The following is a 57,671-nucleotide window of genomic DNA, read 5'->3' as shown; positions in this document are numbered from 1 at the left end:
GTACGTCACCACCGCCCCCGGCGTCAGCCCGACCGAGGCCAGCGCCTGCGCGGACAGGCTGGACCGCGACCCGTCGATGTCGGCGGCCGTGAGGGCGTCGTCGGAGGCGATGCCCGCGTTGTCGAAGGCACCGGCGAGCGACAGGTTCGGCAGCCGCACCGACGAGCCGGCGCGGGTGCAGTCGGCGCCGGTGCGGTGGACGTCGAAGACCGCGTGTGCGGTGAAGGAGACCACGCCCTCGGCGTCGTCCGCGAGCCGGGTCTTCCGGGTACGGGTCACGGTGGCGCCGGGCGCCACGTCCCCCAGGCCGGCCGGCTGCCCGCCGCCACCGTCCACGGACAGGTAGAGCACGGCGTTGCGCAGCGGGACGCGGGCGGTGTTGGTCAGGGTGGCGGTCAGGGTGACCGGCTCACCGGGCCGCGGCGCGGGCGGGGTCACCGTGAGGGAGACGGGTGGGGTGAGGAAGTCCTCGTCGGGCCGGTACACGTGGCCGCTCATGGCGCCTCCACCGAGAAGTGGTCGAAGACCGCCCGGACGGTGGTGCCCGGGTAGTTGGCATTGACGGCGCTGGCGACGAGTCCCGCGTCCCCGGCGCCACTCGCCGACGCAACGGTCGCGGTGCCGATCCGCTCCCACGCCAGCCCGTTGCCGGTGGCGTACGCGGTGCAGGTGGTGCCCGAGCGCACCAGGCGCAGCCAGGCGGGGTGGTAGGAGCCGCCGCCCCCGGCCCAGGTGTCCAGGCGTCCGTCCCCGTCGCTGTCCGTCATGAATTCGAGGCCGTACCGGGCGGACATGGTCAGCACCGCGTAGCCGCCCTCGCCGGGTGCGGTCAGGTCGTTGGCGACGGCCAGGCCCGACTTGGCGCTGGGGTTGTCGCTGCCGGTGAGGCCGACCGTCCTGACCTGCACCACGCAGGACTCGGCGGCCGCACCGGGGAGGTAGACGACTCCCTTCTCGTCGGTGCCGCCGGACAGGTCCCGGCCACCGGCCCAGATCACCAACTGGCCGGGGGCGTACTGGCCGAACTCGGCGTCGTCGGCGGTGGCGAAGGCGGTGTACGGCTCCCGCACCCCGTTGGGCTCGTAGGGGACGCTGACGGTCCTGGCGGCGCGGGCGCAGTCGGAGCTGTGGCCGTCGACGTCGAAGACGAGGTGCGCGGTGAACGACACGTCGCCCGCCACATCGGCGGGCATCGCGGTCTGCCAGCTGCGGCTGACCTTCGCGCCGCGCCGCAGGTCGCCGAGGGGGATGGTCTTGGTGGCCGTCGTCGCACCCGGGTCGATCAGGTAGAGGACGGCGTCGCGGAGCGGGAAGGGACAGTCGTTGGTGAGCCGCGCGGTGGCCGTCACCGTGTCGCCGCCGACCGGGTCCGCGGGCACTGTGGTCACGGTGAGCGTGGGTCCGAGGGAGTCGAGGCCGGTCATCAGGCGCGCCCCCGATCCCATTCGACCGTGAAGGTGTTGGCGATCGCGCTGGGCAGGCGGGCGGGGACGTCGATGAGGACCCTGCCGTCCTTACGGGTCCACTTCAGGGTTCCCTTGTGGCCGAGCAGAGCGATCCGCGAGGTGGCGCTGAGCGGGATGTCGGCGGGCACCGACAGGGCGCCGCTGGGTGCGCCCAGCACGATGATGTTGAACTTGCCGGGGGTAACCGTGTAGCGGATGCCGAGGGCGCTGCCCTCCTCCTCGGCCCGTACCCACGGCGTCGAGCCGTAGATCGCCGGGCCGTTGACGCCCAGCCAGGCGCCGATGTCACGCAGCCGCTCCCGCATGACGGCGGGGACGGTCCCGTCGGGCTTGGGGCCGATGTTCAGCAGCAGGTTGCCGTTCTTGCTGGTCACATCGGCGAGCAGATGGATCAGGAACTCGGAGGTCTTGTAGTCCTCGTCCAGCTCGTGCTTGTTGTAGCCCCAGGAGTAGCCCATGGTGATGCAGCACTCCCACTTCTGCGGGTCCATGGTGGGGTTGGTGCGCTGCTCGTAGGTGGCGAAGTCGAAGTGGGTGTCGAAGCGGTCATTGATCACGACGCCCTTGGGCCGCGTCCGGTTCTTGGCCTTGTTGTAGTAGGAGGCCATGGGCTCTTCGCTGCGCCACGGCGGCTCCCCCGTGGGCCGGAACCACTGCCCGTCTGCCCACAGCAGTTCCGGGTCGTACCGGTCGATGATCTCGTACAGCTGCTTCAGCTCGTAGTCGCCGACGTAGTCCCCGACCGGCTTGTAGCCGACCATCGGGATCTCCTCGTCGGTGTAGAAGTTCTTCATCGGGCGGCCGATGGCCGGGTTGAAGAACTCGCCGAGCGAGTAGTACAGGCCCGGCCGTACGGTGCCGCGCTTGCGGGCGGCGGTCATCAGCTCACCGACCAGGTCGCGCTTGGGGCCGTACTTCACCGAGTGCCGGTCGGTGACCTCGCTGGGGTAGAGGGCGAAGCCGTCGTGGTGCTTGCTGGTCAGCGCGAAGTACTGGGCGCCCGCCTGCTCGAAGAGCTTCACCCAGGAATCCGGGTCGAAGTTCTCGGCCTTGAACTGCGGGATGAAGTCGTCGTAGACGAAGTCCTGGCCGTAGGTGTCGCGGTGGTACTTCCACTCGGCGGTGTCCTTGAAGCTCTGGTACCACAGGTACCACTCACCCGCGTTGTGCCGTCCGGTGCCTCCGGGCACCGAGTAGACGCCCCAGTGGATGAAGATGCCGAACTTGGCATCCTTGTACCAGCGGGGGACGGGGTGGGTGTCCAGGGATGCCTTGGTGGGCTCGTAGTCGGGGCGCGCCCTGCCGCCGAGGGCTTGGGCGATCCCCGGTGGGCCGAGCAGCACGGCCCCGCCGAGGGCGGCCGCGGTGGTCAGGAGATTTCTGCGACTGATTGCCATGAAGGTGCCTCTATTCGGCGACGGTGAAGGAGTCGAAGACAGCTGCGGCGGTCCGGCCCGGATCGTTGAGGTCGACGGCGCCGGCGACCAGGCCCGCGGCGCCGCTGCCGCTCGTGGGCCCGGTGTTGGTGACGGTCGTCGTCACCTGCGCGGCCTGACCGGCCGGCAGGCTCGGCCGGTACGGGGTCAGCCGGACGCGGGCCGCGGGGCAGTCGCGGGCCACGCCGAGGGCGGCCAGGTCGACCGCGTCGGCGAGCGCCTTCATCCCGGTGTCGTTGGGATGCAGATGGTCGCCCGAGTCGAACGCGGCGGCGTACCGGGTGGGGTCGTCCGGGTCGCGGACCGCCCTGTCGAAGTCGGCGTACCCGTCGAAGACGCCGCCGGAGTCGCGGACGAACGCGTTGACCCGCTGCCGGTCGGCCTCCTTGGCCTCGGTCCACCAGTCGCCCCACCCCCGGTACGGGACCACGGTCGCGCCGATCACCCGCAGCCCGCGGGCGTGGGCCCGCCGCGCGATCTGCCGCATGCCGTCGATCACCTGGCCGCCGGTGGCGCCGCCCCAGCTGAGGTCGTTCACGCCCTCGAAAAGGATCAGCGTCCGGGCGTTCGGCTGGGACAGCACATCGCGCTCCAGCCGGTCCAGCGCCGACGGGTTGCCGTCGGTTCCGGCGGTGATCCGGTTGCCGCTGATGCCCTCGTTGAGCACCCCGGGGGTGGACGAGCAGGCCGAAAGCCGGGCCGCCAGGTAGTCGGGCCAGCGCCGGTTGGCGTTCGCCGTGGACGACGCCCCGTCGGTGATGGAGTCGCCGAGCGCCACCACGGCGCCCCTCGCGTCACCGCCCCGAACGTCGACGCCGGTCAGGAACGGGAAGGTGGAGTCGGTCCGGGTGAAGGCGTCGCCGTCGGCGTCCGAGGCGTGGTCGCCACCGCCGTCGGGCGTCCAGTAGACGGTCTGGAGGCCCATCCAGTGCTGGCTGATGTGGGTGAGCCGGCCCGGGAAGTACAGGCTGACCACCAGGTCGGTACGGGCGGGCACCGCGAGCCGGACGGGGTCGCTGACCGCCTGCTCGCCCGCCGCGATCGTCACCTCCCTCTTCCCGTCGAACCGCAGGTCATACGGGTGCCGCACGGCCGAACCGCTGCCGCGCGGCCCCACGGTGGCGTGACCGATCGTCACCGGCTGGTCGGTAAAACCGTTGGCCAGCCGGATCCGCGCGCTTGACCCGCCGGCGCTGACGCGCACCGGTATGCGTACGGTCACCTCCGAGGTGCCGGGGTCGTACGAGGCGTGCTGCGCGGTGGCCCACGTCCCCGTCCACGCCGACTGCCCGGCCTCGGCGGGCGCTGCCTGCCCGGCCTCGGCGGGCGCTGCCATGAGGAGCGCTGCCAGGGTGGCCGCCAAGCCCGCGGCCAAGGCGGCGAAGCCGCGGTGTCCGAGCCCTTTGAACACCTCGCGCCCTCTGAATACTCCGAGCCGTCCGAACACTCCAAGCACGGGTCCTCCTCAGGAACGGTTCCTACCGCGCCGCGTCGGCATGGTGGAGTGCCTTGAGCGCCTTGGCGGCGCGGTTATCGGCCCGGCCGTCATCAGCCCGGCCGTTGTCGGCCCGGATTCGGCGGCTGCCGGGCCGCGCCGAGCAGCGGGGCGGCCAGGGTCGGCGCCGCCGCGACGCGGCGGAGGGTTCCTCTCCCGCTGGGCATCAGGCACCCCCGCCGCAGATGAGTTTGGCGTCGGCCCAGTCGGCGTGGTCGAGGGCGTTGCCGTCCCCGGCGTCCGAGACGACGAGTTCGAGCCGGCGCGCGCCTGCCACGTCGACGTCGATCTCCTTCGTCGCGGTGTCCCGGTCGACGGTGCCGCTCTCGTAGACGGGCGTTCCGTCGGCGAGGACGGTGTAGGTGACGGTGGCCGGGCCGTCGGACCGGCCATAGGTCTCCTGGTCGAGGCCGAGGGCCGCGTGGAAGCTGGCGCAGGTGCCGCCGAGCCACACCTGGACGCTGCTGGCGGCGTGCGTACCGAGGCCCTTCGCGTAGCCGGTGTCGTGCAGGCTGAGCGGCCGGCCGTCGCCTCCGGCGTTCTCTCCGACGGACTGGTCGCGTTCGACCGGGCCCCAGCCATTGCTGCTGGACTGGAACGGCAGATCGCTGACGTAGTGTTCGCCGGCCGTGAGCGGCGGTGGCTGCGCCGCCACCATCTCCTCCCCGGCCACCCTGCCAGGTTTGCCGCGCCGGGTGAATTCGGCGGTGGCGCCGACGATGGCGACAGTGCCGGTCTTCTGGGCCGATGGCACGGAGATGGTCCATTCCGCGGTCGCCGAGGCACCGGGTTCGAGGGTGCCGAGCCGGACCGGGCCGGCCGGGGTCGCGGTCCAGCCGTCCGGCAGGTCCGGGCTCAGGGTGAGGTCGCGGAGCGGCTTGCCCTCGTCCGGCACCGAGACCGCGGCCGTCACCCGGTAGCTGCCGTCCGGCTCGACGGTGTCGGGGGCGTCGACGGTCACCCGTGCCCGGGTGGCCGGGTCGGCGTAGGTGGTGGCGTCGTAGGCCGGAGCGGCCACATCGGAGACCCGCAGCGGGGAGGCGACATTGCCGAGGGTGGTGAGACCCACCTTTCCGAGGCCGCCGCTCGTGGCGTCCTCGCTCCACGAGGCGATGGCGATGGTGTTCTTGCCTTCGGCGCGGAGGATGCCGCGTGGCAGGGGGAAGGTGTGCTGGGGGCCGGTGTCGTTGATGTACTGGCCCATCAGCCAGCCGTTGACATAGATGAGGGCGCGGTAGTCACGGTCGGGGGTATCGGCGATGGTGAGACCGACGGAGACGTCCTGGCCCCTGGGCAGCCGGGGGGTGAAGGTGGTGCGGTACCAGGTGATGCCGGGGGCGTTGCCGGAGGCCGGAAGTGTGGCGTCGGCCCAGGAGTGGTCCGGGTAGCCGGGCAGTGTCCAGCCCGCCCGCTCGCCGTGGAGACCGCCGTTGTTCATGTGCCCGCGCACGGTGTCGACGGGCTTCTCGCCGCCCCGGGCGCCCTGGATGCGCCAGGTGATCTGTGCGTCGGACCCGGCGAGATACGCGGTGGTCAGCCCGCGCGGCTGCTTGTGGTCGTCGCTGTTCCAGGTGAAGTCCTCGTTGTGGCCCATGGTGCCGACCAGGACGGAGATCACGTTGTCCTCGCCCTTGCGCAGCAGACCGTCGGCGATGGGGAAGGTGCGGCGGCCGGTCTTGCTGGTCCCGGCGAACTCTCCGTTGATCCACACCGAGTACGCGCCCACCGCCCCGGACGAGGTATCGGGGTTGGTGGCGTTCGCGGCGAGGGACAGGGACTTCTCGGTGCCGGTGGCCTTGAAGCGGCCGCGGTACCACACGTGGCCGTAGTGGTAGCCGTACTCGTCCTGGTACAGCACCGGCAGGGTGCCGGGCGCGGTGGGGTTGTCGGTGGTCAGTGCGTCGGCGTAGGTCCACGACGAGTCGTCGAAGTCAGGGTCGGCCTCGGGAGTTCCGGCGGATGTCTTCCAGCCGGTCAGCTCGGGCAGGGTGACGTCCTTCGGACCGGGCACCGCGCCGAGCAGGCTGCCGGACGCGGTCGGCTTCACCTTCAGGGGGAGGCCGTTCCAGGTGACGCTCCGCACGCCGGGCGGTGCGAAGACCTCCAGTGGCCCCGTCTTCCGCGCGTCCCCGGTGAGCGCGAGCGTCGGGCCGGTGACGGATGCCGTACGGACCAGCTCGGTGCCGCGTTCCAGCACCGGACCGGCCTTCGTGTCCTGCCGCCAGAAACCGGCGGCCTGGTCGTCGGTGCCGATGAGCAGCAGCAGATCGGGGCGGCCGCCGCCCTGGACGAGGACCCGCGTGAGACCGGAGTGGGTGTAGTCCAGCTTCAGGTCGCCGCGCTCAGCGTCCCAGGTGGCGTCGGCCTTGCCGTCGATCACGGTGACCTCGGGCTTGGTGGAGTAACGCAGCACGGTCTGCCCCGGGTCGCCTTCGCCGCCGTACAGCACGGCTTGTGTGCGGTCACCGGTCCGGGCGCTGGTCAGCAGCTCGCTGGTGGAGTAGACCAGCCGCTGCCGGCCGCCGAGGTCATGGCCGGCGACGAGGATCTTGCCGGTCTTGCCGTTCAGCCGCGCGGTGACCGGATAGGTGCCGTCCGGGGTCTTCCAGTCGAAGGTCGTGGTGGCGTCGGCGCCGGACATCGGGTCGCCGTGCCGGAGGTAGAGGAACTGGGTGGCGGTGTCCGGGTTGGCGCGGGCCTCGATGTGCACGGCCTCGTTGGACGAGGCGGGCGCGTCGGCCGGATCGGTCGCGGTGAGCGGGCCCGTGGTGGTGTAGAAGAGGCCCTGCCGCTTCATCTCGTCGTAGTCGGCGCCGGTCTGGCGCGGCTCGCTGATCGGCGCGCCGTAGTCGTAGGAGGTGTAGACCTGTCGTGGGTCGGCGAGCCAGCCCCAGTTGGTGCCGCCGTAGGTCATGTAGAGGTTCTCGATGGTCGTGCCCCGCATGACCTCGTGCTTGTTGACGATCTTCTGGTAGGCGGGGCCCATCTTCTCCCGGCACTTCTCGTAGCCGGTGTCGCCCCAGGTCTGGAACCAGCCGGTGCCCGCCTCGAAGATCGCCAGCGGTGCGTCGTCCTGCTGCCGTTTGAGGGTGGGCAGCCACCACTCGCCCTTGCAGAAGGAGTTGTACTGGTCCAGTTCGCCGACGAAGTCCAGTCCCTCGCCGCCCGCGTACTGCGGCATCGGCTCGTTGCCGACGAGGGGCACGGTGATGCCGTCGGCCCGCGCCTGCTTGCTCAGCTCGACGATGTAGTCCCGGCCGTCCGGGTCGTACAGCTCGTTCTCGACCTGGTAGAGCAGCACCGGTCCGGTGCCGTCGGTGACCTGGCGGCGAGCGAGGATCCGGTCGATCTTCCGTAGCCATTCGCGGGCGGCGGAGAGGTATTCGGGGTCGGTGGAGCGGGCCCGTCCCTTCTGGGTGACCAGCCAGCCGGGAAAGCCTCCGCCGTCCGTCTCGGCGTTGATGTACGGTCCTGGTCGGGCGATGACGTAGAGCCCGGCCTCCTCGGCCATGTCGAGGAGTTTGCCGACGTCACGGACGCCGGTGAAGTCGTAGCGGCCCTTGGCGGGAGAGTGGTAGGCCCAGTCGAAGTAGATCGAGACGGCGTTCATGCCGCTTGCCTTGATCTTCTGAAGCACGTCACGCCACAGGTCCGGGCTGGGGAGCCGCCAGTAGTGGAACTCTCCGGACCATACGAAGAGTCGCCGGCCATCGACTTTGACGGAGTATTTGTCGTAACTGACCGTATGAGGCGTGGCCTTGGTGGCTTCGGCGGCTGTGCCCGTGGCGTGGGCGGGCACCGCCGCGGACAGCGCCGCGAGCAGCACGGCGGCCAGCGCTCCGGCCAGCGCGGACCGCAGCCGTCGACCGGGGGCGGAGAGGGGCGGGGAGGACAACCGGAAACGGACGGGGTTCATGAGGTGCCTCCCCCGCAGGTCAGCTTGGCGTCGGCCCAGTCGGCGTGGTCGGTGGAGACGTCGCCGTCGCCGTCGACCAGCAGGTCCAGCCAGCGGGCGCCGGTCACGTCCACGTCGACGGCGGCGGCGCCACCGGAGCCGTACAGCACCGGGCTGGTGAAGAGCGAGCGGCCGTCGGCGATCACCTGGAAGGAGACGCTGCCGTTGTCGCCGACCTCGTCGTCCACCCCGGCGGTGGCGGTGAACCGGGTGCAGCCGCCCCCGAGGTAGACCCGGATCTGGCTGTTCGCGTGTACACCCAGGCCCTTGGCATACGTGGTGCCGTCGATCGCGAGCGGCCGCCCGTCGCCCGCCGCGGACTCGCCGTTGGAGGTGTCCTTCTCGACCGGGCCCCAGCCGTTGACCGCCTTGACCAGGGTCAAGTCGCTGACGTAGTCGTCGGCGGACAGCCCCGGCGGGGGCACCTGTACGGCCCGCTCACCGGTGACGGTGCCTGGATGGCCGGTCTGCGTCAGCTCCGCGGTCGCGGACAGCACGGCGTAGCGGACCGGGTCGCCGGGCGGCGTGACGGTATAGGACGCGGTCACCCTGTCGCCTGGCCGGACCCGGTCGAAACGGGTGGTGTCGTCGGTGATCGCGGTCCAGCCGTCCGGCACCGTCAGCGCCAGCTCGACGTTCCGGGCGGTCGGCGCGTCCTTCGGCACGGTGAGCGTGACGGGGACCTCGGTGGCCGTGCCGAGCTTAAGGAACGGCTCGGCGCCGACGGTGACCCGGGCGCCCGGCGTCGGGATGGCGTAGGTCTTGGCGTCGTAGGAGGGCGCGTCCACCGTACGGATCTTGATCCCGCCCGCCGACGCGCCGAGGTCGACGAGGGTCGCGGAGCCGGGACCGGAAGCCTTGTCGGTGGACCAGACGGCCAGGGCGACGGTGTTGCCGCCCCGCTCGCGCAGGATGCCCTTGGGGATGACGAAGCGCCTCTGGGGTCCGGTGTCGGCCAGGTAGCGGCCGATCAGCCAGCCGTTGACGAAGATCTGGGCGCGGTAGTCGGTCCTGCCGCCCTTGGGTTCGGCGAGCTCCAGCGCGATCGCGTTGTCCTGGCCCCGCGGCAGGTCGAGCCTGGCGGTGGTGCGGTACCAGCGGACGCCGGGCCCGGTCTTCCCGGTCTGCCCGGCCAGGGTGGTGCGACTCCAGCCGTTGTCGGGATAACCCGGCAGCGACCAGCCGGCCCGCTCCCCGTACAGCCCGCCGTTGTTGTACGGGCCCCGCGCGGTGTCGACCGGGTTCTCGCCGCCCCGGCTGCCCTGGATCCTCCACGTGAGGGTGGTGGCTCCACCGATCACCTCGGCACCGAGCAGGCCGCGCGGTTCCTTGGAGTAGTCGTGGCCCCATTCCTCGTTGTGGCCCGCGTTCTCGACGAGGACGGAGAGCACGTTGTCGCCTTTCGCCTCGAGCGTGCCCGCCGGGATGTCGAAGGTGTGCGCGCCGTCGCCGGAACTGCCGAGGTAGCTGCCGTTCAGCCAGACCGCGTACTGGCCGGTCGGTCCGGTGTTGGCGTTCAACGCGATCGCGGCCGGCTTACCCGTGGTCGTGAACCGGCCGCGGTACCACACGCCGCCGTGGTGGTAGCCGTACTCGTCCATCGCGAGGACGGGCAGTGACCCGTCCAGTTCGGGGTTGTTGGCGCTGAGCCTCGCGGCGGTGGTCCAGGTGGAGTCGTCGAAGCGCGGGGCGGCCTCGGGTGCTTCCTCCTTGTACTTCCACGTCGTCAGCTCGGGCAGCTCGATGGGGCGAGGCGCCGGTGTGACGGCGGTCGCGCGGCCGTTCCACGTCACCTTGGTGGCGTCCGCGATGACCTCGATCTTCGTGGAATCGGTGGAGTCGCCGGTCAACTTCAGCGTGCCGCCGTCCAGTTCGGCCGTGCGGACGAGGGACGGGCCACGCACGAGGACCGGGCCGGCGGCGGTGTCCCGCCGCCACCAGTGGGCGGTCTCGGCGGTGTCGGCGATCAGCAGGTCCAGGCCGTTCACCCGCACGCGGGCCAGCCCGTCGTGGGTGTAGTTCAGCCGCAGATCGCCGCGTTCGGCATCCCAGGCGGTGGTCACCTCGCCGTCGAGCACGGTGACCTCGGGCCGCTTCTCGTACCGCAGAACGGTCTCACCGCCCTCGCCCTCGCGGCCGTACAGCAGCGCCACGTCACGGTCGCCGACGCGCGCGTGCGTCATGATCTCCGAGGTGGAGTAGACGAGCCGCTGGTCGCCCAGGTCGTAGCCCGCGACGAGGAGTTTGGCGTCCCGGCCGTCGACGGCGATCGTGCCCCGCTGCGGCACGCGCGGATAGTCACCGTCCGCGCCGGTCAGGGACAGAGTGGTCGCGTCCTTGTCCTTCACCCGGGTGTCGGCGTGCCGGACGGTGAAGAACTGTGTGCCGTCGTCGGGGTTGACCCGGCGGTCGACGCGCAGTGCCTCATCGGAAGGGGTGGGTGCTTCGGCCTTGTCGGTCCGCGCCAGCGAGCGGACCGAGTTGACGAAGTACCCGAGGCGCTTGAACTCCTGGTACTTGTCGGTCAGCTGCCGGGACTCGTTGATCGGAGCCCCGTAGTCGTAGGAGGTGTACACCGCGTTCGGATCGGCGAGCCAGCCCCAGTTCGTACCTCCGTACGTCATGTAGAAGGACTGGCCGCTCACCCCGGCGGCGATGTTCATCTTGCTGAACACCCGGGTGAAGTCGGTGCCGGTGAGCCGCGCGCAGTCCCGGTATCCGGTGCCGCCCCAGGGGTCGAAGGCGCCCCCCTGCGCCTCCGGGATGATCAGCGGGGACTCGGGTTTCCAGTCGTTCACATAGGAGTAGTCCGGCAGGTTCTTCCAGGCGTCGGGCTTCGAGCAGTCGAAACCCTGCGGGTAGGCGTCGAAGCCGTAGATGTCGGGGGCGCCCTTGCCGCTCACCCAGTTCTTGTTGGCGCCGCCGTCGTTGACGAAGGTGGGCACATCGATGCCGTCTCTCTTCGCCCAGTCGATCAGCGTCTGCATGTAGTCGGCGTCGTGGCGGCCGCCCTGGTACTCGTTCTCGACCTGGTAGAGGATCACCGTGCCGGTGCCCCGGGTGAGCTGGTGGCGGGCGATGACGCGGTTGATCCGGCTCATCCACTCGCGCGCGTCGTCGAGGTAACCGGTCTCGGAGGTGCGGTTCACGCCCCCTCTCGTCTTCCGCCAGGCGGGGAAACCGCCGCCGGAGACCTCGGCGTTGATGTACGGGCCGGGGCGGGCGATGACGTACAGACCGGCGCGCTCGGCCTCGTCCAGCAGCCGCTCCACATCACGGATGCCGGTGAAGTCGTAGGAGCCGGGCTTGGCCGAGTGGTACCCCCAGTCGAAGTACAGCGAGACCGCGTTGAATCCGCCCGCCTTGATCTTCTGGAGTACGTCACGCCACGCGTCGGGGCTGGGCAGTCGGAAGTAGTGGAACTCGGCGCCCCAGACGTACAGGGGCTTGCCGTCGATCTTCACCGAGTAATGGTCGTAGGTGACCGTGTGCGCCTGCGCCCGCGGCCTCGCCTGGGCGGGTGTCGCGGCGCCCGGACCGGTCAGGGGAATGACGGCCAGCAGCGCGGCGAGCAGCAGGGAGCGCCATCGCCCTCTCATGACGTCAGCCCCTTCACCACGGCGGCCCGCGCGGTCTCGATGTCGGTGACGTCCTTCGTACGGCCGTCGAGGTTCCGGGTCGCCGTGGCGAGGGCCTCGGCCAGGGCGTCGCTGTCGGCGTCGCCGGCCTCCTTCTTCCTCAGCTGGGCGATGAGTTCGTAGTCCTCGATGCCCTCCTTCAACTGCTCCCAGCGGATGCTGGACATCGGCCCGTCCTTCCCCGGATAGACCAGGTATTCGTCGCCCTGGGTGAAGATGTGCACCGGCTGGGTGAAGGGGTCGCGCGTCCAGCTGTTGTACGACCAGCGCAGAAACCCGTCGAGATTCCGCTGGGCGGAGATCCACGGCAGCATGCGTGACTCGACGGCGGGAGAGTACGCCAGGGTGTTGGGATGAGCCGGTGAGCCGTACACGTAGAAGGTGGTGATCTTTCCGGCCGCGCGCCGCTCCGCCGCCTTCTCCTTCGTCATCGCGCCGATGCCGCCCCAGTCGACGGACAGGTTCGAGGCGACGCCCTCCGTGCTGATCGACCCGGCGACGGAAATCCGGTCGTCGAAGACCGGCGCGACCTCGTGGACGAAGTCCTTGACGACCCTCATGGTGTCGATCGGGCGTTCGTCGAAGGACAGCCAGGTGTCCTCCAGCCAGCCCTTCGCCTTCAGGTGCTGCTCGAAGGCGGACAGAAACGCCCCCCACGCCTCCCGCCAGCGGTCCCCGCCCAGATCGACGTTCTCGTAGACGGTCTTGCCGGTACGGGTGTCCGTGTAGGTGAGGTGCTCCTTGTCCTGGAACGCCAGCATGGAGAAGGCGCCGATGTCGGGCCCGAGCCCGGCGCGTCTGGCGGTCCGGACGTAACGGTCCCAGCGGGCGAAGTCGAAGGAGAAGGTCTTCCCGTTCCAGGTCCAGCCGACCATGCTGGAGTACGGCGTGGCCGTCTGCGACTCCCGGGTGCCCAGCGACCACTGATGGTGCCAGGGGTTGTCGACGACGGTGGTGTTGATGACCTTCTGACCGCGGGTGGCCAGGTCGCGGTTGTAGGCTTCGATCAGCTTCCAGTGCTGGTCGGACCAGAGCTTCACGCCGTGTGCCTGCGCGATGGTCTCCGGCTGGGCCCATACGTCGAGGAAGAAGCCGTAGTCATCGGAGTCGGGCGCGCTCGCGTCCGCGACCTCGATGGTCAGCGGGTAGCTGGTCTGGGTGCGGCCGTCGGCGTCGATCTTCACGGTGCCCCGGTAGGTCCCGGGCCTGGCCTTCTTGGGGATGTGGAAGGTGAACCACAGCGGCTGCGCCGCGTACGCGGGCACGTCCACGGAGGACCGCTCTTCGAGGGGGTCGCCGACCACATCGGGGTTGCGGTCACCCGAGACCTCCTTGCCGGAGCTGACCTGGTCGATGGTGGCGGACCAGTCGACCTCGCTTTTGGAGCGCTGAACGGGCACGTACTTCACGAACCGGACCCGGGTGTCGTCGCCGGACAGCTTCGCCCCGCCGGGTCCGGTGAGATCGCCGACCACGGCCTTGACGTTGCCGAGATCGTGGCCGGACGCGATCGCCAGTTGCGCCGAGACCTGCTCGTTGCGCACGGCGGAGAGAGCCAGTTCCTTGGTGTCCTTGCCCTGGATGGCGGTCATCGGGTAACGCGGGACCCGCTCCTCCGCGGAGCCGGCGAAGGATCCGGTGGGTACCCAGGTGATGGTGTCCCTGGTGCCCATGGCATCGGCGACCTTGACGGTCAGCCAGGTGGTGGTGGCCTTGGAATCGGGGCCGGTATCGGTGTTCGTGCCGGTGACGGCGATCGCGGTGGTGCTCGCGGCCACTACGACGCCCGCGACGAAGCCGGCCAGGAGCGAGGACGTACGTCCCATGGGTCGGTGTTCCCTCTCTCACGGAGGTGCACGGTGGCGTCGTCAGGAGGTGACGGAGAATCCGCTGAAGACGGCCTCGATGTTCTTGCCGGGATAGCCGATGTTGGCGGCGCTGGCGACCATCCCGGCGTCACCGGTGCCGGCGGCCGAGGGCACGTCGGCGGTGCCGACCCTCGACCAGGTCTCGCCGTCCTGGCCGGATAGGTCCTGACCGCCGGCCCGGATGGCGAACTGGTCCCCGGCTTGAGCGTATCGGGCGTCATCGGTGGTGGCGGTCGTCCGATACGCGGCCGTCACGCTGCCCGGGGTCGGCTCGGTTTCCACCCGTACCGTGTCGGAGGCCTCCTGGGCCCGGTCGTACGTCACCGACGCGGTGAGATCGTGACCGCCCCACTTCGCGTCGGCGGCCGGAGTCACCGCCCGGGTGGTGGTGAGCGTTCCGCCGGCCTTGAGGGACTGCGCGGTGGTGGGACCGGCCGCGGTGGCGGTCCAGCCGTCGGGGAGGTCCAGGGCCGCGCTGACGTTCCTGATGGCCCTGGTGGACCAGTTGGTGGCCTCGGTGGTCACCTCGAAGGGCGTGCCGGAGCCGGTGGCCGGGGCGTCCGGACTGATCAGGACGGAGGCAGCCGAGACGTCGTCGCGCTTCAGCGCCTTGATGGCCTTGGCGGCACCCTTCGCTTCGAGGTTGACGAACGCCGGGGTGACGCCGAGCGGTGCCGCGTACCCCTTGAGGGTCTTGGGGCCATGGATCACCGTCCCCTGGTTGACGTCGTACCAGATGCCGGACGGCAGGTGGACGGTCCGGGTGGCGCCTGCACTCAGCTTGGGCGCGGCGAGCACGGCCGGGCCGAGCATCCACTCGTCGGTGACGGTGTAGCTCTCCTTGTCCTTCGGGAAGTCGAAGAACAGGGGCCGCATGATCGGGTCGCCGGTCTTCAGGGTGGACTGGACCTGGTCCCAGATGTACGGGGCGAGCTTCTTGTGGGTCTCGATCGCCTGCCGGTAGAGGTCGACCGTCTCCTGGTCGTAGTCCACCTTCTGCCCGGTGGTGGTGTCATAGGTGTCCACCGGTGATGTCGAGGAGTACATCAGCGGCATCAGGGAGGCGGACTGCGCCCATCGCACCAGTACGTTCTTCGACGGCGCGGGCTGGCCGCCGGAGCCACCGATCATGTCGGACTCGACGAACGGGTAGCCGATGGTGGAGATCGCCAGGTTCTGGGTGGCGGAGGCGCGCAGCGACTCCCAGCCGGTGCCCTTGTCGACCTGGCGGGTGACGAAGCCGGCCTTGTGGGCCGTCTCGTTCCAGTGCACCCGGATGCCCGCGCCCTGGAGGTCGAACTCGTCGGCGAGCTGTGTGCCGAGCTTCTGATAGTCGGTGGCCTGGTGGCCTTCGCGGGGGGCGCACTTCTCGTCGAAGAAGCGGGTGTCGAACTTCAGCCCGTCGATGTCGTAGTCGCTCATGAGCTTCTTGACATTGCCCACGTACCAGGCCCTGGCGTCGGGGTTCGCCAGGTCGATGATTCCGGCCTGGCCGTTCCACCAGGTCACTTGGCAGGGCTTGCCGGTGTCCTTGGCGTCCATGAGCAGATAGCCGTTGTCGACCGCGTGCTGGTAGTTGGCCGAGTCCAGATTGATCCACAGGGTGACCCAGAGGCCGAAGTCGAACCCCATGTCATGGATCTTCTTCGACATGCCCTTGGGATCGGGGAAGGTCTTGGGGTCCCAGGTCAGATTGCCGTAGTTCGACTCCCACTTGTCGTCGAGCTGGATGGTGTGTCCGTCAAGGCCGTTGTCGTGGAGGTCGGTGGCATAGTCGAGCAGTTTCTCCTGGTCGACCTTTGTGTAGAACTGTGCCCAGGAATTCCACAGGGGCTTGGCGTACTGCTCGTACGTGGCATCGCTCTTGGCCGGCTTGCCGACGAGGCCGATGTAGTCGCGGTAGACCTCCAGCGGGGTCGACTCGACGAACACGGTGGCCTTGTAGGTGTGGGACGACTCGACGGTGAAGCGGCCGAGGCCGTCCTTGCCCCCGTTGATTGCCACGTCCATGACATCTCCAGTGTCGACCCGGAGGCCGGTCGCGGTGGAGGTGTACCAGAACGGGTCGATCATGTTGTAGGAGGCCGGGCCGAAGGTGCCGTGTTCGACCTCACCCGCGTCGAGCGGCCAGGGTTGGTCGACACCGGGGCCGCCCCGCGGGGTCTCCGCCTCGCCGTGGCCGTACCAGTGGCCCGCCGACGACAGGTCGTAGGCGAGCCCGAGCCGGTCGGGGCTTCCGCCCTCGACGTCCCAGTCCAGCTGGTAGCGGTCCGATGCGGGGGTCAGCCGCGCCGTGACGCTGGCGCCGTCGAGCGTGGTGTCGGCGGTGAGGGTGAGGACGCCGTCCTTCCATGCCCAGTCGGTGACCTCGGTCGCGTGCTGCCACTGGCCGCCGGAGCGGAATCGCAGGCCCCCCGTGTCGCCGCCCGCGGTGCTGAGCACGGTCTCTCCGGCGCGCTCGGTGGTGAGGGCGAGTTCGCCGGTGGCGATGTCGACGGTGTAGCCGGGGGTCTTTCCCGTGGCCGGCACGGACACGGTGAGGGCATCCGCGTCGTGGGCCACCTTCGGCTGGACGCCGGTGTCTGCCCGGGCCGGTGTGGTGAGGGGTTCGGTCACGGACGGTATGAGCGTCATGGCCAGCGCGGCGGCCAGGAGCATGCCGAATCTGCCGGTTTCACGTGGCCTACGGGGGTGGGTGCGCACTCGCGTCCTCCTGCGGGGCGGGGCATGGCGTCGTTGGCACACACTGCAAGATCATGTTTTTTTGTGTTCATAATCTTGCGAAAAACGTCACCTGTCAACACTCCTCGCCGCGAGTTCCCGGCCCCACCGGGCCCGTATCGGCCCCAGCGACGCCGGCATTCCCCAGGCCCACGCCCTGGTTCCCGAGGTCGCAGACCCGGAGAGCGCGGCGGTGAATTCTGCGTGAACTACGCCCGATTCCCGGGCCCGTACGGCCTCGTACGGTCCGGTTCGGTCCGGTTCGGTCCGGTGAGGCCTGTGGTGCCCGCAGGTGGCCGGCGCCCTCGAGCAGGGGCAGACCGTCCAGCCGCCGGATCGGTCCGGCGGCGCGGCTCCGGCACTCGGGGCTGACAAGAACGATGGATGTCTTTGCTCGATCCGAGCGGATTGCGAGCAGAATAAATCACTTTGGCCAGCGCCCGGTTGATGCCTGCCTCGCCCTCGCCCTGGGCCGTCGCACCGTGTCTGACGTCGATCGCGTTGATCACGGCGCCGCCATGGGTACGGGTGACCATCTGCTGGCGCGCCAACTCGTCCAGATCACGCCGGATCGTGGTGGCGGAGGCCCCCAGTGCGTCGGCGCGGCGTCACCTTGAGCGCCGGCGAAGGCGCGGGAGAATCTCTGCGATGACGAGGGAGTGCCGCCTGCGTCGCGCAGCGCTCTGGGCATCCGGAGCCTGTCCGCGGCCCTGGAGAAGGCCCAGGGACTGGAAGCCGCAGAGGATTCCGCGTACACGGCGGCGGACATCGACTCTCACCAAGGACATGCGCCGGCGTCTGGCGGACCGAGGGAGCAGCCGGAACTGCTGCCGGCCCGGGACCGGTCCCGGGTCGGCAGCGCTATCGTCCGCGAGATGACTTCCGATGAAACGCGCAGACCCCCCAAGCCGGTCGCCGCAGCAATTGTCTTTTACGCGCTGTTCGCTGCCGCCATGTTGATCTTTGCTCTCGGTATTGCGATCGCGGGCGGCGGCTGGCTGGCACTGCTTGGTCTCGTCACGCTCCTGCCGGGCTCGGTGGCTCTCGGGCTATGGCAAGGAAACCGCGGCGCCCGGGTTGTAGCGATCGCATTCGGTTTCCCGTCCATTGTGGTCTCGATCGTGATGACCCTTCTCCTTGCGGTGCCGAAGTCGTCCCGGGCTTGGTTCACCCCCGACGAGGTGGATGGGCGATTCATCGATGAGGACGGCGACGAGGAGGACGAAGAGAGGATGGCTGGCCGGGGGTGACGCGGTAATTGCTTTGGATGTCTGTTTGCGATCCCGGTGCTGATCGCAGATGTGAGGCGGGGCGAGGCCGAGATCCGGCGTCGGGACTGGTGGTCAGCAGGGTGGCCGTCGTGGTGGACAAGTGCGTGGGAGAGGACGAAGGACATGGGCCGATGGCAATGTGTGAAGGCGGGGATATCACTCCTTGGCGGTGCCGCGACGGCCGGGCGCAGAGTGCTTCTCTCGTGTTTCACTGTCGCTGCGCTGGTCGCCGTCTCGGGCTGCGAGAACTCAGGCGGCGGAAAGGCGGAGTCCGCTCCGTCCGCCCCTCCGTCGACGCGGCTCGAAACGCCGGAACCGACTACCTCGTCGAATTCGGAGGGCTCGGACACCACAAGCGACACGGACGAGGAACGGTGGTGCTACGACGGCGTACCGTACAACCCGAAGAGTCCGCCGTACTCCGGCAGGGGCCCGCACTCGGCAACCGTCGCCCGGATCGTCTCCTATGACCCCCGCGTTCAGGTCCTGGCCCCACCCGCGCCCAACCTGCCGTCGGAATGGGAACCGCATGTGAACGGTGACAGCTTCGGCAAAGTCGATCGCTCGCGAGTGCAACTTGTCATCTGTATGTTCATGCCGACTGCGAAGGCAGGTGAAGCCGGGATGAACGCTGCTCCCGTCGGAGAGTGTGAACTCAGGGACAGTTCAGATATCCCCGTAACACTTGAGGTGGTTCCGGCCTCCTACGATTTCGTGGTGTACGAGGCCAGGACCGGGAAAAAGGTCGATGAGTTCAGCCTCGACGGGGCGGCCTCCGCCGAAGCCTCGTGCCCCGGCGTTACGTTCAGTGACGGAATCAGCCCGATCGGCCAGGCCGTGAAGGACGATGCTTTGGCCGCTCGTGTCCAATCGCTTGTCGAGGACACGGTCTGACGAAGGCGCGGCGGCCCGGGGCCCCGAGCCTGCCGGCCTCGGCATAGGCACCCGCCTGGGTGGCGGGCATGGTGACGAAGCCCGATACCACAACGCCCTGTCAGTCGCCGGGAACAGCGCTCAGCGCCTCGATCAGCTGCCGGGCGCGCGTGTCCTCCGTCAGAAGGATCTCGACCAAGGGGCCAGTCGTCCCCTTCGCCCCGGTACCGCCGTCGAGGCGGACGCGTACGGCCTGCGGTGGGACGCCGCACACGCCCAGCACCTCCACCGCACGGTTGTCCTCCTCCAGCAACGCCCGCAGCAGATGAACGGCGCTGAACTTCGCCGCACCTTCCCGCCGCGCCTGTTCCATCGCCGCGGTCAGCGCCCTTGCCGCGGCCCCCGTGAAGCGGACGCCCGCCCCGGTCACCGTCGTCCCCCAGCACGTCCCGCGCGGCAACGCTCCCTTCGACGTCGTCAGGGCCGCTCCACGCGCCGACTGAGACGGCGGCCATCAGCTCTGCTCAGTCCAGTACGAAGGTGCCGCCCGCGGTTGTCGCCAGGTCGGGCCCGAAGGCGGCTGCCGGTGTCCAGGCGCCGGGGCTGCCGCCACCGCGGGCCAGCAGTTCGGTGACGGTGGCGGTGACGTCGGCCGTGAAGTCCATGCCGTCGCCGGCGCGGAGCCATCCCTCGTGCCGGGTGCCGTCCACCCACTCCACGACGGCATGCCCCCAGGAGTGCTCGCGCGGACGGGGTGCGGCCTTGATCGGGGCCCGGCCGAGCCGGTCGAGGGCGAGGCGTCGCAGCGCCGGAACGGACAGCAGGCGGCCCAGCAGCGGGAGCAGGACACGCATCAGCGGAGCGGTCGGCACGAGAGCGGAGGTAGCGGTGACGAACGGCGCTCCGCTCACCGCATGCGCCGCGACGAGCTCGCCGGACGCGACACCCGCCGACTTCGCCGACTCCCCGTCCGGGAAGGCGAGTCGCTGCACGTCCGCGCCGAGGCGCGAGGTCACCAGCCGCCCGTTCTCGTACCGCCGCCCGCCGGCGGTGAGCGCGTCCACGATGCTGGCCGCCAGGGCGGCACCGAGCACGCCCGCCTCGACGGCCACCGAGGCCACGGCGTCGACCCGCACCCGGTGCGGCGTGGGCCGCCCGTCGCACAGCTTCGCCACCACCGCCTCCGTCGCCAGCACACCGAATCCGACGCCGGTGACCAGGGTGCTGCCCACCCGCACCGCTTCGTCGTGCAGGGCGAGCAGCCCCTCCACGGCGACCACGTCGTTGGCCTGGTCGACGTAGTGGCCGCCGGGCATGCAGGCACGGGCGATCAACGGTGCCGTGGCGGCGAAAGCGCCCATCGTGTTCACCACCACGCGCGGGCGCTCCCGCACGATCTCGTCCGCGATCCGCTCGGCCGAGTCGACGACGACCACCTTCGTGTCCGCGGGCAGACCGGCTTCGGCCCCGGCGGCGACCATCCGCTCCCGGCTGCGCCCGACCGGCACGACCGTCAGCCCCCGGGCGGCCAGTCGCGCGGTCACACCTCGGCCGACACGGCCGGTGGCCCCGACGATCCACACCTCGTCGTTCGCCCTGCTCTCGCCAGCCGTCCCGCTGGTCTCGCTGGTCTCGCTGGTCTCGGTCATGTGAACGTCACCCTGTCCGCTCCGGGCCGCACCGGGGACGAGCGCCCCACAGTGATGACACAGTGTGCCATGAGTGCAGGCTAGCACCGATGACACAGTGGGACATCACCTGTTACCGTCGGCCCATGGCGAGATGGGATCCAGGCGCCGAAGAGCGCCTGAAGCGGGCGGCTCTGGAGCTGTATCTGGAGCGCGGCTACGACAACGTGACGGTGACCCATATCGCCGAGCGGGCCGGACTCACCCGGCGCTCCTACTTCCGCTACTTCCCCGACAAGCGCGAGGTCCTCTTCGCCGGCTCGGAGCGCCTGCCCCCGGCGCTGGCGGAGGCGGTTCTGGCGGCGGACCCGAACGCGGCTCCGTTCGCCGCCGCCCTCGACGCGCTGGCACGAGTCGGTGCCGAGCTCGTCGAGCAGGTGGACGGCGCGAAGGAGCGCCGGGCGGTGATCGACGCCAGCCCCGAGTTGCAGGAGCGCGAACGGACCAAGACCGCCGCGATCACCGCTGCGATCCGTGACGCCCTGAAGCAACGTCAGGTGAACGCCGAGACGGCCGAACTGGTCGCGCAGCTGGCCACGGTGGCCTTCCAGAACGCCTTCCGGCACTGGATCGAGGCCGAAGGGCGTGCGAGTTTCGGCAGCTGCCTGCACACGGTGACCGACGAACTGCGAGCCGCCCTCGCCGGGACGTGAGAAGTCGGACTCAAGGGATGGGCCTGACGGGATGGCGCCTCTCGACACCGGGCGGGTGCGATCGGCCGCCGGGGAGCGAGCGGTGCGATCGGCTCACTGCCAGAAGCACTCTTCGATCACGAGCTGAGGGTCGGTGGTTCTCCTGGTGAATTGGTACCGCAGCCAGCCACGTCCGTGGTCGAAGTAGAGGACGTGCTGACCGCCGGGGCGGGTGGACTGGGCCGGTTCCACGCTCATTCCGGCTGGAAGGTCCCGGTCGGTGTCGATGCCCCGAAAGTAGGGGTCGGCGGCGGTGACGAGTTCGGCGCGGGCGGCGTATACGAGAGTGCGGGCCGCTTCTGGGAGGGCGTCGCGGTCTTCCTCGGCCTTCTTGGTCCAGTCCGCTTGCCAGGGCGGCCCATGAAACCGTCGGTCACTGGCCGGGTTCCGCCTTCGCTGCCTGACGGCGAAGGTTCCCGGCTTCCTCGATGAGGGCTTTGGCGCGGCTGTAGTCGGGCTCCCGGTCGGCCTCGTCCTCCAGGGCGTGCACCTTCGCCTCCAGGCGCGGGTCGCGGGCGACGGCGTATTCGCCCCACCAGCGGGCCATGAAGGCGGGGACCGGCGCGAGGTCGTAGGCATCGGCGATGTCGCGACGCCAATGCCGGTCGAAGTCGACGAGAAGTTGCGGCGCGTGCTGGGCGATGGCGGCGCGGAGCGCTTTCGGCGTCCTGTCCGGCATGGGGGGCACGGCCCCCGAGGCGAGCGGCCCGGCGGTCATGAGCGGCATTCCTTCGGTGGTGGCGGTCAGGCTACGGACAGTGTGGAGCGCGTAGCGCCCGTGGGGTCGCCGGGGGTGCTGGTGACGGCGAGGGCATCGCGCTGGCCGGTGGTGACCATGCGGGCGTGGGTGTGGACCTCGCCTCGGGCGTAGGCGTCCAGCAGGATCTCGACGAGGGCGGACATGGACCGGACCGTGTCCTTGATGCGGCGCTCGTTGGCCGCGTGCCATACGGCATCCGTGGTGAAGATGGTGCGGCCTCGCCGGTTGCGCGCCTCAGGGTTCGGAGAGGTGCGCGGCAGCGCGAGAGTCCCGGCGGCGTAGTCGGTGAGGGCTCGGGAGGCAACCCAGATCAGGGGGAGGCCTTCGTTCCTGGCACGGTGGCCCGCGGCGTCCCATACGTTCTTGGCGATGTTCGGGGCGCGCTCTGTCTCGCCTGCTGCCGGCATGCGACGGCCCTCCTGTCGTGACGCCCGTGACCACCTTGGATCTACCTATCGAAAGGGTACTACGGATCGAACCGGTAAGTCAGCGGTGTGCCGGTCAGGCCGATGAGACGGAACCGGCTGTCGGAGGCGTGAGCTACGGTGGGCATCGTCCTTGCACCCCCTTGAGTCCCTCGGGCCGCTTCGGTCGAGTACGAGGAGAAGAGGAGCATGGGGAGTGACCCCCGAGCAGCTGCGGTCCTTCTGTCTCTCCTTCAACGCGGCGGTGGAGGAGTTCCCGTTCTCCCGCCACCCGGAAGTCTCGGCCTTCAAAGTGGTCGGCAAGATCTTCGCCCTGTCGACGCTGGACGCCCGTCCGCTCACGGTGAATCTGAAGTGCGACCCGGCGGACGCGGGCCGGCTCCGTGCCGGGCACCCGGAGCTGATCGTCCCGGGGTGGCATATGAACAAGCGCCACTGGAACACGGTGACGGTCGACGGCGGCCTTCCCGACCAGCTGGTCCGGGAGCTCATCGAGGACTCCTACGACCTGGTGGTCGCGGGGCTGCCGAGGGCCGAGCGCCTCCGGCTCGACCGCCCTTGAGAGCGGTCCCGGCCCCGGGAGGGGCTACGTCACCGCGATCCGCCCCCCGACACCGGCGCGACGCGTCCCCCCGTCATCCGACCGGGGCCGGCGGGACAGGCGGGCGCTTCCTGACGGGAAGCACCCGCTGTGCTGTCATGTCAGCACGTGTTGTCGGCGCGCCACGTGACCTTGTGCACGGTCGTCGGGTTGTAGAAGAACTGCCTACTCGCCTTGTCTCTCGTGACACACACCGTGCCGTCCACCGGGGTGGTCCCGTGGTCCAGGTAAGAGGTGTACTCCACGTCGACAGCGCGGGACCCCGTGTTCTGGAACACGAAACCGTCGACGTTTCCGGACCAGTCACCGCTGGTCACCAGGACCGGGGTTTCGACGGGGGTGGGGTAGGACGCAAAGGTGGGCCACAGGCAGAAGTTGCCGTCCGCGCAGGCACTGCTGCCGGCCGCCGACGCGCTGGGCGCGGTGGCTGCGATGCCGGCGAAGGTGGCGGATAAGACCGTGAGAGCGAGGGAGCGCTTACGCATGACACTTTCCTTTCGATGCTGTGCACGGAGACGGCCCCGACCGCTCTCGATGAGCAAGCCAGCGAGCGGCAAGCGGTCGGCGCGGCGGGGGTCGTGGGGAAGGACGTGAGCCCGACGACGACGGTGACCTTATCGAGGGTCTCAGCCACTGGACCAGGGACATTTACGCCGTGATCAACCAGCGGGCGAGGGCCTTCGTGCTGCACGTCTGTCATCGCCGGAAGGCGACATGCGCAGTTTCACCAGGGATCAATAGCCACCGCCACGACCAGCACCCTTGATACAACCCCTCACCCCGAAACGAACATCTCTACACGAACCCCTCCACTTACAGATCCCGAAGTTGAGGCACCCGGCGGTCTGGCTCACCTCCTGTCCATGCGCACTACCCGGTTCAGGCCCATGCCTGCCAGGTGAGGAGCGACCGAGCTATGATCACCGGCCCAGTGACGGCTGGCCACCCCCGGTTTCATTGAGTGAACCAACATCCCGGACGACTAGCGGAGCCGCTATGAACCAAGTCGACGACGGCAACGGCGCCGAAGCGGAAGCCACCCCTGTTCGGGGACACCGCGCATCCCACGGCGAAGCCCTGCTCGACAGGGCCTTTCGCGTACTCGACTGCTTCGGACCGGACACGCCGGTGCTGTCGTTGACCTCACTGGCCGCTCGGTCGGAACTGCCCAAGGCCACCGCACTGCGCATCGCCCGCAAGCTCGTCGAGAAGGGAGCGTTGGAGCGAACCGACTCCGGTCAGTACACGATCGGCTTAAGGCTGCTGGAAATCGCGGCCCTCGCACCGCGCGGCCACGGCTTGCGCGCCATCGCCTTGCCCTACATGCAGGACTTGCTGCACGCCACGCGACAGCACGTGGCTCTGGTCGTGCGCGAGAACCTGGACGGAGTCCTCGTCGAGCGGCTGACCTCCCACCACGCCGAACCCGTCGCCTACCGAGTCGGCGGCCGAATGCCCTTGCACACAACCGCCCCCGGCCTCGTCCTGCTGGCCTTCGCCCCCGCACATGTGCAAGATGACGTCCTCGGCGGTGACTCACACGCGGACGGGGCGGAGACGGGGGACCCGAACGGCGACGGCGATGCGCTACGGTCGCGACTTGCCGCCGTCCGCCGCGACCGGTACGCGGTGTACTCACGCCGCCACTGCGCATTCCCAACGACCGCGATCGCGGCCCCGATTTTCGACCGTCATCAGACTGTCATCGCCGCCGTCTCGATCCTCACGTCCTCCGAGCGGACCGAGCCATCGGCCCACATCCCCGCCGTGGTCGCCGTGACGCGCGCCATCAGCCGGACCATGGCTTACGACACGTAAAGCCATGGCCAACCGCCGGGTTCCCGGGGCCCTCCCGCAGAGGCGGGAAGCAGGACCGAGACACGCCACTCCCCCAACTCCCCTGCGATAAAGTCCGGTCGACGTGGATGGTCCGACCGAGACAGAACGCATGCACCAGGGCACGGTGGCGTACCCGGGCGACCGTACGTCCCGCTGTCCACTGGGCCGCGAGCGGCAGTTGGAGGAGGTCCTCCGTGTCCTGAGCGATCCGGGCGGGGCGCGCATGGTGCTCGTCCGGGGTGAACGCGGCATCGGTCGCACTCTGTTCATCAGCACCCTCGCCGAACGGCTTCGTGCGGAAGGGACAGCGGTTCTGACGCCGAGGTGTGTTCCCGGCGACGAGGAACGCCCTCTGCTGCTGGTCCTGCGTCTGATGCTGGCGCTGGAGGAACACCGGGGAGCGATGTCGCGTCGGCGCGGGGTCGGCAACCCCTCCACGGAGGCAGTGCACGCCGCGGAAAGGGGCGACCGGGCCGTGATGGCCGAGGCGCTCGCCACCGCGCTGACCCAGCCGGCGGCCTCCTCCGTGCCCGTGGCCGTCGTGGTGGACGACGCCCAGTATGCCGACGCCGAATCGCTGTCCTTGCTGGGCGGGATCGACCTCGCACCGAGTGTGGCGAGTGTCCGACTGGTGTTCTCGGCGATCGGGCACACCGAGGGTGGGACTCACCGGCGCCGCGCGTCGGTTGAGGCGGTGGGGCGGCTGGCGGACGACCCGGCGGCGCTGACGATCGTTCTGCCGCGCCTCGAGGAGGGCGAGGTGGCGGCCGTGGCGGCGCAACGGTTGCGGGCTGTCCCCATCGCGGGCCTTGTCCGTCGCCTGCACGAGCTGAGCCGGGGCATCCCGGGGGCGGTCGACGCCCTGCTCGGCGAGTGGACTCGCCAGGACCCGATACGGATGGCCGGCCACGCCTTCTTGAGTACGGGAACGTCCATACCGGTACTGCCGGACGACGACCGTTTCATCGTGGCGCTGGACGCGCTGGGCGAGCCCTGCCGGACGGTGGCCGAGGCGTTGAGCGTGCTGTGGCCGCTCGGCCGGCGGGCCGCGGAGCTGACCGCGGCGTCGACCGGGCTGTCCGCCGACGCGGTCAGCGACGGGATCCGTGTGCTGGTCGACGCGGGAATCCTGGACGCGTTACCGGGGCGGGACGGCGCCGGGGTGCGCGGCTGGACGTTCCGCGTGCCACTGGTGGCACACGCTCTGTGGCACCGGCTGGGACCGCTGGAACGCGGTCGCCTGTCCGCCGCCGCCGTAAAGGCGCTGTGGGCGCGCGGTCAAGTGTCGGGCATCGGGGCCACAGAGGGCCCCCGGACAGCGGACATTCTGGAGGAGGCGGACGCGGAGGTCTACCTGCCGGACCGGATCGCCGACGCGGGTGTCCTGGTCGACCACGGACTCGCGGTGGCGGAACTGACGGCCGCCGCGGAGCGGCTGTACCCGGACTACGAGGGCCGCGGGACACTGCGGTGGTTCCGGGCAGCCGCCCGCCTCACCGAGGAACCCGCCGCCCGCGCCGCGATCCTGCTGAGGTATGCCAGGGCGGCCTACACGGCAGGTGACTACCCGACCGCGCGGACCGCGTCCCTTCAGGCCGTGCGCACCCCCGCGGCCGGTCTCGGCACACCGATGCTGCAGAGCGCCGCCAGTGTGCTGGTGGCGGCAACGGCCGCCTGTCACGACTGGGCGGATCTCTCCCGGATGGCCACGGCGCAGTGGTGGCACACGCTGCCGCTGCCCGCTCCGGCCGCGGTGACCGGCCGCGCGCTGGCCCAGTTGAAACTGGCGAGGTGGCAGGAGGGGCTGGAGCTCCTCGCACGGTCCGAGTCGTTGTGGAACGCCGATCCGGGCAGCCGTGCGCTGCCCGAGTTGTACGCCGCGGGCGCGGAGCTGGTGGTCGGGCGTCCCGGGCGGTTCGCACGCCTGCTGGCCGGACCGGAGATCCGGGACATGTCGCCCGACCAGCGGTACGCGCTGACCATTCAGCAGTTCGACCAACTGCTCTGCTCCCGCGATCTGCGGGCGGCGGAGGCGCTGTTGTCCGCCCGGGGCCTGACCCTCGCAGAGCTGCCCCCGTGCAGCGTATTCCTCTGGCACCACCTGAGAGGCCGGTGGGACGAGGCGCTGGAGTCGGCCCGTCGGCTGCTGGCGACCGACCGGGTGTTCACGCCGGCGTCCGACCACCATCTGCTTCCCGCCCGGACGGCGGACATCCTCCTCGCCCGTGGCCGCATCACCACCGCGGGCCGCCTGATCGACAGCGCGCGGGACCGGGCGGGAGGCCACCCGTCCGAGCACTCTCTCGACAGGGTCGAGGCCGAAGCGCTGCGGGCCTTCGGTGACGCGGCGGGCGCGGAGCAGGCCCTGCGGCGCGGCCTGCGCGCGGCGAGCAGGCGCGGCGAGGTCCACGGCACCGACGAGCTGTGGGCCGCACTCGCCGTTCTCCTCGCGGAGACGGGGCGCACCGGTGCGGCCGTGAGGTGTCTGAGGCGGCTTGAGCGGATCGCCGGGCGGTTGGACAGCGGGCGGTCGCGTCTGCTCCTCCTGGTGACGTCGGCAAAGGTCCTGGGGCAGGACTGCGCCGGCGCCGCTCGCAGGTACCTGGGCGAGGCGGTGGACCTGGCCCGTTCCAGGGGCCAGGTCGCCGAGACGGCGCTCACCCTGACGGCCGCCGCCGGGCATGCGGGTCCGGCCACGCTTCTGTACGAGGCGTATGAACTCTTCGGCGAGTGCGATGCGTTGCTGTGGCGCTTCCGTACCAGGGTCGCGCAGCGAGAGGCTCGGCTGACCGTCCCCGGCCGTAGGCAAGCCACCGACGAGAACGAGCGCCTGTTCGCCGTTCTCATCGCCGAGGGGCTGACCAACCGCCGGATCGCCACGGTGCTGGGGCTCAGCGAGGATGCCGTCGCCAACCGGCTCACCCGGCTGTTCGCCCGCACCGGGCTGCGGTCCCGCACGGAGCTCGTCACAGCCGTACTCACGGGTGGCGTCCTGGCCGGCCGATGGCCGCTGACCGGCGACGACCGCCCTCCCGGGCGACGTCCCGGCGCCTGCTGAGGCTTCGTGCCAGGTTTCCCTGTAGTTAAGCGAGCGAGGCGGGAACCATGCGGAATCTGCCGATCCGCCGTGCCAGCATGACCGCACCAACCCCTTGAGCCTCATCGGCCGGCGCCACCGCTTCCACAACGCCTGCCGCACCCTGCGCCCCGGCTCCCTGGACTTCGAAGATCGCGGCACCCGCGAAGATCTGTCCGGGCCGGGCAGCGGCCCCTGAAGCGTCAGCGCAGTGGCTCGTCCCCCGAGCGACAACCGACCGGCCGCGATCACGGCCGCGCGCGGCCGCATCCGCGCATCCATCCGTTCCGCACCGGCAGCCTTGCCGGGAAAGGAAGTGCAGTGACCACTGGGACGCTCTCCTCATGCGCAGCCTGTAACGGACCGATCGACAGAGCGGGGGGACACAGGAAACCATCGACCTCTCAGCGGTACTGCTCAAACGCCTGCCGTCAGCGCGCTTACCGACGTCGCTCACAAGTCGGCGTGATAAGGAATGCGGACCCCAGCAGGCTTCTGACTCAGTTGAGCAGCTTTGTCGGCCGTGGCGACGAGGTGGTGGAATTACGGCGGCTGCTCCGGTCCGAGCGGTTGGTGACCCTCACCGGCCCGCCGGGAGTGGGGAAGACTCGGCTGGCCGTGGAATTGGCCGAACAAGAGCAACGCGGCGGACGCCGTGAGGTTGTCTTCGCGGAGCTGGACTCCCTCACACCAGGCGGTTGGGTGAAACGGCGAGTTGCCGAGTTGCTGCTGGGTGAGCGTGGTGAGGACGGCCCTGTGGCCGCGGAGCCGCTCACGGCGTCGTTGCGCGACCGAACGCTGCTGCTGGTGCTGGACACCTGTGAACATGTGCTGGACGAGTGCGGTCAGCTGCTCGGTGAACTACTGCCTGAGCACCCGAAGTTGCGCGTTCTGACCACCAGCCGCGAACCGTTGTGCCTTCCCGGGGAGACCGTCCACCCGATGAGTGGTCTGCCCCTCCCCGACCTCCGCGGCGGAGGTCCGCACCCTTCTGGATATCTGCACTGGGACGCGATGCGTTTGTTCTGTGAACGGGCGCAATCAGTCGCACCCGGGTTCCAGATCACGAAAGAGAACGCCGAGCACGTAGGCGCCATATGCACCCGCCTCGACGGTTTGCCGCTCGCCATAGAATTGGCCGCCCGGCTGGTGGGCACTCTCCCACTGCCCGATATTCACGATCGGCTGGACAAGAGCGTTTCGCTGTTGATTCAGGGCTGGCGGACATCCGATCGGCGCCATCAGAGCCTGCGAGCCGCGTTCCAGTGGAGCTACGATCTGCTGACGCCCGGGGAGCAACGGCTGTTTCGGCGGATGTCGGTGCTGCCGGGCGGGTTCGGGCCGGATGCCGCCGCGGCCGTATGTTCCGGTGAGCGGACTCCGGACGCGGAAGTGGCCGCACTCCTGTCACGCCTCGTCGCGAAATCCCTCATCACACCGTGTTCCGATCAGCCGCACCGGGCCCGGTTCCGGATGCTGGAGTCCCTCCGTCGCTACGGGCACGAGCAACTTCGCGCCGAGGGCGAGGAGCCGCACGTCCATGATCGCTCGACGGCCTGGCTCACTGAACGGACGAGCCCGCTCCAGGACACCTCGGTCGTGTCGTCGCACATGGCCAAGTGGCTGAGGACCGAGCAGAGCAACCTCATCCACGCTCTGGACTGGCTGAGTCGGGGGAACGACGAGCGCCAGCTGCTCTTGGCGGGCGCACTCACCATAGGGGCGGCTCTGGGAGAGGAGCCCGGTGTGCCGTCGGTCACGCGGAAGCTGGTCTCGGGTGCCTTGGGCCGGACTGACACCCGGTCGGCCTACCGCGGCATCGCCCTTGAAGGGGCGGCCCTCCTGGCCGGTCAGGAGGGTGAGTACGACGAAGCCCTACGGCTGCTCAGGCAAGCGGTGGAGCTCGGGCGCGAAGGCGGTCACCAGCCGTCGCTCAGCCGTCGGCTGCTCCTGCTCAGCCTCGTCCAGGAGACGCGAGGGGAACACACCGCGGCGCTGACCGAGGTACACGAGTGCCTGAAAATCAGCCGCCGTCTGGGCGACGACCTCATGACCTCGGTCGCCCTCAGTCACCTGGGCCGTCACTGTCTGTTCCGGGGAGACGCGCCACGAGCGCGGAAACTGATCGAGAGGACGCTTCCCGTGCTGCGGGCCGAGTCACCGCCGCGCCACTTGAGCGCGGCCCTGCATACCGCGGGTGCTCTCGCCTTGGAGCGGAACAGCCTTCCGGAGGCGGAGAAGTACTTCATCGAACTGCTGCAGGAAACCGCGGTTCCGTCGGACACCGTGGCCCGTGCGGTCGAGGGTCTGGCCGTCGTCGCCGTGCGAACGCATCAGTTCGAACGAGGGGTGCGGCTCATGGCGGCGGGTCTGGCCCTCGGTGCGAGCCCCCTCGGCCTCGCGTCCTGGTGGCAGGAGCGTGTCCGGACCGCGTTGACCACGGCCAGGCAAGCGCTGCCGGCGAAACGATGCGAGCACGCGCTCGCGCTCGGAAGCCGGCTGGGACCTCACCACGCCGTACGGTACGCGCTGGGAGAAGAGGACGAGCTTCCCAGCGAGACAACCGGTGGCAGCCCGCTGAGTGAACGGGAGTGGGATGTGATCGACCTGGTCGTGGATGGGCTGACCAACCGCCAGATAGCGTCTCGGCTCTACTTGTCCGTGCGCACGGTGGAGACGCATATCCACAACATCCGCACGACGCTCGGCCTTCGTTCGCGCGCGCACCTCGCGGCATGGGCCGCGCAGCGGGATCCGCGCCCCGATGGCCTCGCCGGTCCGTAACGGCGGGCTTTGCGGTTTCACCGTCCCGGCCTTGTGCGGTCAACTTCGTGTTGTCACAGGGGTGAACACGAGGTGGGACGCCGCCCACCGATGCCGACGGTGGATGGGCTCTGACGCCTCGTCGGACCCAGCACCCGTAACACCGTCAGGGATGCGTTCGAGGAGGCAGCGGTGGCAGACGAGGAGTTCGACGTCGTCGTGATCGGCGGCGGTCCGGGAGGCTCGACAACGGCCTCGTTCGTCGCCATGCAAGGCCACCGGGTACTGCTGCTGGAGAAGGAGGTCTTCCCCCGCTATCAAATCGGCGAGTCCTTGCTGCCCGCCACCGTGCACGGCGTCTGCCGGCTGCTGGGCGTGGACCAGGAGGTGGAAGAGGCCGGATTCATCCGCAAGCTGGGTGGCACGTTCCGCTGGGGAACCGATCCGCAGCCCTGGTCCTTCTTCTTCTCGGTCTCACCCCACATGGCCGGACCCACCTCGTACGCCTTCCAGGTCGAGCGGATGAAGTTCGACCACATCCTGCTCAAGAACGCCGCCAGGGTGGGAGTCGACGTACGGGAGGGCTGCGCCGTCAGCAATGTCGTCAAAGAAGGCGAACGGGTCGTGGGCGTGGGCTACACGGATCCGCAGGGCCGGCGTCGGGACGTACGGGCCACGTACGTCGTGGACGCCTCCGGCAACAAGAGCCGGACCTCTTCCGCCTTCGGCTCCCAGCGCGTGTACTCCGACTTCTTCCGCAACATCGCCGTCTTCGGATACTTCAACGGCGGCAAGCGACTGCCCGCCTCACCGGGAAACATCTTCTGTGAGGCCTTCGAGGACGGCTGGTTCTGGTATATCCCCCTGTCCGACACCCTGACCAGCGTCGGTGTGGTGATCAACCATGAATGGGCGGACCGGATCCAGGGCGACCAGGCACAGTCCCTGTTGCGGCTGATCGACAAGGCCCCCAGGATCCGCGACCTGCTCGCGGACGCGACCCGGGTCACCGAGGGCGTCTACGGCCAGGTCCGCGTCCGCAAGGACTATTCGTACCTCAACACCCAGTTCTGGGGAAACGGCATGGTCCTGGTCGGCGATGCCGCCTGCTTCGTCGACCCGGTGTTCTCCTCGGGGGTCCACCTCGCCACCTACGGCGGTCTCCTGGCCGCCCGCTCGATCAACACCGTGCTGGCGGGTGGCATCGACGAACGGCGTAGTTTCGAGGAGTTCGAGTCGCGGTACCGCCGCGAGTACGGCTTGTTCTACGAGTTCCTGATGTCCTTCTACAACCTGCACGTCGACGAGCGTTCCTACTACTGGCAGGCGAAGCAGGTGACCCAGGCCACCGACACCGAGTTGGCGGCCTTCGTGGAACTGGTCGGCGGGGTCGCCTCCTTGGACATGGCGTTCGACAGTCGGCAGTCCACCCGGTCGAGGATCACCGGGACGGCCCGTGAGCTGGAGAAACTGGTCAAGGCCAACCAGAGCCAGTCCGCCGAGGACGAGAACCTCCCGCTGTTCCAGTCGCCGTTCATGGGCGAAGTGATGCAACAACAGGCTCAGGTACAGGCCACCGCACTCATCGGGGGTGACGAGGACGAGAAGCCGGTGTTCCCCGACGGGCTGGTCGCCTCTGTGGACGGCCTCCACTGGGCGCGTCCCTCCTCGCCGGGCACGGGTCGCGGAGGCGGGCGGACCCGACGGTGAGACATGGGCCGCGAGGGGTCTTCGGACCGCACTCCTCAACGGCCCACCCGGTCGGACGGCGGCGCGCCGCCCCCGGCACGGGCCGGCGGAGCGTGCTTCGGCACCAGTCCCCGCCGGGCGAGGCCGCCGTCCAGCCAGGCCGCGGCCAGCTCCGCGCGGGATCGGCACCCGGTCCGCTGGAACAGCCGCGTCAGCCGCTGCTCCACCGTCTTCTCGCTGCAGGCGAGGCGGGCGGCGATCTGCCGGTTGGTCGCCCCACCGCTGATCACCTCGATCAGACGGAGGTCCGGCTCGCTCAGTACGTCGTTGACCGCACGCCGCCGTGGCAGAGGCACGGTCACGTTGCGCCGTCGCGCCGCCCGTCCGATCAAGGTGCGCAGCGGCTGTCCGATCCCCAGTCGGTGGGCGTGCCGCGTGGCCTCGGCCAGCCACTGCTGGGGATCGTCGTCGGCCTCGGCCAGCCATTGGTGGCAGTGCACCTCCAGCAGCGCGTCGCCCCGCTTCCGCACCAGGCGGTGGCCGGCCAGCAGACTCTCGCGATCACCGTGCAGCACACCCCGCACGAGGAGCAGGCTTTCCCGCGACATGCCCGACCCGGTCTCCTCGTCCAGCGTCTCCAACTCCTCCAGCGCCCGCTGGACCGCCTGGAGTCTGCCGTCGTAGAGGGCGTACGCCGCGATGCGGAGCAGAACCCTGTCGACGCCCATCAGCAGACCGTTCTGGCGCGCCCGCCGGACGTAAGTCCATCCGTCCTCCAGCGCCTGGTCGGCCTCCCCGGACCAGTACCGGACACCGAGGCGCGCGCGATCCACCAATGGGTGGACGACGGTGTCGGGGATCAGGCCGAGCCATGCGCGGGCCCGCCGGATGTCACCGCGAAAGCCATGGATCTCGGCCGCCAGCGCCCGGGCCATCTGGCTCACTCGGGCCGGGCCCCCGGACCGGCTCCGCCTCTCGATCCGGCGGGCGGACGACAGCGCGTCGTCCCAGTGACCGGCCAGGTAGTCACGGACCATCGCGTGGTACTGGACGGCGGTACTGTCCCCGGCCATGACGTACCGGTCACCGAGGACGGCCTCCAGGGCACCGACCAGATCACCGTGCGCGGCGGCGTTCCGCAACCGGTCCACGGCCGGGTGGCCGATCGTCTCGTACGGCAGACCCCGCAGCGCACGCTCGACCTCGATCCCGCTGCCCATGGCGGTGGCCAGCAATCGCACTTCCGCGGGCGAGGGAAGTGGTCCGGTGGCGATTCCCCCGGCGGAGGGCCGCCGCTCGGCGCGGGCTTCGTCGGCGTCCGAGGCGGGGAGGGGCGCCGGCCGGGGCGAGACCTGGCCGATCCCGTACAGACCGCCGAGCGCGGCCAGTGAGGCGGCGCCGGGCACCCGCCAAAGCGCCGCGCGGTCCGCCTCGCGGACGTCGTCGGCGATCGGGGCCCGGTGCTCGTGCAGCGCGGCCCAGAGCCAGGCCCGTGCGGTGAATTCCACGTCCTCGCGGCCGGTGCGGTGCGGCAGGCGCAGGCGGGCGAGCAGCGGTTCGGCCAGTGAAAGGGCGCCATGATGATCTCCGTGCCGCAGGGCCGCTTCGGCCGCCTCGCGCAGCGCGTCCGGCGTGCCGGGGTCATGGGGCGGCAGTCGGTGGAGCGCCGATTGGAAGGCCCGGACCGCCTCGGGCCGTTGGGCTTCGGCGTAGGTGCGCGCCGCCGCCAGCAGCAGCGGTACCGCTTGTGCGTCGCCGACCCTCGAGCCGGCGGCCCTCACGTGGCCGGCCAGGCACGGGTGGTGGGTGCCCGCGGTGGCGGCGCCGAGCCGGTCGACCGCGGACGCGACGATGCCCGCGTGCAACGACCGCACATCGCAGATGGCGGGCAGGGTCCGCAACGCCGCCGCGAGAGCGGGCACGGTGAACGCGATCCGGCCGTCCGGGTCGGCGGTGAGGACCCGGTCCCGTACCAGCTGGTCCAGCGTGGTGGCGAGGGTGCGGCCCCGCGGTCCGGGCCGCCGTGCCAGGAGCTGCAGGTCCTCCAGCCGCAGCTCGGCGCGGTCCGTCAGGCGCGCCAGCACGGCTGCCGTCTCCATACGGCCGTGGTCCCGTGGCATGCCCGGCGGGCCGAGCCGTCCCGGCTCCGCCACGTCCGCGGCGAACGGCAGCCCGCGCTCCGGCTCGGTCAGGCCGACGTGGCCGTCCAGTTCCAGCAGGCGCCCGCCCTCGTCCAGCGCGGTGAGTACGGACAACACGGCCCGCGGATTGCCCTCAAGCGGTCCGAGCGCCCGCAGCACCGCCTCCACCAGCGTTGTCTCGACCGGTCGGCCGACCCGCTGCTCGATGAGCGCGTGGACGTCGTCGGCGGGGAGCGGTGGCAGGTCGAGCACGCGGTCGGCTGCCACCACGACATCTCCGTGCCCGGGTCCGGCCGCCATCGGCCGGCCGGCCATCACCACGGGTATGCCGACCGGGCGGAAGACGCGCAGCAGCAACCCCAGGGCGGAAGCGGTCCGTGGCGGTATCCGCTCGGTACCGTCGAGGACGAGGGCGAAGGGCGTGTGGCGGGCCGCGTCCGCCAGCACCTCGCTCATGGTGGACAGCGGTGTCAGCTCGCCGCCGCGGTCCGCGCCGCGCGACTGCGCGCGGCGTATCGCGGTGACGCGCGCCGGAAGGCGGCCGTCGTGGATGTTGGCCAGGACGTCGCAGACCGCGTCGGCCACAGCGGTCACACCGGCTGCTCCTTCGGAGGTCTCCCAGGGCAGCCGCAGCACCCTGACGCCCTCCTCCAGGACTGTCCTGCGCGCCAGTTCCAGGACGGCGGTCTTGCCGACCCCGGGTCCACCGGTGATCAGCAGGGTCTGGGCCGACTCCGTTCCGATGGCCCGCAGGACTTCACTGATCACCTCGACATCGTCGTCCCTGCCGATGAGAGACATACGGCACTGCCGCACGCTGACTCCTCATGTGCCGTGCGTCCTCTGCCGGACAGACGTGAGGAGCGGGCTGGCGACTGTTCCGCCAGATCATTTCTCGACGCTTCTCCGCGGCATGGGTGTGAGGCCGAACTCCTGGGGAAATTTCCAGTGTTGGAGAACGGGCCCCGTCATGAGCGTGGTCACCAGGGCCATGACGACCATGGCGGTGAACAGCCGGCCGTCCAGCACGCCCAGTTGGAGGCCCACGTTCAGGATCACCAATTCGGTGAGTCCACGGGCGTTGAGCAGGACGCCGAGCGCGACCGACTCACGCCCCGGGATGCCCGAGAGGCGCGCCGACGCGGCGGCTCCCACGAATTTGCCCACACACGCCACCAGGGTGACCGAGACGACCATGATGATGCCGTGCTCGCCGAGTCCACGCAGGTCCACCGACAGCCCGGTGACGGCGAAGAAGACCGGCAGCAGAAACAGGCTGGTCTGCTCGATGCGCTCAGCGACCTCGGGAGCCTGCCGCTCGATCCGGTCTCGTGGTACGGCCGCGCCGAAGGCGAAGGCCCCGAAGACGGCGTGCAGCCCGGCCTCGGTGGTGACCCAGGCGGAGAGAAGCAGGCCGGTGACGAGAAGGGCCTGGATGAGGGAGCTGTCGGCGGTCCAGCGCCGCCGAGGCTCCAGCGACCAGCGCAGTCCGCGCCGTACCACGTAGGCGAGGAACAGGAGGAACAGGGCCGACTCACACACCATCCGTACCAGCGGCCAGGGTCCGCTCGCGGTGGTGATCACGACGACGACGGCCAGCACGCACCAGGCGAGGACGTCCTGGATGGCGGCGCAGGCGAGAGCCATGGCACCGACGCGGCCGCGCTGCATGCCCGATTCGGTGATGATCCGGGCCAGCACGGGGAAGGCGGTGATGGACATCGCGGCCCCGAGGAAGAGCGCGGGTGGGAGGATGTCGTCGGTGCTCAGCTGTGATGTGTCGTACCAGGGGTGGAGAAGCACCGCCAGCCCCGCGCCCAGCGCGAACGGCAGCGTGACGGAGCTGAGGGACACCGCGGCGACCTGGCGGCCACTCCCCCGCAGATGGAAGAAGTCCATCTGGTAGCCGATGCCGAACATGAAGAGGACCAGGCTGAGCTGGGAGAGTGCCCGCAGGGTCGGGCGCGTCTCCGTGGGGAACAGTGCTTCGGTGAGGTCGCCGGGGAAGAGGCCCAGCAGGCTCGGGCCCAGGGCGATACCGGCGATGATCTCTCCCATGACCGCCGGCTGCCGGACACGCCGGGCGAGCCGGGCGCATACGTGGGCCACGGCGAGGATCAGGGCGAGTCCGGCGAGCATGCTCGCGGTCACCGCCTCCTCGGAGCGTGCGGCGATGGTGTACGGTCCCACGGCGGTGATGTCTCCCTCGGCCGTTNATACCGGCGATGATCTCTCCCATGACCGCCGGCTGCCGGACACGCCGGGCGAGCCGGGCGCATACGTGGGCCACGGCGAGGATCAGGGCGAGTCCGGCGAGCATGCTCGCGGTCACCGCCTCCTCGGAGCGTGCGGCGATGGTGTACGGTCCCACGGCGGTGATGTCTCCCTCGGCCGTTCAGCGGTCGCCGCGCGCCCGGCGTGCGTCGATGAGTCCGGCCACGGAGGACAGGGTGTCCATGGGACTGATGGTGTCCTCCTCGATGAGGACCTTGAACCGCTCCTCCAGGACGAGCTGGAACTCGACGAGGAAGAGCGAGTCGAAGTCGAGGTCCTCGAACGTGGTCTCGGGCGTCATCTTCGACCTCTCCACCGTGAATCGATCGGTGAGGATGCCGACGACCTCTTCGAGCGTTGCGGACATGGCGGGACCGTCCTTCTGTGTCGTGTCACTGGAATCGTGAAGACGCGGGAGTTCCGGCCAGCTGAGGACCGTGGATCCCCACGTCAGTCCCCCGCCGAAGGCCGTGAGCAGCACCACGTCCCCGGGGGTGAGAAGCCGGTGGGAGTGCCCGTGGTCCAGGGCGAGGGGGATCGACGCCGCGGCCGTGTTCCCGACCTTGTCGATGTTGCGGATGACGCGCTCGGGTGGAATGCCGAGCTTTTCCGCGAGGCTGCGGAGGATGCGCAGGTTCGCCTGGTGGCCGACCAGCCGGTCGACGTGGCCTGCCGTCAGGCCGGCCTGGTCGAGGACGGCGCGCGCGGAGGCGGCCATACGGTGTACGGCGCTGCGGAACACTGGCTTGCCTGACATGGTGAAGTAGCGGTCGGACGGTTGTGCCGTACGGCCGGACAGCCGCTGTTCCACGCCTCCGGCCCGGACCGTGATGAGGTCGCGTCCGGTGCCGTCACTGCCCAGGTCGAACGGGCCCATGGCGCCTGGTTCGCCGGGGTGTCCGGCGCGCACGACCACGGCCCCGGCTCCATCGCCGAAGATCACCGCGTTGGACCGGTCGGCCGGGTCGACGATGGTGGAGTAGACGTCCGCGCCGATGACCAGGACACGCTCGGCGATGCCCCCGGCGATGAGGCCGGAGGCGGTGGCCAGGCCGTAGAGGAATCCGGAGCACACCGCCGAGATGTCGTATGCGGCCACGCCCTCCAGACCCAGCTTCGCCGCGACCGTGGGTGCCGTCGCCGGACAGGGCCGGTCGGGTGTCGTCGTCGCCAGCAGAACCGCGTCGACGGTGTCCGTCTCGGCGCACTTCATCGCTTTGCCGGCCGCCTCCGCTGCCAGGCTCGAGGTGGTCGTGCCCGGGGAGGCGAAGTGGCGCTGTGTGATGCCCGTACGTGTTCTTATCCAGTCGTCCGAGGTGTCCAGCCGACGGGCCAGCTCGTCGTTGGTGACGGTCAGAGGTGGCAGAAAGCCCCCGATTCCCGCGAGTACCGCGACCTTGGTCATGCGTCCGCCGCCGTTCGCGTTCGCCACTCGGCCGCGGCGGCGAGGAATCCGTCGTTGTCCTCGGCGGAGCCGATCGAGACCCGGACGCCTTGGTCCGGGAACGTCCGCACCGCTATGCCGTGGTCGGTGCACCACCGGCCGAACGCGACCGCGTTCGCGCCCAGCCGGAGCCAGAGGAAATTGGCCTCGCTCGCGGGGACCTCCCAGCCGCCGTGCACCAGGGCGCGGTGGACCCGGGTGCGCTCGGCGACCGTGGCGTCCACCTGCCGCAGCAGTTCCGCCCGCAGCTCGAGGGCCGCGACCGCTGCCCGCTGTGCGACCGTGTTCACCGCGTAGGGCAGACACGCCTTGCGCAGCCTTCCCACGACACGGGCGTCGCCCATGAGGTATCCGGTCCGCAGGCCCGCGAGGCCGTAGGCCTTGGAGAAGGTCCGCAGGACGACCAGGTTCGGATGGGCCGCGCAGAAGTCGAGTCCGGTGGAGACGTCCGGGGCACGGACGTACTCGTAGTACGCCTCGTCGAGGGCCACCAGGCACGTCGGCGGGACGCGGGAGAGGAACCCGGCGAGGTCGTCGCGGCCGACCGCGGTACCGGTCGGGTTGTTGGGGTTGCAGACGATGACCAGCCGTGTCCGGGGGGTGATCCGGTCGGCCATCGCAGGGAGGTCATGGGCGTCGTCGGCGAGGGGAACGCGTACCGACGCCACACCGGCGAGGTCGGCCAGAGCGGGGTACAGCTCGAACGACGGCCATGCGTATACCACTTCGGCGCCGGGCTCGCCGACCGACTGCAGCAGCGCCTGCAAGAGCGCCACGGAGCCCGCGCCGACCGCGAACCGGTCCTCGGCGATTTCATGGGTCCGGGCGAGCGCGCGCGTCAGCGCTCCGCATCCGGGATCGGGGTAGCGGTTGATGGTCGCACCGGCGTCGGCGATCGCCTCGGTGACTCCTGGAACCGGGTCGTGAGGCGATTCGTTCGCCGACAGCGGGCGGGGGCGCGGGTGGAGGCGCCTCGCCGACGCGTAGACGCCTTCGGACGGTTGGTAGGCGGCCAGGTCGTCGAGGACCGTGCGGAGTCGGGGCAGAGACATCGCGCTCCAGGGGAGAAGGGGGCGCCGCGGGGCCACGCCCGCGGCAGCCGGTGTGCACGCCGTCGCGGCCGGGGGTCAGCCCCCGCGGGCCTCCCGCAGGGCGGTGGCCACATCCACGATGAGATCCTCCTGGCCCGCCACCGCCTGCCGTTCGCCCAGCTCGAAGAAGACGTCGCGCGGATCGACGCCCTGGCGCGCGGAGATGTCGAGGACCCGGTTCTTGAAGCCGGAGAACACCCCGGCCAGACCACTGACGACGGCCACGGAGTCGATGGTCGGCGGGGCCGGCATGAGTTCACGCTCGGCGATGTCCGCGGCGTCGAGGAGTCCGTACAGGTCGATGCCCGTGCGGAACCCCAAGCGCTCCAGCACCGGGACCAGGACCTCCAGCTGGGTGTTTCCGGCCCCGGCCCCGAAGCCGCGGGCGCAGGCGTCCAGGATGCCCGCGCCCGCCCGCACCGCGGCGATGGAGTTGGCGACGGCCATACCGAGGTTGTTGTGACCGTGGAACAGCACCGGCACGTCGACGGCTTCGCGGATGGCGCCGATGCGCTCGGTGACATCACCCGGCAGGTAGTGGCCCGAGGAGTCGAAGATCCCGACCGCGCTCGCGCCGTAGGCCACCAGCCGGGCGCACTCCCGTGCCAGCCGCTCGGGGGCGGCCATGTGGCTCATCAGGAGGACGCCCTGCGCCTCGACTCCCGCCTCCCGCAGAAAGCCCAGGTGCCGCTCGGCGAGATTCGCCTCGGTGCAGTGCGTTCCGATCCGTACCACGTCGACCTGGTGGGCGATGGCCCTTTTGAGGTCCGCGGTGGTGCCCCACCCGGGAAGCATGAAGACGGCCATCCTGCTCGTGCGCAGGGCCTCCCTGACGACCGACAGCATGGTGTCGTCGCTGAGCCGGGCCTTCCCGGCCTGCAAGGACGAGGCGCCCAGGCCGTTGCCGTGGCCCACCTCGACCACCGGGACTCCGGCGGCGTCCGCCGCCTCCGCGTAGGCACGCAGCTGGTCAGGGCCCAGCTGGTGGCGGACCGCGTGGTGGCCGTCGCGCAGGGAGGGGTCGTGGACGAGAACTGGTGTCGAAGCGTGGTCCTGTGCGTGTGTCGGCTGGCTCATGAGGTCTCCGCACCGGCGAGAGAGAGGCGGTCCGCCGCATACTGCTCGGCGATCCGGATGGCGGCAGCGTTGATGATGTCGAGGTTGCCGGCGTACCTCGGGATGCGGTCGCCGGACGAGGTGATCTCCACGGCGACGAAGGCCTGGCCTTGGTCCACCGCGCACGCCGTCACCCGGTATCCCCCGACGAACGACCGCACCCGCGCGGCCGCGGCCGTCACGGCCGCCCGCACGGATTCCTCGGTCAGATCCCCGCCGTGCGCCGACACGGTGACCCGGAAGGTGGCCGGGGGCGTGGCCGGGCTGATGTTGAGGATCGCCTTGACGTCTTCGACCCCGGTGAGGTCCCGCACCGCGTCCTGGGTGGTCCCGACGAACTCGTCGATGTTCAGCCGTGTCGCCCGGCCCACGCTCTGACTGGCGGCAGTGGTCACGACCTCGGCGCCGTCGATCCGGTGCCGCCGTGATATGGCGTGGAGGATCGGCACGGACGCCTGGCCGCCACAGCTGACCATGTTGACGTCCGCGTGCTTCAGGGCTTCCGCCCCGTTCACGCTCGGTACCACCATGTGGCCGACCTTGCTCGGCGTCAGGTCGACGAGGAACGTCCCGGAGGGCCGCAGGAGTTCCGCGTGTTCGGCGTGTGCCGCGGCGTTGGTGGCGTCGAAGACCACGTCGAACGGTTCCGGGGCGGCCACGAGGGACCGGATACCGTCCGTGGCGGTCGGCAGGCCGAGGGCAGCCGCCTGCCGCAGGCCCGATGTGCGCTCGTCACGTGCCGCGACCAACTCGCAGGACAGTGAACGCGACCGCATGACCTTGGTCGCCAAGTCCAGTCCGATGAGGCCGACGCCGAGCACCGCCACGGACAGCCGCCCTGTTCGCTTCATGGGTGTTTCGCCCCTTCCTCGCACAGCTCAGCCCGCGACCCGCGTGCCGTCGACACGCATCGTGACGGCGCCCAACCGGTCGAACTCGGCGACGAACGTGTCCCCGGAATCCATCGATACCGCCGCGTGCAGCGCACCCGTCATGACCAGCTGTCCCGCCCCGAGCGTCACACCGTGTTCGCCGAGCACATTGGCCAGCCAAGCCACCACCGCCACCGGGTCCCCCAGGGCGGCGGCCCCCGCTCCGGTCGCCACGCACTCACCGTTGTGGGAGAACGCCATGCCGATCAGACGGAAGTCGCAGTCCGCGGCGGGGGTGACGGGAGGTGCCAGGACGACGGCACCGTTCGACGCGAGATCGGCGATGGTATCGGCGAGCCGGATGCGCCAGTGCTCGATCCGGGAGTCGACGATCTCCAGGCCGGCCATGACCTCGGCGATGGCCCCTCGCGCCTCCCGCACCGTGACTCCCGGCCCCTTGAGAGGCGCCCCGAGCCGGAAGACGATCTCGGCCTCCACCTTGGGCGAGATGAAGTCATCGCGCGAAACGGACGCCCCGCAGGGGTGCACCGTCGAGGCCAGCACCGGGCCGTAGTCCGGTGTGTCGACGCCGAACATGTTCTGCATGGGCGCGGATGTGAGACCCGCCTTGTACCCCACCACCCTGTCGCCGTCCGCGGCGAGCATCGCGACCAGCTCCCGCTGGATGGCGTAGCCGTCTTCCATGCCCAGCGTGGGGTCCGCGTCGGTGAACGGCGCGATGGGGTCTCGCGCCGCCCGCGCCTCGTAAAGGGCCTTCGCCCGGTTGACGATGTCTTCCGCCGAGATCTTCACGCTGAATGCCACTCCTGTCCGAACAGTCCGCCCACCGGCCACGCCCAGACGCGCGCCGGGTGCGGGAAGGGGATGTCGCGCCACGTCGTCACGGGCCACGGCACCGACGCCGACGCCGGGAACGCCTACTTCGCCGCCACGAACACGCGACTGCCCGGCATCGGCAGCGGAGTCGCGCTCACCTCGGAGTATCCGGCGCGCCGGAACGCCGATTGCCACTCCTCCTCGTCCGGCAACCGGACGCCCATCGAGCTGGAGTGCAGATACGTGAAGAGTGCGCTGAAGGCCCGCTCCCGGTCGCCCGCGGCGTAGGGCACCGCGTCCGTCACGATGAGACATCCGCCGTCGGCGATCGAGGTGCGGCAGGCCCGCAGGACGCCGTCGAGCACATCGGGCCGGCTCACGACGTCGTGCAGCACGAATCCCGCGTGCACCACATCGGCTCCCCGCAGGGGTGAGGGGTCGTCGACGAGGGACTCGATGGAGCGGTTCACGACCTGGAGGCGCTCGGCCACCTCCGCCCGCCGCGCCGCCCGCTCGGCCTCCTGACATGCCGCCGGATTCAGGTCCAGGGCCAGGCCGGTGCTGCCGGGCAGGGTGGCCAGCAGATGGATCAGGAGTCCGCCGGCCCCCGCGCCGAGATCGACGATCCGCTCCGGTTTCCGGCCGGTGATCTCCGAGACGACACCGGGGTAGAAGCCGAACGATCCGACCCAGCGGGAGGAGAGCGCCACCCGGCGGCCGTCCCGCTGGTACAGGGCACCCGCGGCGCCGGGATCGCGGAGGAACTCCGCCGCGTGGTCGATGTACGGGCGGTTCGCGCTGAGCGCCCAGGAGAGATACCCCGCCTCGTACCTGCGGTCGGCCAGGTCGGAACACGGCACGAAATGCCGCGCGTCCTCGCCCGGTTGCACCAGGCCCGCGCTCAGCAGTGCTTCGAGTATGCCGGTGGCGCCCGCATCGGCCACGTCGGCGGCCTGCGCCACGTCGTCGAGCGTGAAGGGCGCCGCGCGGTCCAGCAGGGCGGAGAGGCCAAGCTCCTCGGAGATTTCAAGGAGAGCCGCGATCGCGGCCAGATCGGCTGCGGCTTCCGCGTGATCGGTCCTGTTCATGCGTCGCTCCGCACAGTGAGGGGGGTTTCTCGGTGTGAGGTGTTCCGCGCTCGCCCGCCGGGAACGCTACGGTGTCGTTCCCCGCGCTCAGTACGCGTTTCTCTCCGCGTGTCATGTTCGGAGGCCCCCGTGCGAGGGGCATCCGTGTTGACCGCTGTTACACGGGAGGCGCCACGCGGGCGCTCCGCCCGGCGGATGTCCTCACCGGATTCGGGAGCAGGTGAGCGAGGACGTGGATGGTGCTGGTGTCCCCGGCCGGCTTCCCGCCTCGCTCCGCCACCGGTCGCCGAGCCACCGGTCGATCATGACCGTAACAGCGGCGATCGCCGATGCCGCGCCTGGATGAACCTTCGAGTATGGCCCGTCGGAGTGTGGTCGGCTGTCGATGGCGGAGCCATCGTCCGAGTACGTGAGGTGATTGGCGTGGAGGGTCCCGGCGGTGCGCTGCTGCGTTTGACGGCTGCTCAGGAAGGCATGTGGTTCGCTCAGCGCCTGGCCCGGGACGAGACGGCCCACTGGGCCGTTTCCTTTGTGGAGATCCACGGACCGGTGGATGTGGACCTCTTCGACCAGGCCGTGCGGCAACTGCTCGCGGAGGACGGGGCGGCCAGGCTCCGCTTCGTCGAGACGCCCGACGGCATTCGCCAGCGCTTCGGCCCGGCCGCACCCCTCCGGGTGGTGGACATCAGCCATGAGCGGGACCCGTACGCCGCGATGCGGGCCTGGATCCGGGACGACCTTGCCCGTCCGGTGGATCTGGAACACGGTCCGAACCATGCCACGGCGTTGTTCCGCGCCGCCACCGACCACTTCTACTGGGCGGAGGCCTTCCACCACTGCCTGCACGACGCCTACGCGAACCAGCTGACCGCGGGCCGACTGGCCGAGATCTACACCGCGCTGGTCGACGGCGAGCCCGGCACCGGCACCCCGCTGCCCGCGTTCCACCGCCTCGTGGACGCCGACCAGGCGTACCGCGCCTCCGAGGCGTACGCACGGGACCGGGAGTTCTGGCAGGAGGAACTCGCCGGCCTCCCCGAACCGGTCAGCCTCACCAGCCGCACCGCATCCGCCTCCCCCACCAACGTGCGGCTCACCGTGGACCTTCCGGCCGAGGACGCGACCCGGCTGCGAGCGACCGCGGAACGCGTCGGCGTCCGTTGGTCGGCCTTCGCGATCGCCGCGACGGCTCAGTATCTGTACCGCATGACGGGCTCCCGCGAGATCGTGCTCGGCCTGCCGGTGGCCAACCGCACCACACCGGAGACCCGGTCGATCCCGGGAACGGTGTCCAACATCCTGCCGCTGCGGCTGACGGTCGATCCCGGCATGGGCCAGGCCGCGTTCGTCCGCCACACGGCCGACCGGGTACGGCTGGCCCTGCGCCACCAGAGGTACCCGCATGAGCAGATGGTGCGTGACCTGGGAATCGTCAACCAGGACCGGCGGCTGTTCGGCCCTCAGATCAATATCATCTCCTATACCCAGGACATCGCCTTCGCCGGACATCGGGCCACCGTCCGCCACGACGTCAACGTGGTCGACGATGTGCACTTCCTGATCCAGGCCGCGGGCGCGGGGCTGCGCCTGGACGTGGACGCCAACCCCGCCCTGTACCGGGCCGATGAGATCGCCGGGCACGCCGTACGCTTCACGCGGTTCCTCAGCCGGTTCGCCGCGGCCGCCCCGGACACGCCGGTCAGCCGGATCCCGCTGCTGGACGAGGACGAGCGCCACCGCACGCTGGTGGAGTGGAACGACACCGCGCACCCGGTGCCTGCGGCCACGCTGCCGGAGCTGTTCGCCGCCCAGGTGGCGCGTACACCGGACGCGGTGGCGGTGGTGGGCGAGGACGTCCGGTGGACCTTCGGGGAGCTGGCTGCCCGCTCCGACCGGCTGGCCAGGGTCCTGATCGAAAAGGGTGTAGGACCGGAGTCACTGGTGGCGGTGGCGATGGACCGCTCGGTGGAAATGGTGGCGGTGCTGCTGGCGGTACTCAAGGCAGGCGGGGCGTACGTGCCCGTCGACCCCGATCAGCCCGCGGCGCGCGTCCGACACATCCTCGCGACCGCCCGGCCCGCCCTTCTGATCACTACCGGGAAGCTGCGGCACCGCCTGCCCGACGACGTGGACGTGGCGCGGCTGGTGGTCGACGCTCCCGAGGTGGCCGGGTGCGATACCGCGCCGCTGAGCGACACCGACCGGGTCGCGCCGCTTCTGCCGGACCATCCCGCGTACGTGATGTTCACCTCGGGGTCGACGGGCGTGCCCAAGGGAGTCGCGGTCGCGCACCGCGGCGTGGTCAACCGGCTGGCCTGGATGCAGCGGGAATACCGGCTGGATCAGAGCGACCGAGTGCTGCACAAGACCCCCTTCGGCTTCGACGTATCTGTATGGGAGCTGTTCTGGCCACTGCTGCAGGGCGCCAGGCTGGTCATCGCCCGCCCCGGCGGCCACCGCGACCCCGACTACCTCGCCGAGCTCATCGACCGGCAGCAGATCACCACCGTGCACTTCGTGCCGTCGATGCTGTCGGCGTTCCTCCAGGCCCGTACCACCACGCAGTGCACCAGCCTGCGGCGGGTGATCTGCAGTGGCGAGGCGCTGCCGGCCGCACTGGCCACGCGGGCACACCAGCAGCTGGACACGCCGCTGCACAACCTGTACGGGCCGACGGAAGCCACGGTCGATGTGACGTTCCAGCCCTGCCCCGCCGGGCTTGACGGCACGGTCCCGATCGGACGCCCGGTATGGAACACGCGCGTGTTCGTCCTGGACGAGTCCCTGCGCCCCGTTCCTCCCGGCGTCCCCGGTGAGCTGTACCTCGCCGGTGTCCAGCTGGCCCGCGGCTACCACGGTCAGCCGGGGCTGACGGGTGAACGCTTCGTGGCCTGCCCGTTCGCGACCACACCGGGTGAGCGGATGTACCGCACCGGAGACGTGGTGCGCTGGACGGCCGACGGCGTAGTGGAATTCCTCGGCCGCGCGGACGAGCAGGTGAAGATCCGCGGGTTCCGCATCGAGCCGGGCGAGATCGAAGCCGTCCTGGCCGCACATGAGAACGTCGCCCAGGCCACCGTCGTCGTCCGCGAGGACGCTCCCGGCGACAAGCGGCTGGTCGCTTACGTGGTCCCCGCTCAGGACGCCGGTGACCTGACTCAGAGGCTACGGGAACACGCGGCCGAGCGGTTGCCGGAATACATGGTGCCCTCGGCGGTGGTGGCGCTGGACGCGTTGCCGTTGACGGTCAACGGCAAACTGGACCGCGGGGCACTGCCGGCGCCCACCTACGCGGCGGACGCAAGTACGGGACGGGGTCCCGCCTCGCCGCGGGAGGAGATCCTGTGCGGGGCGTTCGCGGAGGTGCTGGGGCTGGCCACGATCGGGGCGGAGGACGACTTCTTCCATCTGGGTGGGCATTCGCTGCTGGCGACGCGGCTGATCAGCCGGGTCCGGTCGCTGCTGGGCGCCGAGTTGACGGTGCGGGACTTGTTCGACGCGCCGACGGTGGCCGGGCTGGCGAAGCGGTGTGACGTCTCCGGCGGTGTCCGGCCGGCCCTGCGGCCGTGGCAGGAGCGGCCACAGCCGGTTCCGCTGTCGTACGCACAGCGGCGGCTGTGGTTCCTCAGTCGGCTGGAAGGCCCCAGCCCCACCTACAACATTCCGCTGGCGTTGCGGCTGCGGGGCGAGGTGGACCAGCGGGCGCTGGACGCGGCCCTGACGGATGTCATGGCCCGGCACGAGGCCCTGCGGACGGTCTTCCCGGAGCGTGACGGGGTTCCTCACCAACAGGTTCAGCCGGCCGGGGCGGTGGCGTCGGTGCTGCATGTGGTCGAGGCCGGGCAGGAGGCGGATCTGCGGGAACTGGTCGGTGAGGCCGCCCGCTATCCGTTTGACCTGTCGGTCGATGTCCCACTGCGGGTGACGTTGTTCGTGGCCGGTGCGCGGGAGGCGGTGCTGCTGTTGCTGCTGCACCATGTGGCCGGGGACGGCTGGTCCACGGCGCCGCTGGCCCGGGACCTGTCCGCGGCCTACGCGGCCCGCCTGGAGGGCGGCGCCCCGGCCTGGACGCCGCTGCCGGTGCAGTACATCGACTACACGATGTGGCAGCGGGATCTGCTGGGCGAGGCGTCACGCTCCGACAGTCTCTACAGTCGGCAGCTGGAGTTCTGGCGGCGGTCTTTGGAGGGTGCTCCTGAGCAGCTGGTGCTGCCGGCGGACCGGCCCCGGCCGGCGGTGGCCAGCTACCGCGGGGCGACGGTCGAAGTGACGCTCGACGCCCAACTGCACGAGGATCTGCTGGCGTTGGCGCGCTCCACACAGACCAGCTTGTTCATGGTCCTTCAGGCCGCGTTCGCCACCTTGCTGACGCGGATGGGCGCGGGCGAGGACATTCCCGTCGGCAGTCCGATCGCCGGGCGTACCGACGAGGCCCTGGACGACCTGGTCGGCTTCTTCGTCAATACCCTGGTGCTGCGGACCGACACGTCGGGCGACCCCACCTTCCTCGAACTCCTCGAACGGGTCCGCGATACCGACCTGGCGGCCTGGGCCCACCAGGATCTGCCGTTCGAGCATCTCGTCGAGAAACTCAACCCGGCGCGCTCGCTCGCCCACCACCCCCTCTTCCAGGTCATCCTCGCCCTGCAGAACGCGCCCTCCGGCACCTTCGCCTTCCCCGGTATCGAGGCCACCGAGGCGTTTCCGGAGACCAGGACGGCGAAGTTCGACCTGTTCCTGAGCCTGTGGGAGCGGAAGGACCCGGCCACCGCGCTGCCGGGCGGCATCACCGGGTACATCGAGTACGCGCTGGATCTGTTCGACGAGGCGACGGTCCGGTCGCTGATGGCGCGGTTCGTCCGGCTGCTCACGTCCGTGGCAGCCGATCCCGGCCGGCCGATCGGGCGGCTGGAGGTGCTCACCCCGCGGGAGCGACAGCAGGTGCTGGCGTCGTGGAACGACACCGCGAGGGCCATCGCGCCGGCGACGCTGCCGCGGCTGTTCGAGGCACAGGCGGCCCGGACACCGGAGGCGATCGCGGTGGTGGCCGCGGATGCCCGGTGGAGCTACGCGGAGCTGGATGCCCGCGCCAACCGGCTGGCGCGCCACCTCACCGGCCTGGGGGTGGGCCCGGAGGTCCGGGTGGCGGTGGTGATGGACCGCTCGGTGGAGCTGGTGGCGGTGCTGCTGGCGGTGCTGAAGGCAGGCGGGGCGTATGTACCCATCGACCCCGGTCAGCCTGCTGCCCGCACGCGCCACATCTTCGATACCGCACAGCCCGCACTGCTGATCACCTCCCATGATCTGCGGCATCGTCTGCCCGATACCACGGGTGTGCCCCGGCTGGTGATCGATGACCCGACGGTGGCCGAACGGCTGGCCCAGCAGCCGGCGTCGGCGCTGACCGATGCGGAGCGGATGTGGCCGCTGCGCGCCGAGCATCCCGCGTATGTCATCTACACCTCCGGCTCCACCGGCGCCCCCAAGGGCGTTGTCGTCCCGCACGCGAATGTGACGCGGCTGCTTGAGGCGGCGCGGGAGCGGTTCGGCTTCGACGACGGCGACGTGTGGACCTGGTTCCACTCCTACGCGTTCGACTTCTCGGTGTGGGAGCTGTACGGGGCGCTGCTGAGCGGTGGGCGGCTCGTTGTGGTCCCCTTCGACACGTCCCGCTCCCCGCTGGAGTTCCGGCACCTGCTGGTGCGGGAGCGGGTGACGATCCTCTCCCAGACTCCCTCGGCGTTCTACCAGCTTCTCCAGGCCGAAGCGCGGCAGACACCGGCCGGTGCCGGGCTCGCGCTCCGGCTGGTGGTCTTCGGCGGCGAGGCCCTGGACCCGGTGCGGTTGCGGGACTGGTACGCCCGGCACCGTGATGACGCGCCGGCGCTGGTGAACATGTACGGCATCACCGAGACCACCGTGCACGTCACCGCGCACCAGCTCGACGCGGCCGTGGCGGGTGAGGGATCCCTGGCCTCGACGGTGGGGCGTCCGTTGGACAACACGCGGGTGTTCGTACTGGACGAGCGGCTGGTGCCGGTACCGCCGTGGGTGGCGGGCGAGCTGTATGTGGCCGGCGCCGGTCTGGCCCGGGGGTATCTGGGTCAGGCGGGGTTGACGGGTGAACGGTTCGTGGCCTGCCCGTTCGCCACCNGCCGGCGCCGGTCTGGCCCGGGGGTATCTGGGTCAGGCGGGGTTGACGGGTGAACGGTTCGTGGCCTGCCCGTTCGCCACCGTGCCGGGTGAGCGGATGTACCGGACCGGGGACGTGGTGCGCTGGACGCCCGGCGGGACGCTGGAGTTCGTGGGCCGTGCCGATGACCAGGTGAAGGTGCGGGGTTTCCGGATCGAGCCGGGTGAGATCGAGGCGGTGTTGCGGGAGCATCCGGGAGTGGCGCAGGCGGCGGTGGTGGTGCGCGAGGACCGTCCGGGCGATCAGCGACTGGTGGGGTACGTGGTGCCGGAGCGGGAGCGGGGGGCCGGGGATCGGGAGGTCGCCGCGGAACAGGTGCGGGAATGGCGGGGTGTTTACGATTCCTTGTACGCCGGTGCGGGCGCGGCCGAGCTGGGCTCGGACTTCTCCGGCTGGAACAGCAGCTACGACTCCCGTCCCATTCCTGTCGCGGAGATGGTGGAGTGGCGTGATGCGACGGTGGACCGGGTGCGCTCGCTGCGTCCCCGGCGAGTGCTCGAAGTCGGTGTGGGGACGGGCCTGTTGCTGGCCGAACTGGCTCCGTCCTGTGAGGAATACTGGGGAACGGACCTCTCCGCCGCGGTGGTGGGGGCGCTGCGCCACCAGGTGGACGCGGATCCGGCGTTGGCCGGGCGGGTGGTGCTGAGGCATCAGGCCGCGGATGTGGTGGACGGGCTGCCGGAAGAGTACTTCGACACGGTCGTGATCAATTCCGTGGTCCAGTACTTCCCCGACGCCGAGTATCTGGCCGGGGTTCTGGAGGGGCTGTTGCCGCTGGTGCGCCCGGGTGGGGCGATCTTCGTCGGAGATGTGCGGAACCTGCGGTTGCTGCGGCTGTTCCGATCGGCGGTCGAGGCGGGCCGGACCACCGGCCCGCGGTCCGCCGAAGCCCTGCGCCAGGCGGTCGAGCGGAGTGTCCTGCTGGAGAAGGAGCTTTTGATCGATCCGGGCTTCTTCAGCGCGCTGGCCGGGCGTGTTCCGGGTCTGTCCGGGGCCGATGTGCGTATCAAGCGGGGGCGGTCGGTCACCGAGCTCACCCGGTACCGGTATGACGCGGTGCTGTACAAGCAGGCGGAGACGGTGCGGTCGGCGGCCGCGACGCGGCGGCTGCGGTGGGGCCGGGAGGTCGGCGATCTGCGGGACTTCGAACGGGAGCTGTCGGGCTGCCAGGTCCAGGGGCCCTTCCGGGTGACGGGTGTGCCCAACGCACGGCTGGCCGGGGACATCGCAGCGGTCGCGGACGCGGTCCCCTCCGTGGACGCGGTCCCCTCCCAGGACGGTCGGGCCGAGCGGACCGCACCGGACCCGGAGACGTTCCACGAGTCAGGCGCTCGCCATGGCTGTGAAGTGGTGGTGACCTGGAGCGCGGACCGAAGCGACGGCGCCTTGGACATCGTCGTGTTCCCCGCCGCGGACACGGTCGGCCCGGTGGTGGATCTGTACCATTCCCGAGCGGATCAGGGCGGCCCGCCGGCCGCGTACACCAACAGCCCCAGTGTGTCCCGGCTCGCCGGTGAGCTGTTGGGGGCGGTGCGGACGTGGACCGGTGAGCGGCTGCCGGAGTACATGGTGCCCTCAGCGGTGGTGGTGCTGGACTCCTTGCCCCTGACGGTCAACGGCAAGCTGGACCGGCGGGCCTTGCCGGCACCGGATCTGGGCGCGGGAAGCGGACGCCGTCCCGCCTCGCCAACGGAGGAGATCCTGTGCGGGGCGTTCGCGGAGGTGCTGGGCCTGACGCGGGTCGGGATGGATGACAACTTCTTCGACCTGGGCGGGCACTCCCTGCTGGCGACGCGGCTGATCAGCCGCGTCCGGGCGCTGCTGGGTACGGAGCTGACGGTCAGGGACCTGTTCGACGCGTCGACACCGGCCACCCTGGCGGAACGGCTCGATGTCTCCGGCGGTGTCCGACCGCCCGTACGGCCGCGCCAGGAGCGCCCGTATCCCATCCCGCTGTCGTACGCACAGCGGCGACTGTGGTTCCTCAGCCGGCTGGAAGGCCCCAGCGCCACCTACAACATCGTGTTGGCCCTGCGGATGCGGGGCGAGGTGGACCAGCAGGCGCTGGACGCCGCCCTCACCGACGTCGTGACCCGGCACGAGGCATTGCGCACGGTCTTCCCCGAACACGACGGCCTGCCCTGTCAGGACATCGTGGACGCGGATCGGGCGCGGGTGGAGCTCACGGTCACCGGGGTGTCCGCCGCCGACCTCGACCGGGCCGTCGCCCGGGAGGCCGGGTACGCGTTCGACCTGACCGCCGAACTGCCGGTGCGGGCGGCGTTGTTCGCCCTGTCCCCCGCTGACACCGGTACCGNNGCGGCGCGGTGTGAGGGGCGGGCGCCGGGGTGGGAGGCGTTGCCGGTGCAGTACGCGGACTACACGCTCTGGCAGCGGGAGTTGCTGGGGGAGGTGGAGGATGAGGAGAGTGTGCTGGCGGGGCAGGTGGCTTACTGGCGGCGGGTGCTGGCCGGGGCTCCGCAGGAGTTGGTGTTGCCGGCCGACCGGCCTCGTCCGGCCGTGGCTTCGCATCGGGGTGGTTCGGTGCCGTTGCGGGTGGATGCGGCTGTGCATGCCCGGCTGGTGGAGTTGACGGCCGGGCGGGGTGTGACGATGTTCATGGTGTGGCAGGCCGCGTTGGCGGTGCTGTTGTCCCGTCTGGGTGCGGGCGATGATGTGTCCATTGGTTTCCCGGTGGCCGGGCGTACCGATGAGGCGTTGGAGGGTCTGGTTGGGTTCTTCGTGAACACGTTGGTGATCCGTACCGATGTGTCGGGGGATCCGGATTTCGTGACGGTGCTGGGTCGGGTGCGGGAGGCGGGTCTGGGGGCGTTGGACCACCAGGATGTGCCGTTCGAGCATCTGGTGGAGGAGCTGGCCCCGGTGCGGTCGCTGGCCCGGCATCCGCTGTTCCAGGTGATGCTGGCGGTCCAGAACACCCCCGAGGCCACGGTCGAACTGCCCGGACTCCAGGCGGCGCCGATGCGCAGCGGGCTGATGGCGGCCCGCTTCGACCTTGACATCACCATCCGTGAACGCTTCGACGACCACGGCCGTCCGGCTGGTCTGGACGGCGAAGTCATCTTCGCCACTGACCTGTTCGACACCGGCACCGTCGAACGTCTCACCCAGCGTCTGATACGCGTGGTGCGAGCCGTCACCAGCCACCCAGACCGGCCCGTGCGGCAGATCGACATACTCGGTGCCGAAGAGCGGCGGATGGTCCTGTACGAGTGGAACGACACCGCGCGTCCGGCGCCGGAGGTGACGCTGCCGGAGCTGTTCGCCGCCCACGCGGCACGTACTCCGGACGCGGTGGCGGTGGTGTGTGAGGGGAGCCGGTGGTCCTATGCGGAGCTGGACGCCCGCTCCAACCGGCTCGCGCGGGTGCTCATCTCCCATGGCGTGGGGCCGGAGTCGCTGGTGGCGGTGGTGATGGACCGCTCGGCGGAACTGGTGGCCACCCTTCTGGCCGTCCTCAAAGCAGGCGGGGCGTATGTTCCCCTCAACCCCGACCAGCCCGCTGCCCGCATCGGCCACATTCTCCACACCGCACAACCCACGCTCCTGATCACGACCAGCGACACCAGGCTCCCCGGCGACGACACCGACCTTCTGGTGCTGGACGATCCGGACACCGAAACCGCTCTCGCAGGAGCCGATGCCGCCCCGCTGAACGATGCCGACAGGGTCAGGCCGCTGTGTGCCGACCACTCGGCGTATGTGATGTTCACGTCGGGGTCGACGGGAGTGCCCAAGGGGGTGGTGGTCAGCCAGCGGGACGTGGCCGGACTGGTGGGTGATCGATGCTGGAGGGCGATGGAGCCGGTGCGGGCGCTGATGCAGGCGCCGCACTGGTTCGACGCTTCGGTGTATGAGGTGTGGGTGCCGTTGCTGACGGGCGGGTATGTCGCGGTCGCTCCGCCGGGTCGGCTGGATGCGGCGTTGCTGCGATCGCTGGTGGCCCATTGCCAACTGACTCATGTACATCTGACGGCGGGATTGTTCCGCGTGATCGCCGAGGAGGATGCCGCCGCCTTCACGGGTCTGGTGGAGGTCAGTACCGGTGGGGACGTGGTGCCGGCGGCCGCGGTGCGTCAGGTGCTCCGGGCCGTCCCCGGGATAACGGTTCGCAACACCTATGGTCCGACCGAGATGACCCTGTGCGCCACTCAGATCCCCTTCCGGGACGCAGGACAGATCGGTGAGGTCGTGCCCATCGGGTATCCGTTGGACAACACGCGGCTGTTCGTGCTGGACGACCGGCTGGAGCCGGTGCCGCCGGGGACGGCGGGGGAGTTGTATGTGGCAGGTGCGGGGCTGGCGCGCGGCTATCTCGGTGGTGCGGGGCTGACCGCGGAGCGGTTCGTGGCATGTCCGTGGAGGTTGGCGCCCGGTGAGCGGATGTACCGGACCGGGGATGTGGTGCGCTGGACGGCCGATGGGGTCCTGGAGTTCGTGGGGCGTACGGACGACCAGGTCAAGATCCGTGGGTTCCGCGTCGAGCCGGGTGAGGTCGAAGCGGTGCTGTCCGCGCATGAACGGGTGGCCCAGGCCGTGGTCCTGGCCCGGGAGGATGTCCCCGGTGACAAGCGGCTGGTCGCCTATATCGTTCCAGTGCCCGATGCCGGGAAGCGTGACCTGGCCACGGTGGTGCGGGCATGGGCGGGCGAGCGGCTGCCGGACTCCATGGTGCCGTCGGCCGTCGTGGTGGTGGACGGGCTGCCGTTGACGGTGAACGGAAAGCTGGACCGTGCGGCTCTCCCGGCCCCCGACCTTCGCGCGGCCGCGGGCGCGGAGGGCGGGCGCGGTCCGATCTCGGTCCGCGAGGAGATCCTTTGCGGGATCTTCGCGCAGGTGCTGGAGGTGGCCCGGGTCGGCGCGGAGGACGACTTCTTCGCGCTGGGCGGGCATTCGCTGCTGGCGGTGCGGCTGGTCAGCCGGATCCGGGCGGCGCTGGGGGCGGAGATCCCGGTCCGGGCGGTGTTCGAAAGCTCGACGCCCGCGGGGCTGGCGCAGCGGCTGGAGCGCGCTGGTGGGGTACGGGTGCGACCGGCGGCCACCGCTGTGCCTCGCCCTTCGGAGATTCCCCTGTCCTTCGCCCAGCGCCGGCTGTGGTTTCTCAGCCGCCTGGAGGGCGCGAGCGCTACCTATAACGTTCCGCTGGTGCTGCGCTTGACCGGTGAACTGGATACGGCGGCGCTGCGGGCCGCGCTGACGGATGTGGTGGGCCGCCACGAAAGCCTGCGCACACGATTCCCGCACCGCGATGGCGAGCCGTACCAGGAGATCATCGAACCGGCCGGGACGGACGTGGCCCTGCCGGTCATCCAAGTGGACCAGAACGACCTTGACGAAGCCATCGCCCAGGCCGCCACGTACCCCTTCGACCTGACCGCCGAGCTGCCCGTACGAGCCTGCCTCTTCGCTCCGGTCGATCCCACCGAGACGGTCGGCGTCATCGATCCAGCCGGTACCACGGACGTGGCGGGCACGCGCGATGACCGTGCTGTCGGCCGGTGGGCTCTGCTCATAGTGGTGCACCACATCGCGGGGGACGGGTGGTCGATGGGCCCGTTGTGGCGGGATCTGTCGGTGGCGTACGCGGCGCGGTGTGCCGGGCGTGCGCCCGAGTGGGAGGCGTTGCCCCTGCAGTACGCCGACTACACCCTCTGGCAGCGGGAACTGCTGGGCAGCGCGGAAGACGAGCACAGCCTGCTCGCCGAGCAGGTCACCTACTGGCAGCAGGCGCTCACCGGTGTCCCCCAGGAACTGGTCCTGCCCACGGACCGGCCACGCCCGCCCGTGGCCGGCCACCAGGGCGGCTGGGTACCCCTGCGAGTGGAGGCCGACCTGCACACCCAGCTGGCACGGCTGGCGGCGGGCCAGGGCGTGACGATGTTCATGGTCTGGCAGGCCGCGCTGGCCGTGCTGCTGTCGAGGCTGGGCGCGGGCACCGACATCCCCATCGGCAGCCCGGTGGCCGGACGTGTGGACGAGGCGCTGGAGGGCCTGGTCGGGTTCTTCGTCAACACCCTGGTCATCCGTACCGACCTGTCCGGGGACCCGGATTTCGTGACGGTGCTGGACCGGGTGCGGGAGGCGGGCCTGGGGGCGCTGGAACACCAGGACGTACCGTTCGAGCGGCTGGTGGAGGAGCTGGCCCCGGTGCGGTCGCTGGCCCGGCATCCCCTGTTCCAGGTCGCACTGGCGGTCCAGAACACTCCCGAGGCGGTAGTGGACCTGCCCGGGTTGCGGGTACAGCCTTCGGGCAGCAGCGTGGTGGCGGCCAAGTTCGACCTCGACATCCAGGTCCACGAACGTTTCGATGAGCGGGGCCGTCCGGCCGGTCTGGACGGCGGGATCATCTTCGCCACCGACCTGTTCAACACCGCCACGGCCGAAGCCATCAGCCGGCGCTTGACACGGGTGCTGGAAGCGGCCACCGCCGCCCCCGGCCTGCCCGTGCGGGCTATCGACATCCTCGGCCCGGACGAGCGGCGGGCGATCCTGCGCCACTGGAACGACACCACCCGCCCGGTGCCGCAGACCACTCTGCCCGACCTGTTCGCCACCCAGGCGGCCCACACCCCGGACGCGGTGGCGGTGACATGTGAGGACAGCCAGTGGTCCTACGCGGAGTTGGACGCACGCTCCAACCGGCTCGCCCGGCACCTGATCGGTCTGGGCGTGGGGCCGGAGTCGCTGGTGGCGGTGGTGATGGACCGCTCCGCCGAACTGGTGGCCACCTGCCTGGCCATTCTCACAGCAGGTGGCGCGTACGTGCCCATCGATCCGGATTATCCGGCGGCCCGCATCACGACCATGCTGGCCGACGCCGCGCCGGCTGCCGTGCTGACCACTGCCACTGTCGTCGGCCACCTGCGGGAGCGCTCCGGCCCGTCGCCGCTGGACCGGACCGGGTGGATCAGTCTTGACGAACCGGACGTCCGGGCAACGGTCTCCGCCCAGAACCCACATCCCCTCACCGACGCCGACCGGGTGCGCCCGCTCCTGCCCGACCACCCGGCGTATGTGNGCGCCCGCTCCTGCCCGACCACCCGGCGTATGTGATCTACACCTCCGGCTCCACCGGCACCCCCAAGGGCGTCGTGGTCCCACACGTGAACGTGGCGCGGCTGCTTCAGGCGGCGCGGGACCGGTTCGGTTTCGGCGACGGGGATGTGTGGACCTGGTTCCACTCCCATGCGTTCGACTTCTCGGTGTGGGAGCTGTGGGGAGCGCTTCTGCTGGGTGGGCGTCTGGTGGTGGTTCCCTTCGAGACGTCCCGCGCCCCCCAGGAGTTCTTGCGCCTGCTGGAGCGGGAAGGGGTGACGGTCCTCTCCCAGACCCCGTCGGCGTTCTACCAGCTTCTGTGGGCAGAGGCGCAGCACACCCCGGCGGGTGCCGGGCTGGCGCTGCGGACGGTGGTCTTCGGCGGTGAGGCGTTGGACCCCGGGCGGTTGGTCGAGTGGTACGCCCGTCACCGAGGCGACACGCCGGTGCTGGTGAACATGTACGGCATCACCGAAACCACCGTCCACGTCACCTCTCTCGAACTCGACGCGGCCATGGCCGGTGAGGAACTCCCGGGCTCACCGGTGGGGCGTCCGTTGGACAACACGCGGGTGTTCGTGCTGGATGGGAGTTTGCAGCCGGTGCCGCCGGGAGTGGTGGGGGAGCTGTATGTGGCCGGTGCGGGGCTGGCTCGTGGCTACCTTGGGCGTGGTGGTGTGACGGGTGAGCGGTTTGTGGCGTGTCCGTTCGCGGTGGTGGCGGGTGAGCGGATGTACCGGACCGGGGATGTGGTGCGGTGGACGGCGGACGGGGTGCTGGAGTTCGTCGGCCGTGCGGACGACCAGGTCAAGATCCGTGGGTTCCGGATCGAGCCGGGCGAGGTGGAGACGGTGCTCGCGGCGCATGAGCGGGTGGCCCAGGTGGGAGTCGTCGTCCGGGAGGATGAGCCGGGTGACCGGCGGCTGGTCGCCTATGTGGTGCCGGTTGAGGGTGTGGGGTCCGGTGGCCTGGTGTCGGAGCTGCGGGAATGGGCGAGGGAGCGGTTGCCGGACTACATGGTGCCGTCGGCTGTGGTGGTGCTGGACGGATTGCCGTTGACGGTGAACGGGAAGCTGGACCGGGCGGCGTTGCCCGCACCCGACTACACCGCCACGGTGAGGGCGGATGCGGCGCGGGGACCGGCCTCGGTGCGTGAGGAGATGGTGTGTGGGGTCTTCGCGCAGGTGCTGGGGGTGCCGCGGCTTGGGGTGGAGGATGATTTCTTCGCTTTGGGTGGGCATTCGCTGTTGGCGGTGCGGTTGGTCAGTCGGGTGCGGGTGGTGTTGGGGGTGGAGGTGCCGGT

The 57,671-nt window shown here is 70.2% G+C and carries 33 protein-coding genes and 2 pseudogenes (1 of these 35 running past the window's edge); 12 read left to right on the top strand and 23 right to left on the bottom strand.

Annotated features, from left to right (window positions below; all coding sequences use genetic code 11):
* From IEJ02_RS06445 to IEJ02_RS50305, 9 genes are all read right to left on the bottom strand, one after another.
* Window positions 1-498, bottom strand: the 5' portion of a protein-coding gene (locus tag IEJ02_RS06445; RefSeq protein ID WP_191063828.1) for a beta-sandwich domain-containing protein. The gene continues 405 nt to the left of window position 1, outside the view; only the first 498 of its 903 coding nucleotides appear in the window; its start codon is at window positions 496-498; the stop codon falls past the left edge of the window.
* A complete protein-coding gene (locus tag IEJ02_RS06440) occupies window positions 495-1,424 on the bottom strand; it encodes a hypothetical protein (RefSeq protein WP_191063827.1) in 930 nt (309 codons plus the stop codon). Before IEJ02_RS06440 ends, IEJ02_RS06445 begins: the two co-directional genes overlap by 4 nt.
* The gene (locus IEJ02_RS06435) at window positions 1,424-2,863 is read right to left on the bottom strand and encodes an alpha-L-fucosidase (RefSeq protein WP_191063826.1); all 1,440 of its coding nucleotides are present in this window, start codon (window positions 2,861-2,863) and stop codon (window positions 1,424-1,426) included. Before IEJ02_RS06435 ends, IEJ02_RS06440 begins: the two co-directional genes overlap by 1 nt.
* A gap of 10 nt (window positions 2,864-2,873) precedes the next feature.
* Entirely contained in the window at window positions 2,874-4,238 is a 1,365-nt protein-coding gene (locus IEJ02_RS06430) for an SGNH/GDSL hydrolase family protein (RefSeq protein WP_223863481.1), read from the bottom strand.
* A 325-nt stretch (window positions 4,239-4,563) separates the two neighbouring features.
* Entirely contained in the window at window positions 4,564-8,313 is a 3,750-nt protein-coding gene (locus IEJ02_RS06425; RefSeq protein WP_191063825.1) for a beta-galactosidase, read from the bottom strand.
* Entirely contained in the window at window positions 8,310-11,951 is a 3,642-nt protein-coding gene (locus IEJ02_RS06420) for a beta-galactosidase (protein ID WP_223863480.1), read from the bottom strand. The genes IEJ02_RS06425 and IEJ02_RS06420 overlap by 4 nt, the downstream gene beginning before the upstream one ends.
* On the bottom strand, window positions 11,948-13,816 hold the full coding sequence (locus IEJ02_RS06415) for a DUF4091 domain-containing protein (protein ID WP_191063824.1): 1,869 nt from the start codon (window positions 13,814-13,816) through the stop codon (window positions 11,948-11,950). The genes IEJ02_RS06420 and IEJ02_RS06415 overlap by 4 nt, the downstream gene beginning before the upstream one ends.
* A gap of 42 nt (window positions 13,817-13,858) precedes the next feature.
* Complete coding sequence (locus tag IEJ02_RS06410) at window positions 13,859-16,561, bottom strand: TIM-barrel domain-containing protein (RefSeq protein ID WP_191063823.1); 2,703 nt, start codon at window positions 16,559-16,561, stop codon at window positions 13,859-13,861.
* Window positions 16,562-16,788: 227 nt separating this feature from the next.
* The gene (locus IEJ02_RS50305) at window positions 16,789-17,139 is read right to left on the bottom strand and encodes a hypothetical protein (protein ID WP_370466997.1); all 351 of its coding nucleotides are present in this window, start codon (window positions 17,137-17,139) and stop codon (window positions 16,789-16,791) included.
* 315 nt (window positions 17,140-17,454) lie between these two features.
* On the opposite strand from IEJ02_RS50305, the gene IEJ02_RS06400 reads away from it, so the two are divergent.
* On the top strand, window positions 17,455-17,829 hold the full coding sequence (locus tag IEJ02_RS06400) for a hypothetical protein (protein WP_191063822.1): 375 nt from the start codon (window positions 17,455-17,457) through the stop codon (window positions 17,827-17,829).
* A gap of 552 nt (window positions 17,830-18,381) precedes the next feature.
* Window positions 18,382-18,744 (top strand): hypothetical protein, encoded by a 363-nt coding sequence (locus tag IEJ02_RS06395; RefSeq protein ID WP_191063821.1) that lies wholly within the window; start codon window positions 18,382-18,384, stop codon window positions 18,742-18,744.
* Between the two features lie 100 nt (window positions 18,745-18,844).
* Here the strand turns inward: IEJ02_RS06395 and IEJ02_RS06390 are convergent, their stop codons facing one another.
* Complete coding sequence (locus IEJ02_RS06390) at window positions 18,845-19,183, bottom strand: Clp protease N-terminal domain-containing protein (RefSeq protein ID WP_223863479.1); 339 nt, start codon at window positions 19,181-19,183, stop codon at window positions 18,845-18,847.
* Window positions 19,184-19,247: 64 nt separating this feature from the next.
* The gene (locus IEJ02_RS06385; RefSeq protein WP_191063820.1) at window positions 19,248-20,372 is read right to left on the bottom strand and encodes a saccharopine dehydrogenase family protein; all 1,125 of its coding nucleotides are present in this window, start codon (window positions 20,370-20,372) and stop codon (window positions 19,248-19,250) included.
* Window positions 20,373-20,497: 125 nt separating this feature from the next.
* Here IEJ02_RS06385 and IEJ02_RS06380 point away from each other — a divergent pair, with 125 nt between their 5' ends.
* A complete protein-coding gene (locus IEJ02_RS06380; protein ID WP_191063819.1) occupies window positions 20,498-21,064 on the top strand; it encodes a TetR/AcrR family transcriptional regulator in 567 nt (188 codons plus the stop codon).
* A gap of 93 nt (window positions 21,065-21,157) precedes the next feature.
* Here the strand turns inward: IEJ02_RS06380 and IEJ02_RS50300 are convergent, their stop codons facing one another.
* The 3 genes from IEJ02_RS50300 to IEJ02_RS06365 form a co-directional block, all read right to left on the bottom strand.
* Window positions 21,158-21,301, bottom strand: coding sequence for a hypothetical protein (locus tag IEJ02_RS50300; protein ID WP_317985737.1), 144 nt, complete (start codon window positions 21,299-21,301; stop codon window positions 21,158-21,160).
* Window positions 21,302-21,476: 175 nt separating this feature from the next.
* On the bottom strand, window positions 21,477-21,821 hold the full coding sequence (locus IEJ02_RS06370; protein WP_223863478.1) for a DUF6247 family protein: 345 nt from the start codon (window positions 21,819-21,821) through the stop codon (window positions 21,477-21,479).
* A gap of 26 nt (window positions 21,822-21,847) precedes the next feature.
* The gene (locus IEJ02_RS06365; protein WP_162002105.1) at window positions 21,848-22,270 is read right to left on the bottom strand and encodes a hypothetical protein; all 423 of its coding nucleotides are present in this window, start codon (window positions 22,268-22,270) and stop codon (window positions 21,848-21,850) included.
* Between the two features lie 214 nt (window positions 22,271-22,484).
* On the opposite strand from IEJ02_RS06365, the gene IEJ02_RS06360 reads away from it, so the two are divergent.
* Window positions 22,485-22,850, top strand: coding sequence for an MmcQ/YjbR family DNA-binding protein (locus IEJ02_RS06360; protein WP_191063818.1), 366 nt, complete (start codon window positions 22,485-22,487; stop codon window positions 22,848-22,850).
* Window positions 22,851-22,990: 140 nt separating this feature from the next.
* On the opposite strand, the gene IEJ02_RS06355 is transcribed toward IEJ02_RS06360, so the two are convergent.
* On the bottom strand, window positions 22,991-23,374 hold the full coding sequence (locus IEJ02_RS06355; RefSeq protein WP_191063817.1) for a hypothetical protein: 384 nt from the start codon (window positions 23,372-23,374) through the stop codon (window positions 22,991-22,993).
* Between the two features lie 511 nt (window positions 23,375-23,885).
* Between IEJ02_RS06355 and IEJ02_RS06350 the strand changes: the two genes are divergently transcribed.
* From IEJ02_RS06350 to IEJ02_RS06335, 5 genes are all read left to right on the top strand, one after another.
* Window positions 23,886-24,707, top strand: coding sequence for an IclR family transcriptional regulator (locus IEJ02_RS06350; protein ID WP_191063816.1), 822 nt, complete (start codon window positions 23,886-23,888; stop codon window positions 24,705-24,707).
* A gap of 130 nt (window positions 24,708-24,837) precedes the next feature.
* Window positions 24,838-27,786, top strand: a complete 2,949-nt coding sequence (locus IEJ02_RS06345) for an AAA family ATPase (RefSeq protein WP_223863477.1) — start codon at window positions 24,838-24,840, stop codon at window positions 27,784-27,786.
* A 94-nt stretch (window positions 27,787-27,880) separates the two neighbouring features.
* The gene (locus IEJ02_RS49780) at window positions 27,881-28,003 is read left to right on the top strand and encodes a hypothetical protein (protein WP_263407917.1); all 123 of its coding nucleotides are present in this window, start codon (window positions 27,881-27,883) and stop codon (window positions 28,001-28,003) included.
* Between the two features lie 419 nt (window positions 28,004-28,422).
* Window positions 28,423-30,588, top strand: a complete 2,166-nt coding sequence (locus IEJ02_RS06340; protein WP_191063814.1) for an ATP-binding protein — start codon at window positions 28,423-28,425, stop codon at window positions 30,586-30,588.
* A 171-nt stretch (window positions 30,589-30,759) separates the two neighbouring features.
* Window positions 30,760-32,277: a tryptophan 7-halogenase gene (locus IEJ02_RS06335; protein ID WP_191063813.1), complete on the top strand. Its 1,518-nt coding sequence runs from the start codon at window positions 30,760-30,762 to the stop codon at window positions 32,275-32,277.
* Between the two features lie 35 nt (window positions 32,278-32,312).
* Here the strand turns inward: IEJ02_RS06335 and IEJ02_RS06330 are convergent, their stop codons facing one another.
* The 8 genes from IEJ02_RS06330 to IEJ02_RS06295 form a co-directional block, all read right to left on the bottom strand.
* Entirely contained in the window at window positions 32,313-35,213 is a 2,901-nt protein-coding gene (locus IEJ02_RS06330) for an AAA family ATPase (protein WP_191063812.1), read from the bottom strand.
* Window positions 35,214-35,285: 72 nt separating this feature from the next.
* Window positions 35,286-36,587: a cation:proton antiporter gene (locus IEJ02_RS06325; protein WP_317985736.1), complete on the bottom strand. Its 1,302-nt coding sequence runs from the start codon at window positions 36,585-36,587 to the stop codon at window positions 35,286-35,288.
* Window positions 36,588-36,792: 205 nt separating this feature from the next.
* Window positions 36,793-38,076: a beta-ketoacyl-ACP synthase 3 gene (locus tag IEJ02_RS06320; RefSeq protein WP_191063811.1), complete on the bottom strand. Its 1,284-nt coding sequence runs from the start codon at window positions 38,074-38,076 to the stop codon at window positions 36,793-36,795.
* Window positions 38,073-39,167 carry a histidinol-phosphate transaminase gene (locus IEJ02_RS06315; protein ID WP_191063810.1) on the bottom strand — a complete coding sequence of 365 codons (1,095 nt, stop codon included), beginning with the start codon at window positions 39,165-39,167 and terminating at the stop codon, window positions 38,073-38,075. Before IEJ02_RS06315 ends, IEJ02_RS06320 begins: the two co-directional genes overlap by 4 nt.
* 75 nt (window positions 39,168-39,242) lie before the next feature.
* Window positions 39,243-40,283 carry a 4-hydroxy-2-oxovalerate aldolase gene (dmpG, locus tag IEJ02_RS06310; RefSeq protein WP_191063809.1) on the bottom strand — a complete coding sequence of 347 codons (1,041 nt, stop codon included), beginning with the start codon at window positions 40,281-40,283 and terminating at the stop codon, window positions 39,243-39,245.
* Entirely contained in the window at window positions 40,280-41,173 is an 894-nt protein-coding gene (locus tag IEJ02_RS06305; protein WP_191063808.1) for an acetaldehyde dehydrogenase (acetylating), read from the bottom strand. The genes dmpG and IEJ02_RS06305 overlap by 4 nt, the downstream gene beginning before the upstream one ends.
* Before the next feature lie 27 nt (window positions 41,174-41,200).
* Complete coding sequence (locus IEJ02_RS06300) at window positions 41,201-42,007, bottom strand: 2-keto-4-pentenoate hydratase (protein ID WP_317985735.1); 807 nt, start codon at window positions 42,005-42,007, stop codon at window positions 41,201-41,203.
* A gap of 125 nt (window positions 42,008-42,132) precedes the next feature.
* Window positions 42,133-43,119 carry a class I SAM-dependent methyltransferase gene (locus tag IEJ02_RS06295; protein ID WP_191063807.1) on the bottom strand — a complete coding sequence of 329 codons (987 nt, stop codon included), beginning with the start codon at window positions 43,117-43,119 and terminating at the stop codon, window positions 42,133-42,135.
* A gap of 195 nt (window positions 43,120-43,314) precedes the next feature.
* Between IEJ02_RS06295 and IEJ02_RS06290 the strand changes: the two are divergent.
* The 3 genes and pseudogenes from IEJ02_RS06290 to IEJ02_RS49775 form a co-directional block, all read left to right on the top strand.
* Window positions 43,315-49,600 (top strand): annotated as a pseudogene (locus IEJ02_RS06290) (amino acid adenylation domain-containing protein); the annotation flags it as partial.
* A gap of 147 nt (window positions 49,601-49,747) precedes the next feature.
* Window positions 49,748-56,386, top strand: coding sequence for an amino acid adenylation domain-containing protein (locus tag IEJ02_RS06285; protein WP_498067026.1), 6,639 nt, complete (start codon window positions 49,748-49,750; stop codon window positions 56,384-56,386).
* Window positions 56,314-57,671, top strand: a pseudogene (locus IEJ02_RS49775) (non-ribosomal peptide synthetase); the annotation flags it as partial. The gene IEJ02_RS06285 and the pseudogene IEJ02_RS49775, both read left to right, overlap by 73 nt.

Origin of the sequence: Streptomyces sp. 5-10, from assembly GCF_014712245.1 — a bacterium.
Classification (GTDB): Bacteria; Actinomycetota; Actinomycetes; order Streptomycetales; family Streptomycetaceae; genus Streptomyces; species Streptomyces violaceusniger.
The sequence above is the reverse complement of the archived record's forward strand: the minus strand, read 5'-3'. Positions and strand labels throughout refer to the sequence as shown.

Excerpts from the sequence above, each read along its gene's own strand:
- IEJ02_RS50300 (WP_317985737.1), bottom strand. The coding sequence starts at position 21,301 with ATGAGCGTGGAACCGGCCCAGTCCACCCGCCCCGGCGGTCAGCACGTC.
- IEJ02_RS06370 (WP_223863478.1), bottom strand. The coding sequence starts at position 21,821 with ATGACCGCCGGGCCGCTCGCCTCGGGGGCCGTGCCCCCCATGCCGGAC.
- IEJ02_RS06295 (WP_191063807.1), bottom strand. The coding sequence starts at position 43,119 with ATGAACAGGACCGATCACGCGGAAGCCGCAGCCGATCTGGCCGCGATC.
- IEJ02_RS06365 (WP_162002105.1), bottom strand. The coding sequence starts at position 22,270 with ATGCCGGCAGCAGGCGAGACAGAGCGCGCCCCGAACATCGCCAAGAAC.
- IEJ02_RS06380 (WP_191063819.1), top strand. The coding sequence starts at position 20,498 with ATGGCGAGATGGGATCCAGGCGCCGAAGAGCGCCTGAAGCGGGCGGCT.
- IEJ02_RS06350 (WP_191063816.1), top strand. The coding sequence starts at position 23,886 with ATGAACCAAGTCGACGACGGCAACGGCGCCGAAGCGGAAGCCACCCCT.
- IEJ02_RS06425 (WP_191063825.1), bottom strand. The coding sequence starts at position 8,313 with ATGAACCCCGTCCGTTTCCGGTTGTCCTCCCCGCCCCTCTCCGCCCCC.
- IEJ02_RS06435 (WP_191063826.1), bottom strand. The coding sequence starts at position 2,863 with ATGGCAATCAGTCGCAGAAATCTCCTGACCACCGCGGCCGCCCTCGGC.
- IEJ02_RS06440 (WP_191063827.1), bottom strand. The coding sequence starts at position 1,424 with ATGACCGGCCTCGACTCCCTCGGACCCACGCTCACCGTGACCACAGTG.
- dmpG (WP_191063809.1), bottom strand. The coding sequence starts at position 40,283 with ATGAGCCAGCCGACACACGCACAGGACCACGCTTCGACACCAGTTCTC.
- IEJ02_RS06320 (WP_191063811.1), bottom strand. The coding sequence starts at position 38,076 with ATGACCAAGGTCGCGGTACTCGCGGGAATCGGGGGCTTTCTGCCACCT.
- IEJ02_RS06305 (WP_191063808.1), bottom strand. The coding sequence starts at position 41,173 with ATGAAGCGAACAGGGCGGCTGTCCGTGGCGGTGCTCGGCGTCGGCCTC.
- IEJ02_RS06355 (WP_191063817.1), bottom strand. The coding sequence starts at position 23,374 with ATGCGTAAGCGCTCCCTCGCTCTCACGGTCTTATCCGCCACCTTCGCC.
- IEJ02_RS06345 (WP_223863477.1), top strand. The coding sequence starts at position 24,838 with ATGCACCAGGGCACGGTGGCGTACCCGGGCGACCGTACGTCCCGCTGT.
- IEJ02_RS06400 (WP_191063822.1), top strand. The coding sequence starts at position 17,455 with ATGACTTCCGATGAAACGCGCAGACCCCCCAAGCCGGTCGCCGCAGCA.
- IEJ02_RS06430 (WP_223863481.1), bottom strand. The coding sequence starts at position 4,238 with ATGGCAGCGCCCGCCGAGGCCGGGCAGGCAGCGCCCGCCGAGGCCGGG.
- IEJ02_RS06420 (WP_223863480.1), bottom strand. The coding sequence starts at position 11,951 with ATGAGAGGGCGATGGCGCTCCCTGCTGCTCGCCGCGCTGCTGGCCGTC.
- IEJ02_RS06315 (WP_191063810.1), bottom strand. The coding sequence starts at position 39,167 with ATGTCTCTGCCCCGACTCCGCACGGTCCTCGACGACCTGGCCGCCTAC.
- IEJ02_RS06385 (WP_191063820.1), bottom strand. The coding sequence starts at position 20,372 with ATGACCGAGACCAGCGAGACCAGCGAGACCAGCGGGACGGCTGGCGAG.
- IEJ02_RS06415 (WP_191063824.1), bottom strand. The coding sequence starts at position 13,816 with ATGGGACGTACGTCCTCGCTCCTGGCCGGCTTCGTCGCGGGCGTCGTA.